The organism is bacterium, assembly GCA_022763185.1.
Classification (GTDB): Bacteria; Bdellovibrionota_G; JALEGL01; order JALEGL01; family JALEGL01; genus JALEGL01.
This window is the reverse complement of the sequence record JALEGL010000007.1, coordinates 1-54,290: the sequence shown is the minus strand read 5'-3', so window position 1 is coordinate 54,290 and position 54,290 is coordinate 1. Positions and strand designations below refer to the sequence as shown.

At 36.3% G+C, this 54,290-nt stretch carries 63 protein-coding genes, 3 tRNA genes and 1 pseudogene; 37 read left to right on the top strand and 30 right to left on the bottom strand.

Going from position 1 to position 54,290, the window contains the following annotated elements; genetic code table 11:
- The coding region (locus tag MRY82_05085) for a site-specific integrase (GenBank protein MCI5072299.1) at positions 1-547 on the top strand (547 nt) is incomplete at its 5' end.
- A gap of 132 nt (positions 548-679) precedes the next feature.
- On the opposite strand, the gene MRY82_05080 is transcribed toward MRY82_05085, so the two are convergent.
- From MRY82_05080 to rph, 3 genes are all read right to left on the bottom strand, one after another.
- Positions 680-756: transfer RNA gene (locus MRY82_05080), tRNA-Pro, on the bottom strand.
- A gap of 83 nt (positions 757-839) precedes the next feature.
- Complete coding sequence (gene rdgB / locus MRY82_05075) at positions 840-1,445, bottom strand: RdgB/HAM1 family non-canonical purine NTP pyrophosphatase (GenBank protein MCI5072298.1); 606 nt, start codon at positions 1,443-1,445, stop codon at positions 840-842.
- Positions 1,442-2,155, bottom strand: a complete 714-nt coding sequence (rph, locus tag MRY82_05070; GenBank protein ID MCI5072297.1) for a ribonuclease PH — start codon at positions 2,153-2,155, stop codon at positions 1,442-1,444. Before rph ends, rdgB begins: the two co-directional genes overlap by 4 nt.
- Before the next feature lie 142 nt (positions 2,156-2,297).
- Between rph and MRY82_05065 the strand changes: the two genes are divergently transcribed.
- The 4 genes from MRY82_05065 (at position 2,298) to MRY82_05050 (ending at position 4,546) form a co-directional block, all read left to right on the top strand.
- Positions 2,298-2,374 (top strand) — tRNA-Arg (locus tag MRY82_05065).
- A gap of 185 nt (positions 2,375-2,559) precedes the next feature.
- Complete coding sequence (locus MRY82_05060) at positions 2,560-3,564, top strand: hypothetical protein (GenBank protein MCI5072296.1); 1,005 nt, start codon at positions 2,560-2,562, stop codon at positions 3,562-3,564.
- A gap of 205 nt (positions 3,565-3,769) precedes the next feature.
- Positions 3,770-4,153, top strand: a complete 384-nt coding sequence (locus MRY82_05055) for a phage holin family protein (protein MCI5072295.1) — start codon at positions 3,770-3,772, stop codon at positions 4,151-4,153.
- A 12-nt stretch (positions 4,154-4,165) separates the two neighbouring features.
- On the top strand, positions 4,166-4,546 hold the full coding sequence (locus MRY82_05050; protein ID MCI5072294.1) for an ACT domain-containing protein: 381 nt from the start codon (positions 4,166-4,168) through the stop codon (positions 4,544-4,546).
- On the opposite strand, the gene MRY82_05045 is transcribed toward MRY82_05050, so the two are convergent.
- Together MRY82_05045 and MRY82_05040 are read right to left on the bottom strand one after the other, a co-directional pair.
- On the bottom strand, positions 4,543-5,361 hold the full coding sequence (locus tag MRY82_05045) for a LysR family transcriptional regulator (GenBank protein MCI5072293.1): 819 nt from the start codon (positions 5,359-5,361) through the stop codon (positions 4,543-4,545). The two genes, MRY82_05050 and MRY82_05045, sit on opposite strands and share 4 nt — an antisense overlap.
- Before the next feature lie 35 nt (positions 5,362-5,396).
- On the bottom strand, positions 5,397-6,287 hold the full coding sequence (locus MRY82_05040) for a LysR family transcriptional regulator (protein ID MCI5072292.1): 891 nt from the start codon (positions 6,285-6,287) through the stop codon (positions 5,397-5,399).
- A 102-nt stretch (positions 6,288-6,389) separates the two neighbouring features.
- Between MRY82_05040 and MRY82_05035 the strand changes: the two genes are divergently transcribed.
- From MRY82_05035 to MRY82_05020, 4 genes are read left to right on the top strand one after another with little or no spacing between them, the layout of a single operon-like run.
- The gene (locus MRY82_05035) at positions 6,390-7,058 is read left to right on the top strand and encodes a CADD family putative folate metabolism protein (GenBank protein ID MCI5072291.1); all 669 of its coding nucleotides are present in this window, start codon (positions 6,390-6,392) and stop codon (positions 7,056-7,058) included.
- The gene (locus MRY82_05030) at positions 7,052-7,435 is read left to right on the top strand and encodes a dihydroneopterin aldolase (GenBank protein ID MCI5072290.1); all 384 of its coding nucleotides are present in this window, start codon (positions 7,052-7,054) and stop codon (positions 7,433-7,435) included. The genes MRY82_05035 and MRY82_05030 overlap by 7 nt, the downstream gene beginning before the upstream one ends.
- Positions 7,436-7,460: 25 nt before the next feature.
- On the top strand, positions 7,461-8,720 hold the full coding sequence (gene folP / locus MRY82_05025; GenBank protein ID MCI5072289.1) for a dihydropteroate synthase: 1,260 nt from the start codon (positions 7,461-7,463) through the stop codon (positions 8,718-8,720).
- A gap of 45 nt (positions 8,721-8,765) precedes the next feature.
- Positions 8,766-9,221 (top strand): MerC domain-containing protein, encoded by a 456-nt coding sequence (locus MRY82_05020; protein MCI5072288.1) that lies wholly within the window; start codon positions 8,766-8,768, stop codon positions 9,219-9,221.
- A 35-nt stretch (positions 9,222-9,256) separates the two neighbouring features.
- Here MRY82_05020 and MRY82_05015 read toward each other — a convergent pair whose 3' ends face one another.
- Together MRY82_05015 and MRY82_05010 are read right to left on the bottom strand one after the other, a co-directional pair.
- Complete coding sequence (locus MRY82_05015) at positions 9,257-11,083, bottom strand: ferrous iron transporter B (GenBank protein ID MCI5072287.1); 1,827 nt, start codon at positions 11,081-11,083, stop codon at positions 9,257-9,259.
- 8 nt (positions 11,084-11,091) lie between these two features.
- Positions 11,092-11,334, bottom strand: coding sequence for a ferrous iron transport protein A (locus MRY82_05010; protein ID MCI5072286.1), 243 nt, complete (start codon positions 11,332-11,334; stop codon positions 11,092-11,094).
- Between the two features lie 142 nt (positions 11,335-11,476).
- On the opposite strand from MRY82_05010, the gene MRY82_05005 reads away from it, so the two are divergent.
- The 8 genes from MRY82_05005 to MRY82_04970 all read left to right on the top strand — a co-directional run bounded on the left by MRY82_05005 (position 11,477) and on the right by MRY82_04970 (position 19,007).
- A tRNA-Leu gene (locus tag MRY82_05005) sits at positions 11,477-11,564 on the top strand.
- 96 nt (positions 11,565-11,660) lie between these two features.
- Positions 11,661-12,626, top strand: a complete 966-nt coding sequence (locus tag MRY82_05000; protein MCI5072285.1) for a hypothetical protein — start codon at positions 11,661-11,663, stop codon at positions 12,624-12,626.
- Positions 12,604-13,320: a hypothetical protein gene (locus MRY82_04995; GenBank protein MCI5072284.1), complete on the top strand. Its 717-nt coding sequence runs from the start codon at positions 12,604-12,606 to the stop codon at positions 13,318-13,320. Before MRY82_05000 ends, MRY82_04995 begins: the two co-directional genes overlap by 23 nt.
- A gap of 161 nt (positions 13,321-13,481) precedes the next feature.
- Positions 13,482-14,876: a pilus assembly protein N-terminal domain-containing protein gene (locus MRY82_04990; GenBank protein ID MCI5072283.1), complete on the top strand. Its 1,395-nt coding sequence runs from the start codon at positions 13,482-13,484 to the stop codon at positions 14,874-14,876.
- Between the two features lie 11 nt (positions 14,877-14,887).
- The gene (locus MRY82_04985) at positions 14,888-16,132 is read left to right on the top strand and encodes a CpaF family protein (GenBank protein ID MCI5072282.1); all 1,245 of its coding nucleotides are present in this window, start codon (positions 14,888-14,890) and stop codon (positions 16,130-16,132) included.
- 148 nt (positions 16,133-16,280) lie between these two features.
- Positions 16,281-16,880 (top strand): type II secretion system F family protein, encoded by a 600-nt coding sequence (locus MRY82_04980; protein MCI5072281.1) that lies wholly within the window; start codon positions 16,281-16,283, stop codon positions 16,878-16,880.
- The gene (locus MRY82_04975; protein ID MCI5072280.1) at positions 16,877-17,620 is read left to right on the top strand and encodes a type II secretion system F family protein; all 744 of its coding nucleotides are present in this window, start codon (positions 16,877-16,879) and stop codon (positions 17,618-17,620) included. Before MRY82_04980 ends, MRY82_04975 begins: the two co-directional genes overlap by 4 nt.
- A gap of 70 nt (positions 17,621-17,690) precedes the next feature.
- A complete protein-coding gene (locus MRY82_04970; protein ID MCI5072279.1) occupies positions 17,691-19,007 on the top strand; it encodes an EAL domain-containing protein in 1,317 nt (438 codons plus the stop codon).
- 9 nt (positions 19,008-19,016) lie between these two features.
- On the opposite strand, the gene MRY82_04965 is transcribed toward MRY82_04970, so the two are convergent.
- The 3 genes from MRY82_04965 to MRY82_04955 are packed head-to-tail and all read right to left on the bottom strand — an operon-like array spanning position 19,017 to position 21,136.
- Positions 19,017-19,400: a hypothetical protein gene (locus MRY82_04965; protein MCI5072278.1), complete on the bottom strand. Its 384-nt coding sequence runs from the start codon at positions 19,398-19,400 to the stop codon at positions 19,017-19,019.
- Positions 19,401-19,413: 13 nt separating this feature from the next.
- Positions 19,414-20,568, bottom strand: coding sequence for a tetratricopeptide repeat protein (locus MRY82_04960; protein MCI5072277.1), 1,155 nt, complete (start codon positions 20,566-20,568; stop codon positions 19,414-19,416).
- Entirely contained in the window at positions 20,558-21,136 is a 579-nt protein-coding gene (locus MRY82_04955; GenBank protein MCI5072276.1) for a penicillin-binding protein activator LpoB, read from the bottom strand. The genes MRY82_04960 and MRY82_04955 overlap by 11 nt, the downstream gene beginning before the upstream one ends.
- Before the next feature lie 187 nt (positions 21,137-21,323).
- Here MRY82_04955 and gatC point away from each other — a divergent pair, with 187 nt between their 5' ends.
- Genes gatC through MRY82_04925 form a run of 6 tightly spaced genes read left to right on the top strand, consistent with a single transcriptional unit; the run spans position 21,324 to position 26,616 of the window.
- Positions 21,324-21,641, top strand: coding sequence for an Asp-tRNA(Asn)/Glu-tRNA(Gln) amidotransferase subunit GatC (gene gatC / locus MRY82_04950; protein ID MCI5072275.1), 318 nt, complete (start codon positions 21,324-21,326; stop codon positions 21,639-21,641).
- Positions 21,638-23,104, top strand: a complete 1,467-nt coding sequence (gene gatA, locus MRY82_04945; protein ID MCI5072274.1) for an Asp-tRNA(Asn)/Glu-tRNA(Gln) amidotransferase subunit GatA — start codon at positions 21,638-21,640, stop codon at positions 23,102-23,104. Before gatC ends, gatA begins: the two co-directional genes overlap by 4 nt.
- 30 nt (positions 23,105-23,134) lie before the next feature.
- A complete protein-coding gene (gene gatB / locus MRY82_04940) occupies positions 23,135-24,583 on the top strand; it encodes an Asp-tRNA(Asn)/Glu-tRNA(Gln) amidotransferase subunit GatB (GenBank protein ID MCI5072273.1) in 1,449 nt (482 codons plus the stop codon).
- The gene (gene mtnA / locus MRY82_04935; GenBank protein ID MCI5072272.1) at positions 24,580-25,641 is read left to right on the top strand and encodes an S-methyl-5-thioribose-1-phosphate isomerase; all 1,062 of its coding nucleotides are present in this window, start codon (positions 24,580-24,582) and stop codon (positions 25,639-25,641) included. The genes gatB and mtnA overlap by 4 nt, the downstream gene beginning before the upstream one ends.
- Positions 25,610-26,074, top strand: coding sequence for a hypothetical protein (locus tag MRY82_04930; GenBank protein MCI5072271.1), 465 nt, complete (start codon positions 25,610-25,612; stop codon positions 26,072-26,074). The genes mtnA and MRY82_04930 overlap by 32 nt, the downstream gene beginning before the upstream one ends.
- Before the next feature lie 11 nt (positions 26,075-26,085).
- The gene (locus MRY82_04925; protein ID MCI5072270.1) at positions 26,086-26,616 is read left to right on the top strand and encodes an inorganic diphosphatase; all 531 of its coding nucleotides are present in this window, start codon (positions 26,086-26,088) and stop codon (positions 26,614-26,616) included.
- 157 nt (positions 26,617-26,773) lie between these two features.
- On the opposite strand, the gene MRY82_04920 is transcribed toward MRY82_04925, so the two are convergent.
- The 10 genes and pseudogenes from MRY82_04920 to ffh all read right to left on the bottom strand — a co-directional run bounded on the left by MRY82_04920 (position 26,774) and on the right by ffh (position 32,522).
- Positions 26,774-27,118, bottom strand: coding sequence for a hypothetical protein (locus tag MRY82_04920; GenBank protein MCI5072269.1), 345 nt, complete (start codon positions 27,116-27,118; stop codon positions 26,774-26,776).
- Between the two features lie 16 nt (positions 27,119-27,134).
- The gene (locus MRY82_04915) at positions 27,135-27,932 is read right to left on the bottom strand and encodes a TIGR00282 family metallophosphoesterase (GenBank protein ID MCI5072268.1); all 798 of its coding nucleotides are present in this window, start codon (positions 27,930-27,932) and stop codon (positions 27,135-27,137) included.
- A 22-nt stretch (positions 27,933-27,954) separates the two neighbouring features.
- Positions 27,955-28,527 carry a 5-formyltetrahydrofolate cyclo-ligase gene (locus MRY82_04910; GenBank protein ID MCI5072267.1) on the bottom strand — a complete coding sequence of 191 codons (573 nt, stop codon included), beginning with the start codon at positions 28,525-28,527 and terminating at the stop codon, positions 27,955-27,957.
- The gene (locus MRY82_04905) at positions 28,527-28,832 is read right to left on the bottom strand and encodes a cell division protein ZapA (GenBank protein ID MCI5072266.1); all 306 of its coding nucleotides are present in this window, start codon (positions 28,830-28,832) and stop codon (positions 28,527-28,529) included. The genes MRY82_04910 and MRY82_04905 overlap by 1 nt, the downstream gene beginning before the upstream one ends.
- A gap of 202 nt (positions 28,833-29,034) precedes the next feature.
- Positions 29,035-29,370, bottom strand: a pseudogene (rplS, locus tag MRY82_04900) (50S ribosomal protein L19).
- Between the two features lie 53 nt (positions 29,371-29,423).
- Entirely contained in the window at positions 29,424-30,116 is a 693-nt protein-coding gene (gene trmD, locus MRY82_04895) for a tRNA (guanosine(37)-N1)-methyltransferase TrmD (GenBank protein ID MCI5072265.1), read from the bottom strand.
- Complete coding sequence (gene rimM, locus MRY82_04890; GenBank protein ID MCI5072264.1) at positions 30,106-30,624, bottom strand: ribosome maturation factor RimM; 519 nt, start codon at positions 30,622-30,624, stop codon at positions 30,106-30,108. The genes trmD and rimM overlap by 11 nt, the downstream gene beginning before the upstream one ends.
- A 19-nt stretch (positions 30,625-30,643) precedes the next feature.
- Positions 30,644-30,877 (bottom strand): KH domain-containing protein, encoded by a 234-nt coding sequence (locus MRY82_04885; protein ID MCI5072263.1) that lies wholly within the window; start codon positions 30,875-30,877, stop codon positions 30,644-30,646.
- A 3-nt stretch (positions 30,878-30,880) separates the two neighbouring features.
- Positions 30,881-31,111, bottom strand: coding sequence for a 30S ribosomal protein S16 (gene rpsP / locus MRY82_04880; protein ID MCI5072262.1), 231 nt, complete (start codon positions 31,109-31,111; stop codon positions 30,881-30,883).
- A 67-nt stretch (positions 31,112-31,178) separates the two neighbouring features.
- Entirely contained in the window at positions 31,179-32,522 is a 1,344-nt protein-coding gene (gene ffh / locus MRY82_04875; GenBank protein ID MCI5072261.1) for a signal recognition particle protein, read from the bottom strand.
- Between the two features lie 400 nt (positions 32,523-32,922).
- Here ffh and MRY82_04870 point away from each other — a divergent pair, with 400 nt between their 5' ends.
- From MRY82_04870 to MRY82_04855, 4 genes are read left to right on the top strand one after another with little or no spacing between them, the layout of a single operon-like run.
- Positions 32,923-33,705 (top strand): hypothetical protein, encoded by a 783-nt coding sequence (locus tag MRY82_04870; GenBank protein MCI5072260.1) that lies wholly within the window; start codon positions 32,923-32,925, stop codon positions 33,703-33,705.
- Between the two features lie 43 nt (positions 33,706-33,748).
- Complete coding sequence (locus MRY82_04865) at positions 33,749-34,210, top strand: hypothetical protein (protein ID MCI5072259.1); 462 nt, start codon at positions 33,749-33,751, stop codon at positions 34,208-34,210.
- A 51-nt stretch (positions 34,211-34,261) separates the two neighbouring features.
- On the top strand, positions 34,262-35,341 hold the full coding sequence (locus MRY82_04860) for a phosphotransferase (GenBank protein ID MCI5072258.1): 1,080 nt from the start codon (positions 34,262-34,264) through the stop codon (positions 35,339-35,341).
- The gene (locus MRY82_04855) at positions 35,338-36,279 is read left to right on the top strand and encodes an NDP-sugar synthase (GenBank protein MCI5072257.1); all 942 of its coding nucleotides are present in this window, start codon (positions 35,338-35,340) and stop codon (positions 36,277-36,279) included. Before MRY82_04860 ends, MRY82_04855 begins: the two co-directional genes overlap by 4 nt.
- Positions 36,280-36,323: 44 nt before the next feature.
- Here MRY82_04855 and MRY82_04850 read toward each other — a convergent pair whose 3' ends face one another.
- Together MRY82_04850 and MRY82_04845 are read right to left on the bottom strand one after the other, a co-directional pair.
- Positions 36,324-36,560, bottom strand: a complete 237-nt coding sequence (locus tag MRY82_04850; GenBank protein ID MCI5072256.1) for a BolA family transcriptional regulator — start codon at positions 36,558-36,560, stop codon at positions 36,324-36,326.
- Positions 36,561-36,591: 31 nt separating this feature from the next.
- Positions 36,592-38,073, bottom strand: coding sequence for a VCBS repeat-containing protein (locus MRY82_04845; protein MCI5072255.1), 1,482 nt, complete (start codon positions 38,071-38,073; stop codon positions 36,592-36,594).
- Here MRY82_04845 and deoC point away from each other — a divergent pair.
- The 6 genes from deoC to MRY82_04815 all read left to right on the top strand — a co-directional run bounded on the left by deoC (position 38,065) and on the right by MRY82_04815 (position 42,019).
- Positions 38,065-38,892 carry a deoxyribose-phosphate aldolase gene (gene deoC, locus MRY82_04840; GenBank protein MCI5072254.1) on the top strand — a complete coding sequence of 276 codons (828 nt, stop codon included), beginning with the start codon at positions 38,065-38,067 and terminating at the stop codon, positions 38,890-38,892. The genes MRY82_04845 and deoC overlap by 9 nt on opposite strands.
- Entirely contained in the window at positions 38,889-39,722 is an 834-nt protein-coding gene (locus tag MRY82_04835) for a purine-nucleoside phosphorylase (protein MCI5072253.1), read from the top strand. Before deoC ends, MRY82_04835 begins: the two co-directional genes overlap by 4 nt.
- Complete coding sequence (gene hpt, locus MRY82_04830) at positions 39,719-40,249, top strand: hypoxanthine phosphoribosyltransferase (GenBank protein MCI5072252.1); 531 nt, start codon at positions 39,719-39,721, stop codon at positions 40,247-40,249. Before MRY82_04835 ends, hpt begins: the two co-directional genes overlap by 4 nt.
- Before the next feature lie 34 nt (positions 40,250-40,283).
- Positions 40,284-40,670, top strand: a complete 387-nt coding sequence (locus MRY82_04825) for a RidA family protein (GenBank protein MCI5072251.1) — start codon at positions 40,284-40,286, stop codon at positions 40,668-40,670.
- Positions 40,671-40,852: 182 nt separating this feature from the next.
- On the top strand, positions 40,853-41,431 hold the full coding sequence (locus MRY82_04820; protein ID MCI5072250.1) for a hypothetical protein: 579 nt from the start codon (positions 40,853-40,855) through the stop codon (positions 41,429-41,431).
- A 180-nt stretch (positions 41,432-41,611) separates the two neighbouring features.
- Complete coding sequence (locus MRY82_04815; protein MCI5072249.1) at positions 41,612-42,019, top strand: hypothetical protein; 408 nt, start codon at positions 41,612-41,614, stop codon at positions 42,017-42,019.
- Between the two features lie 208 nt (positions 42,020-42,227).
- On the opposite strand, the gene MRY82_04810 is transcribed toward MRY82_04815, so the two are convergent.
- The 7 genes from MRY82_04810 to MRY82_04780 form a co-directional block, all read right to left on the bottom strand.
- A complete protein-coding gene (locus MRY82_04810) occupies positions 42,228-42,752 on the bottom strand; it encodes a GNAT family N-acetyltransferase (GenBank protein MCI5072248.1) in 525 nt (174 codons plus the stop codon).
- Between the two features lie 20 nt (positions 42,753-42,772).
- Positions 42,773-43,651 carry a hypothetical protein gene (locus MRY82_04805; GenBank protein ID MCI5072247.1) on the bottom strand — a complete coding sequence of 293 codons (879 nt, stop codon included), beginning with the start codon at positions 43,649-43,651 and terminating at the stop codon, positions 42,773-42,775.
- Positions 43,548-44,414, bottom strand: coding sequence for a PD-(D/E)XK nuclease family protein (locus tag MRY82_04800; GenBank protein MCI5072246.1), 867 nt, complete (start codon positions 44,412-44,414; stop codon positions 43,548-43,550). Before MRY82_04800 ends, MRY82_04805 begins: the two co-directional genes overlap by 104 nt.
- A gap of 109 nt (positions 44,415-44,523) precedes the next feature.
- The gene (locus MRY82_04795) at positions 44,524-45,825 is read right to left on the bottom strand and encodes an MATE family efflux transporter (GenBank protein MCI5072245.1); all 1,302 of its coding nucleotides are present in this window, start codon (positions 45,823-45,825) and stop codon (positions 44,524-44,526) included.
- 7 nt (positions 45,826-45,832) lie between these two features.
- Positions 45,833-46,639 (bottom strand): GNAT family N-acetyltransferase, encoded by an 807-nt coding sequence (locus tag MRY82_04790; GenBank protein ID MCI5072244.1) that lies wholly within the window; start codon positions 46,637-46,639, stop codon positions 45,833-45,835.
- Positions 46,640-46,875: 236 nt separating this feature from the next.
- The gene (locus MRY82_04785; protein MCI5072243.1) at positions 46,876-48,906 is read right to left on the bottom strand and encodes a HAMP domain-containing histidine kinase; all 2,031 of its coding nucleotides are present in this window, start codon (positions 48,904-48,906) and stop codon (positions 46,876-46,878) included.
- An 81-nt stretch (positions 48,907-48,987) separates the two neighbouring features.
- On the bottom strand, positions 48,988-50,484 hold the full coding sequence (locus tag MRY82_04780; GenBank protein MCI5072242.1) for an ABC transporter substrate-binding protein: 1,497 nt from the start codon (positions 50,482-50,484) through the stop codon (positions 48,988-48,990).
- A 50-nt stretch (positions 50,485-50,534) separates the two neighbouring features.
- Between MRY82_04780 and MRY82_04775 the strand changes: the two genes are divergently transcribed.
- From MRY82_04775 to MRY82_04760, 4 genes are all read left to right on the top strand, one after another.
- On the top strand, positions 50,535-51,482 hold the full coding sequence (locus MRY82_04775) for a hypothetical protein (GenBank protein ID MCI5072241.1): 948 nt from the start codon (positions 50,535-50,537) through the stop codon (positions 51,480-51,482).
- A 114-nt stretch (positions 51,483-51,596) separates the two neighbouring features.
- Entirely contained in the window at positions 51,597-51,752 is a 156-nt protein-coding gene (locus tag MRY82_04770; GenBank protein MCI5072240.1) for a hypothetical protein, read from the top strand.
- Positions 51,753-51,814: 62 nt separating this feature from the next.
- Complete coding sequence (locus MRY82_04765; protein MCI5072239.1) at positions 51,815-52,978, top strand: MFS transporter; 1,164 nt, start codon at positions 51,815-51,817, stop codon at positions 52,976-52,978.
- On the top strand, positions 52,971-53,843 hold the full coding sequence (locus tag MRY82_04760; protein MCI5072238.1) for a proline iminopeptidase-family hydrolase: 873 nt from the start codon (positions 52,971-52,973) through the stop codon (positions 53,841-53,843). The genes MRY82_04765 and MRY82_04760 overlap by 8 nt, the downstream gene beginning before the upstream one ends.
- Here MRY82_04760 and MRY82_04755 read toward each other — a convergent pair.
- Positions 53,815-54,290: aminotransferase class III-fold pyridoxal phosphate-dependent enzyme (locus tag MRY82_04755; GenBank protein MCI5072237.1), on the bottom strand; the 476-nt coding region annotated here is incomplete at its 5' end. The genes MRY82_04760 and MRY82_04755 overlap by 29 nt on opposite strands.

Genomic DNA, 54,290 nt, shown 5'->3' with positions numbered 1-54,290 from the left:
TTGTGGTTTAATGTGGGACTGCGTGAACTTTCAAAGTCAAACAGTAGAAATCAAAAGAGTATGCAATTGGGATCTTTGGACCAAACAACCCAAGATCAGAGAAAACACCAAAACAGGTGTTTTTAGGAAAATTGTCATGCCCGAAAAATTGGTTCAACTGTTGACTGAATGGAAAGCGCTCAACCCAGGACAACAATTGGTATTTCACAGAAAAGGTGAATTGATTAAGTATAATGCTATCCAACGTGCATACAAAGGTGCCTTTAAAAAATTAGGCCTTCCTGACCGCTCTACACACGTTTTAAGACATTCTTTTGCATCAATCTATGCAAACCAGACAAGAAATATTCGTGGTGCTCAAGCAGCTTTAGGACATCAGGATCTTCGTATCACTCAGCATTATGCAAAAGTCACTGAGCAAACTCAACGTGATGCCATTGTTGATTTTGAATTTGGTAAAATTAAAAAATCCAACCCTTCTCCTGATAATGGAGGATCTGATAATGTAATTTCTCTAAATTCAAAAAGAGCTAACAGCGCTGGATAATATTAATTTCTAGAGCTGTTTGTTCAAAACAATAAAACCGTCAGCAATGAAATTTTTTTATCTTTCCCATTTCTTTCCCAAAAGGACTATTTTTAAAATTTATCAAATGATTTTAGATAGTTAGAAAATAAGTGGTCGGGGCGATTGGATTTGAACCAACGACCCCCTGCTCCCAAAGCAGGTGCGCTACCAGGCTGCGCTACGCCCCGACATTTTAGACAGTCTTGCTGACTGATAAAGAGCACATTATTTAGAGTGCCTGAGAAAAAAAGTCAACCTAATATCGCTATTATCACAGGATACTTTGTAATTTTTGACTGATAGCCTGAAACGCTAGGGAACGGTGATCCAAACTGAGCTTTTCTTTCATATCCATCTCTGCCAAGGTTTTCTTGCGTTCTTCAACATAAAACAAAGGGTTGTAGCCAAAGCCTTGATTTCCTCTTGTTTGAGAAACAATACAACCATGCAACTCACCCTCTGCTGTTAGCATCTGCTCGGTCAAAGGATTGTAATAGGCCAAAACGCAAACAAACTTGGCTTTAGGATCTACTAGTTGTTTGACTTTGATCTCATGCAATAACTTTGCATTATTATCTGCATCCGTGGCATCCGGCCCTGCATAACGGGCTGAATACAAACCCGGCTCACCTGCTAGAGCATCTACCACCAAACCTGAATCATCTGAGAGACAGGGTTTCTTTAACCAGCGGGCATAGGCCTTGGCTTTAATGCTCGCATTCTCTAAAAAAGTACTGCCATTTTCTACCACCTCTGGAGCATTATCTTGTCTGGATTCTTTAATGGAATAAAAAGAAACTTGCGGGCAAAACTGCTCAGCCAAATACTGAAACTCTTTGAGTTTTCCTTGATTTTGTGTGGCGATGCAAATATTCATGCTGTTTCTATGGCATGGCTTTGTTTATTAACAATTTCTTTTACCGCTTCAAAACCTTGTCCCAACATGGCTTGGGTTTGCTCAAAACTAAAAGTTCCTCTTTCTGCAGTCCCCTGGATTTCCACCAATGAGCCATTGCCCAAGAAAACCAGGTTCATATCAACATCACAGGTGGAATCTAAATCATAATCCAAATCTGTATAGACTTTATCATCTTTAAGCCCCATACTGATTCCGGCAACATGTGAGCGAATGGGATTATGCTCAACTTTACCTTTTTGCATCAGTTTTTTAATAGCAATAGACATGGCCACAAAACCACCGTTAATAGAAGCAATCCGTGTTCCGCCATCGGCTTGCAAGACATCACAATCCACGGTGATGGTTCTTTCACCCAACAAACGCTCATCAATACAAGCCCTTAAAGAACGACCAATTAAACGTTGAATTTCTTGCGTTCTGCCACTTTGCTTGCCTGACTTAGCTTCACGTTTAGACCTGGTGTGTGTAGATGCTGGCAACATACAGTACTCAGCAGTCACCCAACCTTTGCCTTTTCTTTCCATAAATGGTGGCACTTTTTCTTCTACTGAAGCCGTACACAGCACCCAAGTCTGCCCCATTTTAATCAAACAAGAGCCCATGGGGTTATGAATATAATTTGGAGTAATTTCTATTGAACGCAGTTCGTTTGTTTTTCTCTGTGGCATAGAGCTCTTGTAACTCAAGGGGGGCACAGATCAACTTTTTTCAGTAATTCAATCTAAAAGGTAGCCTATTGTCTTTTATTGACCAATCTTAGGAAATTATCTTTACAAATGATCGGTTTATTTGTACCTATGCCTCTCACATGCACCCGTAGCTCAGCTGGATAGAGCACCAGACTACGAATCTGGGGGTCGGGCGTTCGAATCGCTCCGGGTGCGCCATTATTTGAAGCTCATCGACCTATCTACATCCATATTTTAATTCAATCAATCTCGCTCTATCAAAAGGTAGCCGGTTACTTTTGTAGAAATACTGGTATTTCTAATTCATCATGTAAAACACAGCTTGATTTTTTTTGCATTGCATTATATTGTATTTTTACACAACTTTTTAGGGGAAAATAACTATGAAATCATTTTTGTTAAAAGCCGTTGGAGGATTAATTGTTTGTTTTGGTATTGAACCTAGCTTTGCTATTTCTGGCTGGGAAGCTACGTGTTCTTTTAATCCAAATCCTAAATCTCAATTTATGAATCCCAGACAACCTGGAACAGAATTAACCTGGGATTATATTCTCAATCGAAAAAACATTGATTTGTCGCACAAAGAAGTGAATGCACGCATTTTTGTACCATCAGCACCCTACTTACTCTCACATCCAAATGCCCTGGTCCTCGATGAGCTGAACCCTATTTGTTGGGAAGCATGTTCAAAATATTCTCTCACTTTGGAAGCGAACATGACTAATGCTGAAAAGCTAATCATTAACGATTATACATTTTTGCTATTGGGTTGCGAATGGAAAGACGACAGTAGGCTCCAAGAAGGTTATAAAACGGTTACTATTTCTAAATCTGAGTGGGATGATACCAAGGATTTTCTTGATTTCTTTTCAAATAAAGCACAAACAGCATTTTCAAAAGAATTGGCACTTACGCTTTATAACTCACAAAAAAATGGTCTCATTGAATGGGTTAAAGTTGAGGATTATGCAACATTTCGCCTCAGCCAAAAAGGTCAAGATGTTTTTCAAGAAGGGGTAGAAAAGGGCTTGGTTCCTTATCCAGAAGCGCTGCAATTTCGTGATCTTTTGGCTGAATTAAAACCAAAGTATTTCTCAATGAACTTAGCGGAAACGCGCTTTGTACAGAACTTAAGAGAGGTTGCACCTGCGGTTATAAGCGTTGTAGAATTTAATCCGGTTGTACTTACAGCAATCTTATCTCTGTCTTCCAGTCCAAACCCTCCTTATGTCATAGCCAAAGACCCTGCAATGCTGTTTGCCTATCATAAAGGCATTCAACAGGACGTTTATCATAACACTGCAAAAGACTTCACAAAAGCTCGTAACAGCATATGGGATACAATATATGCGCTTAAAGCCATGATAACTATTGTAAACTCTCAATAGTTAGGCTTTTTTTTGTAGCAAGGTGATTCAATTGCACACGTAGCTCAGCTGGATAGAGCACCAGACTACGAATCTGGGTGGGGGTCGGGCGTTCGTCTGTTTTCTTTTTCAGCGGCTCCGGGCCTATGGTTACTGATAGGCAATCTTAAAAATTTTATAATTTTTCACTGGCCAAACTTTGTTGAGTGTATATATTGCAAGCATTATGATTCAATCTACATTTTGGAGCCGTTTGGCTCTGCACTCATTGGCTATTGTTGTTATTTCTTCAATCATTCCGGGCATTGAGCTTAATGGTATCTTGGCCGCCATTGCAGCGGGTGCTGTTTTTGGTCTGATCAACAGTTTTATCAAACCTTTGTTGATCATCCTAACCTTACCTTTGACTCTGTTTACCTTTGGTATTTTTCTCTTGGTCATCAACGGCTTAAGTTTTTGGCTGGTAGCTGGTCTTGTCAAAGGCTACTATATCACCAATATTTTTTCAGCCATCGTAGGTGCATTATTAATGAGTCTGTTTTCTATGCTCATCAATGCTATGCTACAGAAAAATGAGCCTAAAAACATGCATGTGGGCTATTTTCGATAAGCTGTATTTGACATGAAACTTACTGCTTTAAATGAAACCTTTGCTATAGCAAGACTTAACCCATCTGACCCTATACCTGAATGGGCACATCATTCTGAGTTTTTCTCCATCAACAAAACCCAAGATGAACTCTCCATTGTCTGCTCACAAAACAATGTACCTAAAGATATTCAACATGAAAAAGATTGGCGCGCGCTTAAAGTTGAAGGGCCATTGGACTTTTCATTAACTGGCATTCTGTATTCACTGACCAAACCTTTGGCTGAACAGAAAATCAGCTTATTTGCCATATCTACTTTTGATACAGATTATATCTTAGTGAAGTCAAATGACTTTACCCAGGCTTGTAAAGCACTTTCTGAGACAGGCTTTACCGTTGCAATTGATTTCTAAACTATGCGATAAACACATTTTAGTATTTGATACATTGTTTGAACGTCGTTACGCTGAAAAATGCTTTGTCGTGCTACAAAAATCAATGGTCGTTTTATATTTAAGACTTTATACTGCTTTTCTGGCAGTTTAAACGCTTCACATAAACTCATTGGAACAATAGCTCTAAACAGCTTCTTTTGTGCTAAACGGGTTATAGCGGCATAAGATTCCAAAAAATAGTCTGGCCTTAAATTTTGTTTTTGCAATTGCCGTGCAATAGACTGCATAGTTTCAGAAGATTGTTCAATTCCCATAAGCTTTCTATCCAACTCAGGATTAACAAGAACCATGGCTTCATCACACAATTTTTTAACCGTCATGCTTCCTACCTTATTGGCATTACCCGCACATACACCAAACAGATACTCTCCAGACATTACCCTATCTAAAACCACAGGACTTCTGTGCGCATGCGGAATAAGTTGTACACTTGGTTTTTGTTGTTCAAGTTTTTTAAATAAAAAATCACCACGAGCAATCAATACAGACTCAGAAAAACCCACATGCATAGCCTTCAAGCTATGATTGGGCTGTTCATTCAAAATAGATTTTACAGCACTTAAATGGGGCAAGACTTGCTCAAGAATCTTCAATGCTTCAGCTGTTAACTCAACATTGCGGCCATTTTTTTGAATAAGCTTTTTATTCAGCTGATGCTCTAACTGAGCAATACGCTTACTTACTGTGGGTTGGCTAACGCGCAAAGCCGTTGCTGCTTTATGCATGGTTTTAAAGTCTGACAAGGCTTTTAGGGTTTGAACATGCTCAATCATTAATTATATTATATTATATTATCATTAATTAAATACTATTCAATATAGGAATCAAAATAGTGCACGATATATTGGTAAAAAACCTGATGCGCCTGGCTACTGTATTGATTTTTATGCTGATTAAGCCAGATATAATCCTTTAGACTTTTTTTACTGGGGCTAACCTTAAAAACATCTGGCAAGGCCAGACGTCTTTTTTCATAGACATAACTGGGGACCACTCCAATACCGAGACCATCGGCAATACATTGCAAAACCATTTCTGAAGAAGCGGCATAAAGCTTGATATTAAACTTAGAACGTCTTTTTTTATAATGCTGATACACCCAACGCTTAAACAGAATATGCTTGGGAAAATAATCCACAATGGGTAATTCAATCAATGTTTCTAGTTGTTTGCATTCATTTAAATAGTTTTCAGGGGTCAATAAAATCAAGTCTTCAGTGTATATTTTCTTTGTTGTTATGGATTTCACTCCTTGACTGGGAAAAATAGAAAAACATAGATCTAAACGATTATCCTCCAACATGCTCTGTAGCTGACTTGGGGCAGCAAAATTAAATTGCAGTATGACATTGGGATAAAGCTCGTGAAATTTTTTTACAGCCAAACTTAAGTGGGTTTTGGCAAAATCCTCATAGGCACCAACTTTAACAATACCACCAATGTCTTCTTCACGCTTACTTTCATGCACTAAACTAAGCGCTAAACTATGCTGATATTCTTTTAAGTTTTCAAAAATCCTTTGTGCTTTTTGAGTTGGGTATATTTTTTGTGACTTTCTTAAAAACAAACCATAACCCAGTTGCCCCTCCAAGATCGTCATGGACTGACTAATGGCAGATCTTGAAACGTTAAGTTTTTCTGCTGCATCACTGAATGAATTACTTTCCATCACCACAAAAAAAACATTCAATTTGTTCAAATCTATCTTGTTAAGCATAACTTAACAAAATGTTTAATATGTTTAGCTTTTCAAATCAAGCGTCACCGCTTAATCTAATAAAAATTTAACCAAGGAGAGCCCATGTCATTTTCAGAAAAGCTAAAGCAAAGCATTGCAGATTATCATTTACTTGAGCATCCATTTTATCAAAAATGGAACGAAGGCAAACTGAAAGCTGAAACTTTACAGCACTACGCCAAAGAATATTACCAGCATGTTAAAGCTTTTCCCCGCTATATCAGCGCTACCCATTCTTTATGTGAAGACATCACAAAAAGAAAAATCTTACTTGAAAATCTAAATGAAGAAGAAGGCTCTATGGGAAAAGACCATCCACAACTATGGGCAGACTTTGCAAACGGTGTTGGCGCTAATGCAGAACGTTTAGATCAGCACACAGGTGGACAAGCCATTAACACCGTTATTGATACTTTTTTTAAATATGCTCGCAGCTCTTACAGTGAAGGTCTAGCATCTCTCTATGCTTATGAATATCAAGTGCCAGAAGTTGCAAAAACCAAAATTGACGGTTTAAAAAAGTTTTATGCTATTAACGATGAACAAAGCCTGGCCTTTTTTAAAGTTCACCAAAGTGCAGATGTTATTCACAGAGAAGCGTGTGAAGACCTTCTTGATCAACTTTCTGAGGATGAACAATCACATGCTTTAGATGCAGCAAAGCACTCAGCTCAATCTCTTTGGAATTTTCTAACAGAAATGAATGACTATGATGAGAAGCTGGCATGCTAAGCCAGTCTTCTTCATGCTTAACCTTGCATGATTTTCATTTTTGGGTGCACCTCGGCGATTCTGAACAAGAGCGCTACCATGCGCAAAAAGTAAGCGCCACCATAAAAATAGCCTTTGCAGACAATCCCCAAGCGGAAAAAACCGACAAGCTTAACGATACAGTATGCTATTTAAAATTATCTCAGGCTTTACAGGATGATGTAAAAAAAAATCAATACGAACTCATTGAAAAACTTTGTCGTCAGTTTTTTGATATTGTTTCACAACATATTCCACAAAATTGCAAAGCCCAAGTAAAGCTCTTGAAATTAACCCCTCCTATTAAAGACAGCTATAACAATGGCGTAAGCTATACCTGTGGAGATTGGATTGACTAACTGTTATATAGCCATGGGTTCCAACATGGAACCAAGACAGCAGTATTTTACTCAAGCCTTGACTTTACTTGAAAAACATAGCCTTGGCCCCATTGAAGTTGCTCCCATTTATCAGACCCCGGCCATGCTGCCTCTTGATGCACCTGACCACTGGAATAAACCCTATTTAAATACTGTTCTTAGATTGAGTACAGAGCTTTCAGCGCAAAGTTTGCTTAATAAAATCAAAAGCATTGAACTTAAACTAGGACGTGACTTAAACCTAAAATGGGGACCTAGACCCATTGATTTAGATATTTTATTTTATGGACAGACCCTTGTTGATACAGAAAGCCTGTCCATCCCGCATCCAAGACTGCTTGAACGGGACTTTGTTTTAAAGCCTTTGTTGGACATTGTTAATCCAAGCGATATCCCTAAAAACGATGCCCTTAAAATTTTAAAAAAATCTAAATCTATACACATGCCAGCATGGATGCATATTTTAAATCTTAGCCCAGATTCTTTTTCAGATGGCAAAGCTTTCAATGATGAAACGTGTTTAAAACAATTGGACACCATTCAAAAGCATACCATTCAATACCTTGATATTGGCGCGGCTTCAACACGACCCAATGCTGACATTGTTTCTCCTAAAGAAGAAATAAAACGTATCAAACCTTTTTTACAGTTATGGAATACATACTTTAATCAACAAACTTTACTTAAACCGCGTTTAAGTCTTGATACAATGCATGCTTCAGTTGCTCAGTTTGTTCATGAGCAAACTGAACTTCACACCATTAATGATGTTAGTGGACTTAAAGATCCTGAAATGTTTTCTACTTTGCAACAAACAAACTGCGATTACGTTTTAATGCACAGTTTAAATGCTCCGGTAGACCCTAGAAATGTTATGGCACACGATACGGATCCCATTGTATTTTTAAAACAATGGCTTGATCAAAAACTAACGTTGCTGGATAAAAACAACATTGATGTTTCAAGAGTAATTTTTGATCCCGGCATAGGCTTTGGCAAAACGGCCTCTCAATCTCTAAAAATTTTACAAAACCTTGATCAGTTCAATGATATTCCATGTAGGCTTCTTATCGGTCACTCCAGAAAATCTTTTATGAAGCTATTTTGTAATCTGGATGCCCATGCCAGAGATTATGAAAGCATTGGCATATCCATGGCCTTATCTCAGCATGCTGTTGATATTTTCAGGGTTCACCAAGCCCCTTTGCATCAAAGAGCATGGCTCGCATACCAACATACAAAAGTACAATATAGGGGTGGATAAAATTATCAACAAGCGCTTGCTTTTAATTTAACTTTTATATAGTTTGTGCCAGTGGTTAAGCAGGGTCATAAAAAAAACAAAAAGCTAAACATTGATCTTATTGGTATCTGTTGCTCTAGCTTATGCGCTATTCACTGTTTACTGACCCCCATCTTATTGGTTTCTTTACCTTCCTTAGGAAAGTATTTTGAAAATCAGTGGGTTCATATCAGCTTCTTTGCTGCTATGACAGCATTGGCCTTATGGACTATTTTGCGTCACTATAAAATGCATCAATCCAAAACTATTTTTGCCTTACTCATTCTTGGTATTGCAGTTACCGCTTTAGGTTTTCTACCACCAGAAGGTTTTTCTCCAACACATCAACACCAGCATAGCCACCCTCATAATCATATTTGGGAAGAAGCATGTTTTATCATAGGCGGTTTAATGCTCTTTATTGGCCACATCATGACCATTAGAAAATACAAGTGTTGGGAAGGTCATTGTCACCAACATTAATCATCAAACTTTCTAAAAAAATTAGATAAGCAAAATTATCCATTAAAAAACATATAGGTGATCAAAGCCATAATATAGGCTAAAACTCCGTAGGCCACAAACACACCCCATGCTTGCCATTTGTTTTTTAATTCTTTGGCCAATACGGCTACAGTGGATACACACTGTAAGGCAACAGCATAAAATACCAAAAGCGCTATACCTGAAGCCAGAGAAAAGCCACTGTTTTGAATCTTTTCACTCAAGCTCGACAGATTTTCATCCGCAGACTCAATACCAAACATGGTTCCTAAAGTACCCACAAAGACCTCTCTGGCCAGGAATGACACCAAAATGGCTACACCATATTTCCAATCAATGCCTAAGGGTGCAAAAACCGGTTCAAAGAAATGACCCAACTTGGCCAAATAAGATTGCTCCAAAGACTCACCATAATTAGGAAAATAACCCAAGGCCCAAACAATAACCGTGACCACAAAAATCATGGGACCTGCCCCTGATAAAAAAGACCAAGCCGCTCTAAATGATTTTTGCAACAAGGGTTTTATTCCAGGTACTCTATAAGGCGGTAACTCCAAAATAAACGGATAGTCATTGTCATCTTTATTGGTTGAGAAGCGATCAATCAAAACTCCCACCAACAGAGCCATCGCAATACCAAAGGCATACAATGCAAAAAACAATAAGCCTCTTAAACCCAAAAAGCCTGCAACAATAGCGTTCGCTGGAATTAAGGTCACAATCAACAAACTGTATACGGGTAAACGCGCAGAACACGCCGTCAAAGGCACAGTCAGCATGGTAATCCATCTGCGTTTGGGAGAATCAATGGTCCTAGCCGCCAAAATAGCTGGAATCGCACAGGCATGACCGGTAAGCAGTGGCACAAAACTTTTTCCAGAAAACCCAAAAAAGCTTAAAATTCTATGACAAATAATAGCTGACCTGGCCAGATAACCACTGTCTTCTAAAATGCCAATGATAAAGGTTAAAACAAAAATTTGCGGCACAAAAATAACAAACGCACCTACACCTTCAATTAAAGCTTCAATGATAAAATCTCTAGCCACACCCTCAGAGAGCGTAGACAAAGCCAAAGACCCTAAAAAGGCAAAGATATTTTCTACCGCCACCATTAAGGGTTCTGCCCAGGTAAAAATAGATTGAAACACCAACAACATGACCAAAGCAAACAAAACACCGCCCAGCCAAGGGGATAAAAATACTCGATCTAAGTAATTTTGTTTGGCAATCAACACATCTGACTTTGGAGCAAATTTTTGATTCAGCTCTTCTAAGAGCTCTTGTTTAGTTTTATTAAAGCTAGGCAAAGGCATGTCTTTAAAGCCTACACGGCTAATTTCATTGTACAGCTCAGTAAAACCTTGTTTGGTTTTAGCTGACATCCCTATTACCGGTACATTCAATGCTTCTTCTATCCCTTTGAGGTTGACGTGAAGATTATTCTTTTCCAACTCATCCATCATATTCAATGCTAGAATCATGGGAACACTGTGTTTTAAACATTCTTGGCGTATATCCAAAGCAAGAGACATACTCATATCAAAACGCGTGGCATCCACCACGCAAACAACGGCTGTAAGTTCATCTTTTTCATTCTCCAAAGCGCTTTGGAGAGAGTTAATGGCTATTTCTTCATCAATAGAAATGCTATCCAAGGAATAAATACCCGGGTAATCAACCAAATGGAACTCTTTATACTGGGCTTGCTTAATTTCAACCGTCACGCCGGGAAAGTTGGACACTTTTTGTCTAACTCCTGTGAGTTTTGAAAATAATAAAGATTTTCCTGAGTTCGGTTTTCCTACCAAAAGAATTTTTTTATGTTTTTGCTTAGACATGCACACCTTTAATGACTTGCTTCGGGTTCAATTTCTACCCACTGTGCCACTTCTCTTGATAAAGAAAAAACACAGCACCCCACATGTACAACCACGGGGCCCCCAAAAGGTAAGCTGTGCAATATTGAGATTGTTTTGTTTTCTACAATCCCCAAATTTCTTAGGCGTTCAATAATTTTTTGACTGTAGCCTTGATTGAATGTTGAAACTTTGACTCGCATATTTTTATTTGGCACTTCGGATAATTTCACCCTATGCCCATACCTTTTTGGATATTGATAATCAATATCAATCTAAAAAAAATACATTTTTTGAAAAAAATAAAAAATCCTCGCAAAATAAGTTTAAAGTCTGTATTGAGCTTATTCTACTAGGTTCTTAACCTAATTCTGTGCCGGAGTGGTGGAACTGGTAGACACACAGGACTTAAAATCCTGCGGCTTATTAAGCTGTGCCGGTTCGATTCCGGCCTCCGGTACCAAAATAATTTTTGCCCTTTAGGGCAGAAATTATTTTGTTCTTCAAGTTTTGCAATTCAACATTTGGCCCGGTTAGGAAGAACAAAAAGCACTGCTTTTTGAGACGGAATACTGGGAAGCTTGCCTCAGCAAGCCGAGACAGTGCCATTCCGGGCTCCGGTACCACTTTTTTTAAAAGTATAACCCACTATGCTCTTCAAACATACTCAATGAAGACCACTCTCATTCTTGATTTGACGCTTTGTATAATTTTTGCTAGGTTAATTGCTGTTATGGGGAAAATTAAAAAAATAGTCTTATGTAGTGTTTTATTTTGCGGCTTTATATCTGTTCATGCTCAAGAGTCTGAAACTTTAAAAGTACAAGCCTCTACCATTATTCAACAAAAGTATGTTAAGTTTCCGTGGCAGGAAAGTGGTGGCGTGTTTTTACTGATTGTTGATGCTCTTGCTCCAGATGTTTATAGTCCCAAATATAGTCGAAAAGCTTATTTCAGGTACCTTGATCAAAGCACATACATCAGTTCATTGCATGAAATTTTGCCTGATACTTGCATTGAGGACCTAAATCTTAACTTGGATAACATTCAACAAACGGTAGCAAAGATCAATGCAATTCCAGAAAGTAATCCAGAAAAAATAAACTCTGAATGTACTGAAATTGTATACGATGCTCAGCAATATCAAGGCTTTTTTCACTCACTAAAAGAAGATCAATTTAACTTTGAGGCTTTAAAAAGTTACAATCCCTACCATGCTTACCAACTGACAAATGAAGCATTCAATTTTATACAACAAAACCTTAATATTGCTAATAGAGTTAGCTATAAAAAAATTAAGGATCGCTATCTTTCAGTTAGAGCATGTATGCTTGGTCGTCCATTTAACCAAACCATTAAGAGAAATATCATGAGCGGTCTAACACCTTTGTTAGAAAAGATTTCTAATTTTAGTGATTATAAAAATAATAACTCTCCTCACCAACGCTGGATAAACTTAAAAAATAGATCAGAGCAATTGATTGAGAGAGTTGGCTATGCTTATGGCAACAATGGCGAATATTAAAATAAAAAACTTACTTATTATACTGTTATCAATCAACTGCGTCATAAGCTCTAAGGCCAAGGCCATAGAAAGCTATTTCTATTCTATTGACATAGACTCCAGCCAGCTAGCCAATGATAGTTTTTTAGATAAAATTGATCTTAGTGCCAACACATTAATTGAATCCTATGATGAAAACGGGAACCTCAACATAAAAGTTTTTCATGCGCTCTCACACAGACGTGATAAAAATTACTGCGCTATGAACTTGAAAAACATGTATGAAAACTTTGAAAGTAAATCAAAAAGCCGAAGACACATCAGCAAAAGAAGACATCAACTGGCTGACAATCGAAAGTTTCAATGGCGTTTAAATGCAAATTTTTCAGAAAACAACACCTCTAGCGATGCAAAACCTATCAATTTTGGTCGAGTTATTCAGCTTTGGGAGGAAGCTCATACCGACTTAACGCAAATTCAAACAAAAACAATTCCTTTTCAATCCATCAAAGGTATTCCAATTTTTCAATATTACTTCAAGCCAAAACAAGACTGTTGGCAAGGAGGCTATATTCATACTGACATCATTCGGAACAAAGGAAACCCTGCTCATATATCTATTCAAGTCAAATACATGGAAAAAAACCGATCCAATAAAAACCGATGGCATTTAAAAACTGTAAAGTTACCCATCAGACTCACTTTGACTGAATAAATTTTATCTTTTGTAACTTTCTTTTACCTATTGATACATCTAAATTCAAACTGCTAGTGTAAGAAAATCGATCGCTTTTAGCTTTGCGCATCTTTAAATGTTAATTTAAGCGTATTTATTCACACTGTATGCTGGCATTTATATTGCTTTAAGCTTAAAACATGCGCATCACTCTGGCTATATCACTCATAATAATACTGTTAGCCTTACCTTCTTTGTATGCACAAAAAAATATTTTTTTAGACCTTGGCCATCAAAAAGTTATACCCGGTGACAATATAATACGTGTATCTATAGGCAACCCTAAAATTGCAGATGTTACCATCATAGAAAATAACAAAGAAATTATTTTAACCGGTATTAAAACTGGTTCTACATCTTTAGTCATTTGGCGAAAAAATCAACAAAAGTACAAATACATTGTTATAGTAGGAAACAAAAGCAACGATGCATCTCTCATAAAGCAAATCAAACAACTACAAAAAATAAAAACCCTTTATATACAAAAGCAATCCAATCAATACCTCATTAAGGGGACTCTCTTTAAGCCTAAAGATTTGGCTCTACTGGAAGCAATAAAACAGCAAAATAATAATATTATTGACCTCACTCACTTTAATCAAAAAAAGTTCGTTTTTTTACATAAACTTTTGCAAACCAAAATCCACCAATATCATTACAAAAATATATTTGTTGAACCTCAAGGCAAGTACTTTAGATTAAAAGGTTATGTAAATCACCTTCAGGACAAAAAAAAGGTATTGCTAATTGCTAAAAGCCTTTACCCTTTAATTGATGATGGTATCCATATTCATAGCTCTAAAAAAAGTTCTGTTTTCATTGATGTTAAGTTTTTAGAAGTTCACAACTCTGCCATCAAGAACATAGGCATTCAATGGCCAGATACAATTTCAGCCCAAGCGAACCTTGCTTTGAACAACACTTTATTGCAACGCACAATCTCTACCGGTAGCGACTTAAATCTTATTGTTCAAGCCCTATCTGAAAATGGGAAAGCCAAGGTTTTATCCAACCCTAAAATATTATGTCGAGATGGCTTTGTATCTTCTTTTCTTGCCGGTGGAGAAATCCCCATCCGGTTAATATCAGAACGTGTTGCAAACGTTATGTTTAAACCCTATGGCGTTTCACTTAAAATTAAACCCCATATCCATGCCAGCAATAATATTCTCTTAGATTTAAAAATTAAAATCAGCGACTTGGACAGCTCTGTTTCTATAGAAGGTATTCCCGGTATTATTGAACACCACTTGCAAACCTCAGCACAAACCCAACTTAATCAAACCATTGTTTTAGGCGGCTTCTTTCAAGATAGAATGCGGAAAAACATAAAACGTTTTCCAGTCTTAGGAACCGTTCCTATTTTGGGTGAATTATTCAAAAGCAGAAGTTTTCAAAAAAAGCAAAGCCAATTTTTTATTTTGCTTACGGCCTATTCCAACAGTGTCAAAGAAAAATACCATCAAAAGCTTCTTAAACATTCTAAAACCCTAAACATTAACACCAAAGATTATCATTTTTCACTTTTTGATTAAGGACCCATACAATGCGTGAATACATAAAATTTATCCAGACCTTCCACCAACACTTAAACGATCAAGTCTTTGTAAAAACCAAGCTTGAAAATCACAATACCCAGCAAATAAAAACCTTAATCACTCAAAACTATTATGACTTTTGTTACAAGAACCCCCAATATAAAAATTTAGCTGAACATAAGCAGTTGCTTGGATTCATTATCAGTGAAAACACTGGTTTGGGCGCCATCGATACTTTGCTCTGTGCACCCGAGGTAAGTGAAATCATGATCAATGGGGCCAATACTATTTATTATGAGCAAAATGGCCAATTGCACCTAAGCCCTTTATTTTTTTCTTCTGAAAAAATTTTACGCAATATCATTAATAAAATTGCAAGTCTGGTTAATAGGCGTCTTGATCAGAGCTCTCCAATGATTGACGCCCGTCTACCAGATGGCTCGCGTTTAAATGCTATCATTCACCCCCTTGTTCTCAATGGCACAACAGTGACCATACGTCGATTTATGCATAAAACAATAACCTTAGATAAATTGGTTCACCAAAAATCTTTATCCGCATCCAGCGCAAATTTTTTAAAATTTTGTGTCCAACATAAAAAAAATATCTTAATTGCAGGTGGTACTGGCAGCGGAAAAACAACACTGCTCAATATTTTGTCACAATTTATACCCCCATCTGAACGCATCATTAGTATTGAAGACTCTGCTGAACTTAAATTAAAACAGCCCCATGTCATACAACTTGAAACAAGAACTAAAAATACAGAAAATTTAGGCGAGGTATCCATTAGAGATTTACTCAAAAACTCACTGCGTATGCGTCCAGATCGAATTATTGTGGGTGAGTGCAGGAGTGAAGAAACTATGGATATGCTACAAGCTATGAATACAGGTCATAGTGGGTCCATGACAACCTTGCATGCCAATAGCCCAAGAGATGCCCTTAAAAGGATTGAAAATCTAGTTTTATTATCAGGTTACACTTATCCAACTTCTGCATTGCGAGAACAAATCGTCTCTTCGATAGATCTTATTGTATACGTTCAAAGAAGCCAAAATGGTCAAAGAAGTATAACTCATATAACTGAAGTTTCACATATGGAAACAGAGCTTATTTCTTTGTTGGATATTTTTACCCAAGAGCAAAATACTTTAAAATGGAGTAAGCATTACCCTAGCTTTTTACAAAAATTACCTGAACACCAAAAAAATCAACTGAGAAGTATTTTAACTCAAACCAAAGTGGCTTAAAATGATGGTATTTGTTTTTTTAACCCTTCTATTTTCTTTTTACTCACTTATGAGCTTCTACAAAATCAGTAATGTACTCACAGTAAGCTTTATCTTACTCTTAATCTCATTACACTTTTCAATTCATTTATTATTTCTTGTAACGATAATGACTGCTTTGTGTATACACAAGTTGTATCCAGTTTTTATTGAACACTACCACTGCAGACGAATGGATAGCTATTGTATTGATTTTTTCGATACTTTTATTCGTCATTTGAAAGCAGGGACTAGCCGAGAACAAGCCTTTATTTTAAGCTATAAAGCTTCTCATGTTTTTTTAAAAAACCAGCTAACATCTATTGTTAAAGGTATACATACAGGCAAAGACTTTTCAGCACTATTGTTTAACTCTGCAGCAACTATATGTCACAAAAGCTTAAAACAGTATTTAATATCTATTCATAGTTCCATTGAAAGTGGACAATCTTTGTTAAAGCAAATGGAGTTTCTACTAAGAAAAGTCCGCCAATCAAACCATCTTAAAAATAAACTTAAAAGCTTGGTTTCGCAAAGCAAACTACAAGCCTACGTTTGCATTGCATTACCTATATTTTTTAGTTTAGTGCTTTATATGATCTCACCTAACTTTATTTTACCGCTATTCACTCAAAGTTTAGGCAAAGTTTCATTAACTCTATGTTTTATTCTATTAGGTTTGGGTGCTTATTGGATTACAGCGCTTGTAAATAAGGACTATATACAATGATATTCTTTATATACATCACTTGTTTATGGTTGTTTGTGTTTTTGTGGAATAAACTGTTATTGCGGCTGAATAAACATCAGATATTAACCATTAAGCTCATCAATCAATTTTTACTCATAAAGCTATCCGCAGCAGAGCATTTTAAGTTATTGAAACAATTGCTTTTAACTTACCTGTTATTAAGTTTATTTTTTTTCTATATTTTCTCTATGAATGCAATATTTATTATTGTATGGCCAATTATACTTTTATTGACATACATTATATGGCTACGTCGCAAGCAGATCCAAACCCTAGAAACTATAGATCTAGATTTTCCTTTTTTTCTTAACTTGCTGCAAAGCCAACTTCAAACTGGAATGAGTATTTATCAATCCATAGAAAAAATAAGCTTATGTCTAGAGCAAGGCCCTTTAAAAAAAATGCTTACAGACTTTGCCCACTACTCTAATACCATTCCTGCATTAGATACTGTTGTAAAAAAAATAAACCTTAAATACCCCAGTAAACTTGTTCAAACATTTTGTAATATTGTTATTGAGTCAATTCAATATGGTACCCCCATCATTACCAGCATACAATCTTTTGCAAAAGATGTTGAAAATCAACATTTTTTGTATGCAGAGCAACAAATTCAAAAAATACCCGTAAAACTTCTTGCACCTCTAATGATTTGTATATTTCCAGTTACTTTTATTGTTATTTTTATGCCTATCCTTCTCTCTTTCTTACAACAATAAGATTTAAACACTCTCCAGAAACAATTAAAAAAACATAGACTCTCAAAAACGATACATAAAACATATTTAAATGAATATAATCTGCTTTTGTCCTTCTTTTTCTTGGTCATTTAATGCTATACTGGAACAGATGCCTTCTCAATTCACTGAAGCCTTACCCAATCACTTTGAAATCTTACCCAAACTAGAAAAAAAGTTGAAGGATAATAAATCTCTGGGACTCATGATTTTGATTTTAAATGACTTGGATATCATTGAACATGAGAATGGCTACGAGTCCTATACCCAAGTTTTGCATAAATTATGTCACTTTATAAAAAAGCAAAGAGGCCATCTATACCCAAAAAATACAAGCGTTTGTTTCTCAGATGTTGGACATCCTTCTTTTTTATTTTTTTTTCATGAAAGTCTTAGCGATGACCCATACTTGAGTCGATACCAAATCAAACAACTATCTAAATATATTCGTTTTCAATGCAGTTCAAAGTTTATGCCCATTTTACAACCCTATATGAAAAGAATACCTAAAATCCTCACGGGGAGTTCTCTAACTTTGTACAATGAGCTAACTCATCCTCGAAGGACCATTTTGCGCATGGTTGAAGATGTCAAAAACATGACCCGGGCTTCTTTACCTGCCATTAAAGTTAAATACCGAGAGCGCATACAAGATATCATCATCAGTCAAAACTTAAGTACCGTTTTTCACCCTATTATGGACTTTAAGAGCAATAAACCTATGGGATTTGAAGCTTTAAGCCGAGGGCCTAAAGGAACCAACTTAGAAAGTCCACATGCCCTGTTTTCTATGGCCAAAGAAGTGGGTTTGTTGTTTGAATTGGATAGGATATGTCGGCTCAAGGCGATAGAAGCGGCGCAAAATATCCCTGACCCTTATAAAGTTTTTATCAATATCATGCCAACGACCATCTATGACCCTGAGTTTAAAGGTAAAAAAATGAATAGCTTTTTAAAAAGTTTAAATAAAAAGCCAGATCAATTCGTTTTTGAAATCAATGAACGCGATGCCATAGAGAACTATGCAACCTTTGCTGCTGCAACTCAGTATTATATGAAACAAGGCTTTTCTTTTGCTATTGATGACACCGGAACCGGCTACTCTGCCCTAGAAGCGATTATTGAGTTAAAACCTAAGTACCTTAAATGCGACATTTCTATGGTCAATGGCATTCACAAAAACAAAGTCAAACAAGAAATGCTAAAGATGTTATCTCTCTTAGCCAAAAAAATTAACGCAAAAATCATTGCTGAAGGCATTGAACAGACCCAAGATTTTGAACTGCTTAAAAATATGGGCCTGATTCTTGGCCAAGGCTTTTTGTTTTCAACACCTAAAGAATGCAATGCCTTAATGATTGAAGCGTAAACTTTCCAATCAACGTATTTTTCTAATAAAAACTCTATAGTCTGCAGCTTTGTCATTGAGTGCTGTTTTGGTATAGGTCTTAACAGCGCGTCTCTCCCAATTAAAGCTTTCCCAAGAGCTGCGCTCAATTTCTGTATTATTGCTATCTAAAAAAGTAATTTGGATATCGGTCCAAATATCTTTCTTTTTCTCATTTTGCATTTCCAAAATTACTTTGAGCCTTCCACTGTCTGTTTTATCAGAACTCAACGATACCAAATTTAAATTTTTTAAAACCAAGTCTGTCAATGTGATTTTTTCTCGATTTTGAATAGGGTTATTCACCTCATTCACTCTATAAGGAGGACAAGCATATAACAACAAACTTAAAACCAATCCTACAACATATTTCATAAATTACTCCTTATCACTGGGTTTTTACCCCCATTGGTTTACATGCATTTTCTTGGATAAACAAAATTTTGGCCGGATTTTTAGCAGTAATTTTTACTGTGTATTCATGCCCCATACTGGACTGGATTTGGTATTGACCAAGCTCAAGCTTTATATTCGCCATATAAAACTTTTCTGGTAGAAGTTCCCATTGCCGGGTATCGGCTTGGCTTTGATTGGCCACAGCAAAAAGTCCGGCACCCAGAGCAACCCATTGTGCCTCTTTACTAGCATTTTCATGACTAGCGGCTACGGCAGTTATAACTGCCGCCTCTCTTAAAGTTCCTTTTATCGCCTGCACAGTTTCTTGTCCTGTTGCCTGTTTGCTGGTGGCTTGATAGTATAAATTTCCCAATTCAAACAAGTCATACTTAACAAGTTTATTCACGCGAATACTCGGGCTAGCAAAACGTTCATCAGATCTTTGTTGCCAAGCAACCAAACTATCGCCTGGTCCTGTTGTCACTTTTTTTGGCACCAAACCTCTTTGTTGGATCACCAATAGGTTATTATCTTGCAACTGCTTTAGGTTTTTTAAATAAGGATTGTCGGGAAAACGTGCTCTGGCCTTGTCCAAAAGAATTCTAGCATTATCCATTTCACCTTGCTGTGCATACATCCAAGCCAATAAAAACAAACTTAATGCAAAGTCTGATTCACCCGTTTTTTTATATTTGTTGGCAATGGCCAAGTTGGCTTTGGCAAAAGAAGCTCTGGCATTATCATACTGTCCCAGTTGATATAAAGCGATACCTGTATAAACCGAGACCATGGCTTTTTCAAATGGCTCACCTTTATAGTACCGTAAAGCTTGTGCACTCAATAAAGAAGCCTTACCTTGCTTTTTACCGACCTGATTAGACCATGAAAAATCAACCAGCTGACTACCAATTCTGACAACGTCTTGGTAACGCTGCGCAGAAAAAGCAGCGCTCAATGCTGCAAAATAAAACACGGCTTTATCTTTATTTTTTGCTGTTTGCGCTTTAGCCATGAAAGTATCATAAGCTTGATCATACGAACATGCATAATAATCATTCACGGCTTTCACAGGCAAGCCAACAGAGCAGCTGTTTAAGACAACAGCAACCAAGCACAACAAAACAATTCTGTAACTTTTAACGATCATAAAGGCCGTAAGAGCCAACTTTCTTCACTTCGTAGTCATCTTCCCAAACAATGGCAGTTGTTTCTGTATTGGTCAGTCTAAAAGCATAGCGAGTATAGGTTGAGCGTTTGCCACTTCCAACTTTATCAATGGAAGATAACTTACCGGTTAAAAAATAGTCCGCACCCAACTTTTTAGCTTGCTGAGAGTATGTATATTCTCCTGCTCTTTTATCTGCTCTTTCAGCATTGATTTCAGCCAATATTTCTCTGTCCAAAAAAACCATTTTACCTTTGGCATTTTTCATGAGCATGGTGCGCATTTTTTCAATGAATAAATTTTTATTGATAATTTCATTGGTTTCATTCTTAACATCCACAAAAGCAATTTTTACCGGATTTTTTGCATTATTAATCTGCGGTAACTCTAGCAATGAAGCTGCCATTTTTTCTGTTACCGTCAACAAATCTTTACTGGATGTTTCTGTACTCGAAAAAGGTTCATCCGTTGCAACGCCAACGCGTGATGTTTTGGGAACACACGCCCCCAAAAAAACAACCAATGCCATTAATACTATATTTTTCTTCATTCCATTCTCCTATGTACTTGCTAATTCCGGGGGATTTTTCTTTTTTTTGAACATTTACCCATTTTTAATAAATCTTAGCATATTTTATCGGCTCTCATGTTCAAAAGCAACCTATGACGACTTTAGGTAAATTATATGGAAAAGACAAATATTACACAATTATTCTTGCTTATGGTATGGCCAATCCATGAAAAAACTTAATGCAACTGACTTTGAAAAGCTTTGCAAGCTGGCTCACTTAAAGTTTAATGAAGAAAAATCAGAACAGCTGATGCATGATTGCAATCAGCTGCTAGAGCATCTAGAAAGACTGAATTCTGTCAATACCGATAACATTGACGGTGACTTTAAATTGCCCGATCATGGCCCACTGCCACTCAATCAAGATACCGTTGAGCCTTACTTTACGCCAAAAGAAGCTTTATCCAATGCACCGTCCAGTCAAGACAACTATTTCTTGGTTCCAGATGTAATCAGCAGCAAGAAACAAGGAGATGCATCATGATCAATGAGCTGAACACTTTGAGCATCAAAAAAATACAACAGGCCTATGCAAAAAAAGAGTTCAGTGCAACTGAACTCACCCAAGCTTACCTTGATAAGATCAAGCAAGAAAATCCAAATTACAATGCTTTTTTACAAACCCAAGAAAGCCAAGCTTTAGAAAAAGCAAAGTTTGTTGACCAACAACTCAAAGATAATGCCGATAGCTTACCGCCCATGGCTGGAATTCCTATTGCCATTAAAGATAACATTCTACAAAAAGATGAAATATGTTCGGCAGCCAGTCAGTTTTTAAAGTCTTACAAAGCACAGTACAGCGCACATGTAATTGAAAAACTGCAAGACAATCACGCCATTATTTTAGGCAGAACCAATATGGATGAGTTTGCTATGGGTTCAGCCAATAAAAACTCAGCCTTTGGACCGGTAAAAAACCCGATTAACCCTGATCATGTCCCCGGTGGCAGTAGCGGTGGCTCAGCATGCGCAGTAGCAGCCAATCAAAGCTGCGTTGCTTTAGGGACAGATACAGGAGGCTCTGTAAGACAGCCGGCTTCTTTTTGCGGAATCACCGCTTTAAAGCCAACGTATGGTCGCATCAGTCGCTATGGTGTTATCGCCTTTGCCTCCTCTTTAGACCAAGTTGGTCCAATGGGGAAAACAGTAGAAGATGTTGCCTATACTTATGAGGCCATAGCTGGCTATGATCAAAGAGACTCTAAGTCACTGAACCACACTGTAAAAAAAGCAAGCGATAAACTTGAGAAGCAAGATTCGCTCAAAGACAAAGTCATTGGTTACAGTTCTGCATTTTTTAATCATGGCGTTTCAGATGAAGTAAAAGATAATTTTTTACAAAGCCTTAAACATTTTGAAAGCTTGGGTGCGCATGTTCAAGACATAGATCTTGCTCACTTACACTATGGGGTATCTTGTTATTACGTTATTGCTCCAGCTGAAGCCTCTGCCAATTTGGCTCGCTATGATGGCATACGCTACACTCAAAGATCTGATGATAGTAGCAGCATTGCCAACTTGATTTCTTCTTCTCGTTCAGAATTTTTTGGTGATGAAGTATGTCGCAGAATATTATTGGGTACATTTGTGCTTAGCTCAGGTTTTTATGACGCTTACTACCTTAAAGCCTTAAAGGTTAGAAATTTAATTCAACAAGATTTTATAGAGGCTTTTAAAAAAGTAGACTATATTGCAACTCCTACCTCACCCACAACAGCGTTTAAGCTCAATCAACAAAACAACGATCCTTTACAAAAATACTTGGCAGACATGTACACAGTGCCGGCTTCTATCGCTGGTTTGCCGGCTATTTCATTGCCAAATGGGAGATCAGACAACAACCTACCTTTTGGCATACAGTTGATTGGATCTTACTATACTGAAGATGACTTATTAACAACTGCTCATGTATTAGAGAAAGCCATAGGATTCCATCAACAAGGATAATTAAAAAAATTGAAAAGGAATAACATGAACATAAAGTATGAAGCCGTTATCGGCCTAGAAGTTCACGCACAACTCAACACGCAAACCAAACTTTTTTGTCGGTGTAAAAATGAATATGGCCAAGAAGCCAACAGTGCAACCTGCCCTGTATGTTTAGGGCTTCCAGGGGCTTTGCCCAAAATCAATCAGTTTGCCATAGAACAAGCCATTAAAGCTGGTCTTGCCTTAAACTGCAATATCCAACTCAATTCTGTTTTTTCTAGAAAAAACTATTTTTATCCCGATTTACCCAAAGGCTATCAAATTTCACAATTTGACAAACCCCTATGCTTGGGTGGTCAAGTAGACATTGAAGTCAATGAAGAAGCCGTTGGTGTTGTTTTAGAAAGAATTCATATGGAAGAAGACGCTGGTAAGCTACTGCATGGCGATAGCTCTGAGAATAAAGGCGGCTCTTTGGTTGACTTAAATAGAGCCGGTGTTCCACTCATAGAAATTGTAACCACGCCCTGCATGAATTCTGCAGAACAAGCATCCACCTACCTTAAAAAACTGCGCAATATTCTTCGTTACATTGATGTTTGTGATGGCAACATGGAAGAAGGAAGTTTGCGTTGTGATGCCAATGTTTCTATACGTCCTGTTGGTTCTCAAACTTTAGGTACCAAAGTGGAAGTCAAAAACATGAACTCTTTTAAGCATGTGCAAAAAGCCATAGAATATGAAATTGAACGCCAAAGCCTGGCGCTTGATAACAATGAAGAGATCCATCAAGAAACTCGCCTTTGGAATCCAGAGAAAGGGATCAGCATTACCATGCGCAGTAAGGAAGAAAGCAATGATTATCGCTACTTTCCTGAACCTGATCTAAAAGCACTGGACATTGAACAAACATGGATTGAAGAAATTAAAGAAAACTTAGCAGAACTTCCAGATGCAAAGAAACAACGCTACATCGATGACTACGGTCTTCCTAGCTATGATGCAGGGGTATTAACCAGCGATAAAGATGTGGCTGCTTTTTTTGAACATGCTTTGAATGCTTTAAGCGTTTCAGAGAAAAATGCTAAAAATCTAAGCAACTTTGTCATGGCTGAGGTTTTACGCTTATGCAAAGAGCTTTCGGTCAGCATCAATGACTTAAAGTTTAATGCTCAAGACTTGGCACAACTTCTTAAGTATGTAGCTGACGGCACCATCAACGGTAAAATAGCCAAAGACATAGTTGATACTATGGCAGAGACCGGTGAAAAACCTCAGGCTATTATTGAAAGTAAAGGGCTCAAACAATTAAGTGACCCCAAAGACATCCAACCCATCATTGAACAAATCATCCAAAACAATCCTAAACAAGTTGAGCAATACAAAAGTGGCAAAGACAAGTTGTTTGGTTTTTTTGTTGGACAAACCATGAAAGAGACTAAAGGTAAAGCCAATCCTGGTATGGTCAACCAGCTATTAAAAGATGCTTTAAAATGATTCAACCCATTCGCTGGCAGCAACAGAGCTTGTATTTAATCAATCAATTAAAACTTCCGCAAAGTTTTATTGAACTTGAAATTAAACAAGCACAGGACGCTGCCCAGGCAATTAAAAACATGCTTGTGCGTGGAGCACCCGCCATTGGGATTACTGCCGCTTATGGCATTGTCCTGGCTGCAAAAAATTTACGTGCCTTGGCTTTGGATGAAGCTCAGTCTCAACTGCATGCCTGGTTTAATAAGTTTGCACAAACCAGACCTACTGCAGTTAATTTATTTTGGGCTTTGGAAAAAATGCAATCTTGCTCACAACAAAGTTACCCGTCAACCCAAGCTTGGTTTGAGGCCTTAGAATCTATGGCTGTAAATATTCATCAAGAAGACATTGAGTTTTGTAAAAAAATAGGCGCTTTGGGCAGCTTGCTTTTAAAAGAAAGCTATAAAAACAAACTTAACCAAAATAAAAAAATCAATATTCTGACCCATTGCAATGCTGGTGCTCTTGCTACAGGTGCCTGGGGCACTGCCTTAGGCGTAATTCGTAGTGCTCATCAAGATAAGATTATCAACAATGTTTGGGTAGATGAAACACGCCCGTATTTGCAAGGTGCTCGTTTAACCGCCTGGGAGCTCATGCAAGACAACATTCCCTGCACCTTAATAACCGATAATATGGCCAGCTACTTTATGCAACAACAGCAAGTCGATGCCATAATCGTTGGGGCAGACAGAATTGCCGCCAACGGTGATACAGCCAATAAAATTGGAACCTACGGCTTGGCTGTTTTGGCCCGCTACCATAAGATACCTTTTTTTGTTGCAGCACCCAGCTCTACCATTGACCTAGCAACAAAAACAGGTGCAGCCATCCCCATTGAACAACGATCAAAGCAAGAAGTCACACACATTGGATCACATTCAATAGCTCCAGAAGGTGTCAATGTAGCTCACCCAGCTTTTGATGTCACTCCAGCAAAACTGATCAATGCTATCATCACAGAAAAAGCTGTGGTAAAAGAAAACTATGAGCAAGAACTATCTAAAATTACGCAGTAAACAAAACTGCTGGACCAGTATATTTCAATTTTTGAGCTTACTTGTATTGGCTTTAATGTTTAATCTTGCCTGTACTGGCAAAAAGCCTAATGGTGTAGATATTCCACAGGACAATACTTTAGAGCGTATGTATAAAGAATCACCTGACTTTGTTTTTAAAAAATTACAAGAAGTTTTGGACAAAAAGTTCAATTTTACTTTTGATTTTATTGATCAAGAAAAATACATCCTATCTACATCGCAAGTACGTGAACAAAGCATTCATGGTCCAAGAAAATATAGGGTTAACGCTTCAGTGCATACAGACCGTGAAACCGGCGCCAGCACATTGCGTCTTTATAAACAGGAAAAAGTTTTTCAAAACAATCAGTGGCAAGACGTACGAAGTGACCAAGTTTTGGAAGAAAGTATTTTTGAAGCCCTTAAACATTAAAGGAACAGACAATGAACCCATGGCATGATGTAACTCTAGGAAACACTATCCCTGATTGTGTTCCTGCAATCATTGAAATCCCTAAAGACTCTAAAGTAAAATATGAGTTGGATAAAGAAACCGGACTAATTAAAGTTGACCGTATATTATTCAGTTCAGTCCATTATCCAGCCAATTATGGCTTTATTCCCCAAACCTACTGTGAAGACAATGACCCTTTAGATATTTTAGTTTTAGGCCAAGTTCTAGTATATCCCAGAACCTTAATGATGGCAAAACCCATAGGTTTACTTAAAATGTTAGATCAAGGTGAAGCCGATGATAAAATCATAGCTGTTCATAATGACGATCCAGAATACAATCACTATGAATCTATCTCTGAGTTACCACCACATCGCTTATCACAAGTTAAAAATTTTTTTGAAGAGTACAAACGTTTAGAAAATAAAACTGTTGTCGTAGAGAATTTTTTAGATACAGACGCTGCCAAACAATGTATCCTTGACGCTATCAATTTATACAAAAAAACCTTTAATGTTTAAATATTAGACCTCTTTCGAAACTGGGCAAAAGTATACAAAATATAGTTTGAACGTTAAACTTTCTGTGTGAAGTATGAAGAAGTAAAGGGTTTTAAGGGTTCAGATTTTTTAGGATAACAGGGGTAAAAATTAATCTATCAATGTATATAACCAATATTTAGTTAGCTTCTTTAAAATCAACCCAATGTCCGCTCTCATCTTGCTCTTCATACTTTCCCCACTGTGGATTTCCATCGGCTCTACCTTTTATACGAACGGGTCTGATAAAATCATGCTGACAGTATGGCTTTGGGTCATCTATATTATACCATTTGCTATCAGAAATTATAAAATCTTCTTTTATATATTCATAGACTTCTTCCAGTGATTCAAACCAGTAATCAGCAAACGCGGCTACATCTTTCAAACTATCGTATAAAAATAAATATACACCCTCTTTGCATTCATAAATCATTATTTTCTTAGTTTTTTCGTTTTCTTTTATAAAAGCATATTTTCTCATTACTGCTCACTCTTCACTATTTATCATTAAGCTCTATTTTATGTATAACTTGCTCAATCGCAATAGCTTCACCACTATCTTCAACTGTAATAACGGCACCACATAGGCGCACATCACCCTTGGCCACTTCAAACTTTTTTCTATTATTGTTTAAAAAACGTTCCAAAGCTAACTCTGTTTTTAAACCTATTACAGAATTATAGGGTCCCGTCATACCCAAGTCTGTGATATAGGCTGTTTTATTAGGTAGTATTTCTGCATCTGCTGTTGGAACATGCGTATGCGTACCAACAACGGCACTGACTTTTCCATTAAGAAACCAGCCCATGGCTCTTTTTTCTGAGGTTGCTTCAGCATGAAAATCAACCATCACGATATTCGCTTGTTTTTTTGCTTCCTTAATGGCCTCCATGGCTTTGGTAAAAGGACAGGCTACATCAGCCATGTGCACACGTCCTAAAATATTAATGGTTGCAACGGCTTGATGGTTTCTTGCTTTTCCCACATGTATACCCACACCAGGAACTTTTTCAGGATAATTGTAAGGACGCAACACCGCAGGATTGGTTTTTAAAACTTGATCAATTTCTTTTTTTGCTCTGACATGATTACCAGAACTAATGACATCCGCGCCCCAATTGAAAAAATCAGAACAAATTTCTTCTGTCATTCCTTTGCCCCCAGCAGCATTTTCACCATTGATAATGGTGTAGTCAACACCATACTCATCTTGAATATCCTTCAAACCTTCTCTAATAGCATGTCGACCTGGGCGGCCATAGACATCACCAATCACCAAAATTTTTGTTTCCATCTTTTATTATCTCCGATACTTCTTAATCTGCTTTATAAAATTTTTTTTCTGTCATCACAGCTTTCACGGCAATATCATGGGATTCAACTGGCAAAACTTTTGAATAAACTTGAAAGTCAAAGGCAACCCCAACTTTATATGTGCATGAATGAAGCTCTAAAAATTTATCATAATAGCCTGCACCTCTACCAATACGATTACCCAAAGTATCAAAAGCACGACCCGGTATTAACATAAGATCAAACGTATCAACTTTGTTGGCTAAAATACCCTTCGGTTGGCGTATGCCATAGCAACCCAGGCTTAAATCACTCAAACTTTTAACTGCATAAAAACTCATTGCACCTGATTCTATCACAGGGAAAGATACCGTAAGGCCTTGTTCTAACAAAGCTTCAGCAATAAAGTCTACAGATATTTCAGTAGAATCATACGCATAAACTGCAACTGACTTTATATTTTTAGTCAAATCAACGCTGTCTAAAAACACATGCATTAACTTTTTTGAACACTCTTGTTTTTGTTTGTCACTGAGTACCTTTATTTTTTTAACACTTTGTAATCTAAAATATTTTTTATCTGATTGATGCTGCATTATTGATTTTGATTTTTTTCTAAAGCATCCAGTTTTTCAAAAACATACTCAACTCTTTTTTTTATTTTTTTAGCACTATCTTTATGGCTTTTCTTTAATTCAATCAGCTCACCCGCCAAGTTAAGCCCCACCAGAACAGCAATTTTTTCTGCTGGCATGGGTCCCATTTTTTTTTGCAACTGGTTGATTTTTTCTGCCAGCAATGCTGCTGCTTCTTGCATAAATTCTGGGTCATGCGAAGATTTTATAGAATAGAGTTTGCCTAAAATGGATACTTTCATACTTGAACCGTACTGTACATGCATCACATAAAAAAGGTCAAGCCTCTAAACAAAGAGAACTTGACCTTAAATTTACAGTAAAAAAATAAATTATTTAGTTGCCGTTAGCTGCAACAGGTTCACTATTTTTATTAGCCGTAGACTTTTTGTTTGCTTTTGTTTTAACTTTGCTTCGTGATTCTTGCGCTTTGATTTTGTTTGCGCTTCTTTCTTTAATGATTTCTTTTTCTTTCACTTGAGCAGCTCTACCTTGTAAGTCACGTAGATAGAAAAGTTTTGCTCTGCGGACTTTACCTTGTTTTACAAGCTCAATTTTGTCTAAACTTGCGCTTTCAAAAGGAAACACTCGCTCAACACCAATACCATAGGATACTTTTCTTACGGTGAAGCTGGCTTCTTTTTTATTGCGGCCTTTTTTCTTGATAACCACACCTTCAAAAACCTGAACTCTTTCTTTTTCACCCTCTTTAATCTTTACGTGAACTTTCAAGGTGTCACCCACACGAAACTCTGGGAACTCTTTTTTCTCTCTTAAGCTATCAATAATGTCTTTTGTTGTCATTTTTCTCTCCTGCGGCTGCTACATAGACTGTTTCATGTATTTTAGCAAGTCCTTTATTCTTTTGTAGTCGAGTTTTCTAACATATCTGGTCGTCTTTTCAAAGTATTCTTTTTAGCCATGTCTTTTCGCCACTCACTTATTTTTTTGTGATTGCCACTAAGCAGTATATCTGGAACCCTTCGCTCCAAGAAAACCTCTGGACGGGTATATTGGGGGTATTTTAACCGTTGCTGGCTAAAACTATCTTCTTCAACATTTCTATGATCCCCGACCACACCTTTGATACAGCGTGATACACTTTCCATCATCACCATACAAGGCAAATCCCCTGAGGGTAGGATATAGTCACCAATAGAAAACAATTCATCAACCCAACCATCTATAAAACGTTCATCAACGCCTTCATAACGTCCGGATACCAAAATCAGCTGTTCATAGTCCTGACATAATTGCTGGGCTTTTGCTTGTGTTAACCGTTCACCTTGAGGTGAAGCCAGTAAAACCCTAGATTTAGGTTTTTTTTGGATATTATCTAAAGCTTTAACTAAAACATCCACCCTTAGTAGCATTCCAGGACCACCACCATACAAGGTATCGTCAACCAATTTTTGTGGGCCAAGTCCATAATCTCTGAGTTGATGACACTGAAGCGCTAGCAGTGATTTTTCTTCTGCTCGCCGCCATAAAGTATTTATACGAATTGATTCAATATATTCTGGAACCAGGGTAATGACGTCAAATTGCATGCAATTCCTCCCAGTTTTTTAAGCAAATCTCTCTTTTATCCAAGTCAATGCTATCAACATACTGCTCATGAAAAGGACAAAACCACTCTTTACCGGTTTTTATCTCTTTAATATTTAAAATTTCATGGGCTTTGCTTTCAATGACACCTTCAACGACTCCTAAAACATTCTTGTCTTGATCTACAGCTTGCAGTCCAATTAAATCGTGAACATAAACTTCATCATCCATAATTTCAGGCAAATCTTCTCTTGGATAAAAAATGGTCTGATTGACCAGGGCTTGCGCCTTAGATCGGTCATCAACACCTTCAACCGCAACCAACCAACGATCTTTTTCAAATTTGGCGGACACAATGAAATAAGGCTTAAAGTTTTCTCCTATATAGATGCAGTCTGCATAAGAAAAAAACTCCGAGCTTTCATGATAAAGCTGAACAAAAAAATGGCCCAAAAGGCCCTTGGCTTTTCCTACTTTTCCTAGCGTAATATATTCTTCGGCAGAAGACACCGATCAACAGTTCTTGAGTTCAGTCAAGAATTTCAAGCATGGCACGCTTGTTATCTTTAACACTGGCAGCGCTCAAAATGGTACGAATCGCTTTTGCTGTTCTACCCTGCTTGCCAATCACTTTCCCTAGATCTTCTTTATTTACGCGCAACTCAAAAATATGGGTATGTTCGCCTGCGATCTCATTGATAGAGACATCATCAGGATGATCAACAAGATTGGATATCATTTCAGTTAGAAGATCTTTTAACATAATTTAGCTCGCTGTTTTGATAAGTTTAGCAACAGTTTCAGAGGTTTGAGCACCTTGAGAGATCCAGTAATTCACTCTATCTTTGTCAATTTTAAACTCTTCTTTTCTTTGTGGGTTGTAGTAACCCAATAGCTCAATGTAATCACTCTGACGACGCTTGCGTTCATCAACAGCAACAATTCTATAAAACGGACTTTTTTTACGGCCGTAGCGGCTCATTCTAATTTTTACCATGATTTCTCCTTAAGGCGCTTCCTCTTACCCTTTTCTAAAATTTTTTTCAATCATTTTTACGCTTTTTTTAACGTGACCCAAACATATTGGAGCGGGCTATGCCTTTTGCCCCCATTTTGCCCATTTTACTCATCATTTTACGGGCCTGCAGAAATTGCTTTAAAAAGCGATTCACTTCTTGTACAGACGTCCCACTTCCATTGGCAATGCGTTTGCGTCTACTCCCATCGATCAGCTGATGATTTCTGCGTTCTTTAGGCGTCATTGAGTTAATCATGGCCGTGATAGTTTTCATTTGTTTCTCTTCTACACCCACGGGCAAATTTTTCTTGATTTGAGCCGCTCCAGGCAGCATGCCCATCAGCGCATCGATTCCGCCCATTTTTTGTAAATTACGCATTTGATCGGCAAAATCTTCAATGGTGAACTGATTTTTGCGCATTTTCTTGGCCATAGCCTGCGCTTGCTTTTCGTCAATGACCTTTTGCGCCTTTTCTACCAAAGACACAATATCCCCCATGCCCAAAATTCTTGAGGCCATACGGTCGGGGTGCATGCGTTCTATATTTTCAACTTTCTCTCCTGTTCCCAAAAAATAAACTGGCACATCCAGAGATTGTTTGACAGAAATAAGCGCACCACCTCTTGAGTCGCCGTCCAACTTAGACATAATCACGCCATCAAAACCCACATGAGATTGAAACTCTTGTGCTGTTTCTAAGGCAGATTGTCCAGCCATAGCGTCAAGGACATACAAAACCAAATCCGGCTCAACTATATTTTTTATTTGCTTAAGCTCATCCATTAAGTCTGCATCAACTGCCAAGCGACCTGCTGTATCAAAAATAAAGTATTGACCAGGCACTTCTTTTCCTTTGATTTTTTTAACCATGTCATGGCAAACATCTACGGCATTGCTTTGATTATGATCATAAACATGAAAACCATGTTCTTGGCCTATAGCTTTGAGTTGATCAATCGCTGCAGGTCTAGAAGTGTCTGCTGGAATCATGTAGGGAATTGATTTTAAATCATCTCTGATGTAATGACCCAGCTTACCAACAGTGGTGGTTTTACCAGTACCTTGTAAACCCATCATCAATATTTTGACCGGCCTACTACCAAATTTTGGGAAATCCGGTGTATCTTGTCCCAAAACTCTACGCAGCTCATCATAAACGGCTTTAATAAACTGTTGACCTGGATCAACGGCTAAAAGAACTTTTTCACCTAAAACCTCTTTTTTAACCGAGTCAATGATGGATTGTACAACATTATACTGAACATCGGCTTCCAAAAGGCTTTTACGAACCTCTTTTAAAGCCTCTGTAATATTACTTTCTGAAATCTTGCCTTTGCCTTGCAATGATTTGAGTGTAGAAGACAGTTTTTCCTGTAAATTTTCAAACATAGTGTTTACCTTTATAAATCATATCAGACTTTAGTTTCACAATTGTATTGGTTATACACACTTGAGATCCAACAATAAGTTTATTTGATTTCCAAAATCTTGCTTGGGTATAGTATTGTTTACTGGCTATTGTCAAATCTGGTTTTAGCAATATCAAATAAATCAACACAGACCTTATTGTGTATTTTTCAAATTGCTTAAAAAATAAGTTTTTGTCTTCACGCAATTCCCTAGATCAACAAAGCCTTACAACTTATTCCTTAAGTTCTTACAAAATAATGCAAGGCGTAAAAAAACATCTTTTCAACCAATTGATATTATCGTCTTTTTATTTTTAAGCTTTACTTCAATACAATAAATATGCAATGTGCTGAGGGCAAATTTAATGATTGGGGAAAACATGAATTTTTTTTATAGACAATTTAAACGCTACGCATTTTTAGCCTTACTCACACTTCTGATGGCCTGTGGCAACACCCAAAGCATCAACGGTGAAAAGTTCACTCTGAATAACCAACAATCTGTCGTAGTACTCAACATACCGCAGTTTAACGTTCAAAACACCAGTTTTGTGTGGTCTTATGGCATTAATTTATACTGGTCCGATAACAACCCCGAGAAAGACATGCTTATTGTTCAAAGAAAAACTGCGTCTACTCCTGATTTTGTTGATGTCAAAACCTACTATTATGGCCCACAACAAGATTTTTTTTATGCGCCTTCTAGTAGTTATCCAAGCTCAAGCAATCACTATCTTGCCCACGGCACACAGTACACTTATCGCATTAAAGTTGTTCAAGGCGAACACAATATATATTCGCAAGAATACACGCTTCTGTTTGATCCTTTTGCACAAGCACCAACAAAGCCCATCATCACAAATCTTGAAGATTACTCCTATGGTACACACTGTGTGGTAGAATTAGCGTGGATGGATGCTGATCAAAATGAAACGGCTTACAGTATAGAAAAGGTGGTTTACTTTGCTGATGGCACCAGTCAATCGAGTAGCAGTAGCGTCATCCCTGAAATCACCGACATCATGGAAACCGGAGAGCGAATCATTTACGAAACCTTACCCGATTTTATTATTGGTGTTGACTATCGCTTGCGTGCTGAAAACCCTCAAAATGTTTCTGAATGGTCAACTTGGCGACATTTATCTGGCTTTAATTGCGGCTAAATCTTTACAAAAAGCATTTTTTCTTGTATGCGTCATAAGTAGGATGCATACAAATATAAAAAATCACATCACTTCCCTCTGTTTATTGTTAACTTTAATATTTACTTCATCGTGCGGTCAATCCACTGCATCAAATGGTGAATCTTTTATCCTGAATAACCCCGTTGTTTCTGTGCCCGAAGCGCCCTCAAGCCTTCGTTTGTGGGACTTCTCAACGGATGATGATTGTATCGTAAGGTTACGCTGGAGAGATAACTCTACTACTGAACAAAACTTTACCATTGAACGCTATGTCTATAATATGTTTGATATTAATCCCCAAATTACAAACTTAAGCTACAATAGCTCTGAAGAAGAGATTGAAAGCTCAGATATGCGTTACCTGTTTGATGCTTTACCCAACGCTTCTGTTTACGTTGAATATAGAATTCGATCAGAAAACACTGCCGGCTACTCAGACTGGAGTCCCTTTGAAGGCCTAGCACTCAACAGTTGCTTTCCCTAAAAAAACTTAAAAACATTTTGAGTCTTTAGACTTTATGATACCAAGGGCAGCATGAACCCTATAGCGCAAGACCTCAATGCTTCTGTAGACATTCTTTCAAAACAATTTGGTCCCTGCTCAGATAAACTGCAGCTAGCTGGAGATGCCTCTAACAGAAAGTACTTTAGATTAGAGTTTGAAAATAAATTGCAAAGCATTCTAATGCTAATTTACGAAGAAAAAGGACCTATTCAAGGTGAGATTACAGCTGCAAGCCAAAACCTTTCACCCTCAGAACAGTTTATTGCAGTCCAAAATTTTTTGTTTGAGCAAGGACTGAGAGTTCCAAAAATATTGGCTCAGCATGATTGCCCAAAGTTAATCTTATTGGAAGATTTGGGAGATGATTTATTGTTTAACCTTATTGCAGAAGATCCAAGCAAGTTAACTTTTTATTATCAAAAAGCCTTAGAACAACTTTCAGAATTGGTCTTAGCCACCAACCAACTTAACCCTACCTCCTTCATTAAAAATAGATCTTTTGATCATAAGTTGTGGATGGGCGAATTTGAACACTTTGTTGAGTGCGCCTTAGACGTTCATCTCAATCTTTCAAATACACATCGTCAGGAACTTATCAAAACCTTTGAACAGCTTTCTGAAGAACTGTCGCATTACCCACAGCATCTCTGCCACAGAGATTATCATGCGCGTAACTTAATTTATTTACCCAAAGAGCAACAGTTTGCCATCATTGATTTTCAAGACGCCCTTATGGCGCCATTGACCTATGATATAGCATCATTATTAAGAGATGCTTATTTTGAAATTCCAAAAGATACCCGTTATACTTTACTTGAATTCGCATACCAATGCGCGCTTGAACGCCGCATTCTAAGTAAAAATGATTCATACGATGAATTCCAATACCAGTTTGATTTGGTAGCCACTCATAGAAACCTCAAAGCTGCAGGACGGTTTTTTTATATTGACCAGGTCAAAGGCAATCCCAATTACCTCAAAGATATCCCTCTATGCTTGAACTACATTCAAGACACTTTAGAGCAGTATTCAGATTTAAAACAGCTAAAAAATTTATTAGAAGAACCCATTGCACAATTATTGGCAAGAAAAGAGCTGTATCAAACATGAAAGCTTTTATTCTAGCAGCTGGGCTGTCCACCCGCATGAAACCCTTAACCGATAAGCTACCCAAACCCTTGGTTCCTTTTTTTGATAGCACCTTACTGGAATTCCAAAAATTTTATCTCAATTTTTTTGGTATTGAACAGCTGGCCATGAATACCCATTATCACCAAAATGTATTGAAAAAGTTTATTCTGGACAAAAAGCTGCCCATTGAGCTTTTTTTTGAAGAAAGCATCCTGGGCACCGGCGGAGGTATTGCAAACATGGCCTCTTTCATAGAAAAAGATGCTGATTTTATGGTCATCAACTGTGACTTTATCAGCACCATAGACCTGCATGCTGCCATCAATGAGCATAAAAAAAATCAGGCCTTGGCCACCATGGTGTTAACCCCGCCTAAAAAAGCTTATGGCAAAGTGGGGTACAATCAGTTTAAAAGACTTACGGAAATCACCCCGCATCAAAACAATCCGGCCACCAGCTCTTATGGCCATTTTACGGGCATTCACATTTTTAATCAGAAAATTTTTGATCATATGCCCAAAGACAAAGAATTTTTCTGCATCAATAGAGATGTTTATTCACGGTTGATTGAAAAAAAACTGCCGGTCTATGCCCATGTCAATGAACAAGACCATTGGATTGATGTAGGAGAGCTGCGTTATTACTCAACAGCCCACATACAATGCATGCGTTTGATTGAAGAGAGTCCATGGCTATCTGACTATTTTAAGGATTATCAACATCAAGGAAACAGCTGGATTCATCCCAGCAGCACGCTTGGTCAAAATATAGACATGAATGAGATTTTCATTGGCCCACATTGCACCTTAAAAGACGGCTGTGTTCTCATGAAAGGAACAATATTAGCTGGCCACAACAGCGTAGGCGCTAAAAACGTCATCAAAGGTGGCGTTATTGCTCAAGGTGACAGCATTTAACATTTAATTTAAACGGTTTTAAAAGGTATTGATGTTTGAATGACTCAAACTTCGTCAGGCGTTAAAGCCTTTATTGAAAGCGCATGAATGGCATTGCCCACATCTGTACCAAATAAGTCATAAACCATTCTATGCCGTTGAACCGCGTTTTTACCCTCAAAGTCACTGGACACGACTTGCACTTGAAAATGATCACTGGTGCCAGTCATGTCATGCACAGTAACTTTAGCATTGGTTAAACTGTCTTCTAAAACTTTTTTGATTTGATCTACGCTTACCATGAGCTGGCCTATAACATGATCTTTAAAAAGCTTAAAGCTTATTGATCAATGTGGTGATGACTTTATTTTTCTTAGGCTTGGTGCTGAACAAGATGACGTCGGTTTTTTGATCACCGTTAAAATCACCCAGACGGTAATGTTTTGGAATATTCACTTCATAGTCACCCACTCCTTGACTGGCAAAATGTTTGGGTTGGTTTTGTTTTTGTAAAATCACACTGAGTTTACGATTATTTTGTGCATAAAACACATCGTTGAGTCCATCGGCATTAAAATCATGGTCAATATCCGGCAAAATTCCTTCAAGGTTGAGATCATTCAGATTAAAACCAAAGGTGAGCTTTTTTTGCGAGATGGCCGGCCCAAATTGTTGCATAACATTGCCATCATAAATGGAGAACGTTATGTCCACTTGCCGCTTGGTTAAGGCCTTTAAAATACTCCAGACATTAAACTGGCCTGAGGCACTGACAAACTCATATTGTTGATCTTTATTTAAATCATAGGCAATCAAGCCAGAAGCTCTGTCTGCATCGGCATTAAATTTTACGCCTTTCATGTTCACTTCTCCATTGGCTTGACCATAATGGACACTGCTTCTGGACTTCATTTGAGTGGGGCTTCCTAAAGAAATATTTAGAATAAAATCCATCTGCTGATCTCCGTTGAGATCAAGTATTTTAAGCGTACTCATGGCTTGGCCTGAGTCTCTCTCATGTTCAGAGAGTTGATTAAAATTAAAATGCTTTAAATGTTTGCCGTCATCCCAGGAAAAAACATCGACTTGATCAACCCAGGAAAAAAATAAGGCCTCTTTATTTTTATACAGACCTTTGACAAGCTGTGGGTAGTACACAGACTGTTTGGCAGAAAATTGAAACTCCAAAGGCAAAGCATGCTCACTGCTTGAAACATACAGGGGTAGTTTTGGCTTATAGACCCGATCTAATTTTATTTGATCCTGCGCCATATTGAATCGTTTAAGCTCTTGATCCATGAATAAAGCTAAACTTTGTTGATCATGCAGAACAGACACATACACCGGCTCATTTCTACGACTGATCGCACTGCCTTTTTCACCTTCATTGTTCCACTCTATCACCTGATGATCATGCCATGCGCCTTGCCTACTGGTGTGCATAACAAGCTTTTGATCATTCCAAAAAACAATTCCTGTTTCTCCTTTGGCCAAAGCCACACTGGAATAATGTAAAATATCTTTTGCAATAGAATATTCATAATGCTTTATCCATTGCTGCTGCTCAAAGCTAAGCAATCTTAGCGTGTAATGCCAATTGGGATACTGTCCCTTACGGACCAGCAATAGAATAAAATCTTTATTATGTGTCTTTACAACATCAACGGCCCTGATTCGTTCATTTACTTTGTAACTGAACTGCTTAAACAATGGCTTTTCTTGCGGCATAAAGCTTTGTGCCTGGACATAGGCTGCCGCAAAAATTAAAAAAACATTGAAAAAAATCATTGTGATTTGCAGTCGAAAATGAGACATGCTTTATTCTACCAAGTTATGCAAAACAGTGCTGCAAAATTTTCTTCTCAACTTATTTCTGAACAAAGAGATATAATTAAACATGCAGGCATAGATCTTCCGGATTTGAGAAACAACACAGCCATTAAGCTTGATGACTTAACCCCCCCAAGCTTAGCATCGTATATTGATGCAACTTATTTGTCTCCGCCCTTTTCCAGCCAAACAGTTGAAAACTTATGCAACTTTGCCTTGGAGCATGGCTGTGCCAGTGTGTGTATTCCTCCCTACTTTGTCCCACAAATTAAAAAACATCTAGAAAACAGCTCGGTCAAAGTATGTTCCGTTGCTGACTTTCCTTTTGGCAGTGGTTCATTAGTTTTAAAAACACAAAGCATCCAAGCTTTGGTTTCTGAAGGCTGTGATGAAGTTGATTTTGTCATCAACTATTCTCAATTCATTGAAACACAAGATATTCAAAGCACCTTTGAACAGTTGTGCATGATCAGAGCTGCAGCACCAGAAATATGCTTAAAAGCCATTATTGAAACCAGCTACCTTCAACCTGAACATATCATCAGCTTGTGCTCACTTTTAGATGCTGCCCAGATTGATTACGCCAAAACTTCTACCGGATTCTCACAAGCTGGCGCCAGCGTCGAGAACATTGCCTTAATGTATGCATCCTCAAGTAAAAACTTAAAACTTAAAGCCAGTGGTGGTATTGGCAAACTTAGCTTTGCTAAACAATTGATTGCAGCAGGCGCAAGTCGTCTAGGCACCAGTAAAGCAGATAAACTTATAACGGAGTTACAAGAAAAGGAAAATACACCATCATGATGAATGCTGACAGCCATCAAATTCAACAAGCCGCGCAAAGCTTAAAAGATCTGTGCGGTAACTTTACCCCTGACATTGCTGTTATTTTAGGCTCTGGCATGAGCGAAGCCTTAAACGACTTAGAAATAAAAAAAGAAATTCGCTTTGATCAAATTCCAGGCTTCACCCCTCCCAAGGTGGAAGGCCATAAAGGCATCATTGCTTTTTGCCAAGTTGGTCAAAAAAAAGTGGCCTTTTTAAGAGGTAGAAAGCATTTGTACGAAGGCTGTTCTGCCCAAGAAGTGGTGCTCCCCATAAGAACTTTAGGCAGTCTTGGCGTTAAGCACGTTTTTGTCACCAATGCCGCCGGCTCACTCAACCCAAGCTACAAACCTGGGGATTTTATGCTGATCAACAATCACATCAACTTTCAAGGCATCAGCCCGGCCATGGGTAAAAATGAAGCCAGTTTAGGCCCAAGGTTTTTTGATATGACCTGCCCATACAGTTCATCTTGGGGAGAGATTGCGCTGACACAAGCCAAAAAACTTGGTTTAACCTTGCATCAAGGCGTGTATGTTGGCGTTTTAGGCCCCAATTTTGAAACCGCCGCTGAAATCAAAATGTTTCATCAATGGGGCGGAGATGCTGTGGGTATGTCCACCGTCAGTGAGGTGATTGCGGCCAGACACATGGGCATTGAAGTTTTTGGTGTTTCCATGATTACCAACTATGGTGCAGGCATAAAGAATGACCTTATTGATCATGAGCATGTGCTTGATTTAGCCCAAGATGCTGGACCAAAGTTGGCCAAAATGCTGATTAACATGATAGAGGAGAGATCTTTATGACATCATTTTTTTCCAAAGTAGAGCCCTACATCACCCAAGCAGATATTCATGACAAAGTTAAAGACTTGGGTCAGAAAATTGCCCAGGATTATGCTGGCCAGGAGTTACTCTGCGTCTGTATCTTAAAAGGTTCTATCTTATTTTTTTCAGATCTTATTCGTGCCATTGATGATGATATCCGGGTTGATTTTATGCGCATTTCTTCCTACGGCAATGATTTAGAGTCTTCCGGGGTGGTACAGATCATTCAAGACCTGTCTTTTGATATCAGAAACAAACATGTTTTGATTGTTGAGGATATTGTTGATACCGGCAATACCTTAAGCGCTTTATTGGATGCCCTGCGTTTAAGAAATCCCGCATCCCTAAAGATTTGCAGCCTATTATCTAAACCCAGCCGGAGAAAAAAAGACGTGACCATTGACTATCTAGGCTTTACCATTGATGACCATTTTGTTGTTGGTTATGGCCTTGATGCTGCTGAACAATACAGAAACTTGCCGTTTATTGGCAAGCTTAACACTTAACTTAAAACTACATTAAAAAAGGAGAACATTACAGATGTCAAAACAAGTTATCTTCACAGAAAAAGCCCCAGCCGCCATTGGCCCGTACTCTCAAGCCATTGCTTTGGGGGATTGGGTGTTTAGCTCAGGACAAATCCCTCTTCATCCAGAAACCGGTGAAATCGTGGGTGAAACCATTGAAGAACAAGCGCATCAAGTGTTTAAGAACCTCAAAGCTGTGCTTGAACAATCTGGCTGCACGTTTGATCATATTGTTAAAGCCACTGTATTCATTACTGATATGGCTGAGTTTCCAAAACTCAATGGCGTTTATGAAGAGTACTTAGGCCAAGCCAAACCTGCCCGCTCTACAGTAGCGGTTAAAACCTTACCCAAAAATGTTTTGGTAGAAATTGAAGCCATTGCTCATAAGCAAGCTTAATTATAATTGTTAGTTATAAGGGCTTAAATTTTAATAATAATTTAGGCCTTTTTTTTGCTTTTCAAAAAATCCGTCCTATAATGACTCAAACAGAAAAAAAACTTGCAATTACTGACGCAAAATGTTAGAAACGCAAAGTAAGTTATTGAAATATAAGCCCTAATACAAAAACTGAGGAAGTTATGAAAAACGAAAACACAGAACAACGCATCATAAAAAAGTACCAAAATCGCAAGCTCTATGACACAACTGAGAGCTGCTATATCACTTTGGATGATATTGCCAGCATGGTCAAAAGAGATGAAGACGTTAAAGTTATTGATAATAAAACTAAAAATGATGTCACCTCGGTTATTTTTACCCAGATTTTGGTGGAACAAGAAAAAAATACTCAATCCAACCTACCTAAAAGCCTTTTAAGAGACCTTATCCGCAAGGGCAAAGGCTCAATTGCAGATTTTATGCACCGTTATGTTGTTTTAGGCACCAATTCAGAAGAAGAACAAAAATTAGAAGCCCAAAAATACATTGATCAATTGGTCAATAATGGTGAACTCAGCAAAACAGAAGGCAAGTCTTTACTGAAAAATGTAACCAATCATAACAGCATTGAAGACGAGTTCAATGAGCATCTGAGCCAGCATGTTTCAAAATCCGTAAAAGAGCTGACCCACATCAATCAAATTGAAGGCCATATCAGTACACTCAATGACAAAATCAAAGAATTAGAATCAAGGTTATCCAAGTACGAAAATGCTTAAGGTTTAATCTAATAATTCAACCCACAAAAAAACCCGCTTCATGCGGGTTTTTTTATACTTAAAAAGCACAGTTGATTGTTAAAAAAAAGTAGAGATACACCACGTTTTCTAAACCAAAAACATAAACAACACCCATAAATCTAGCCGGTCTTAATAATTGCACACAATCAAGGAGCCAACATGACCTTTGACAGATTTTTTCCAAATCTACTATCCACAGATATCATTCAATCTCAACAGTTTTTTTGTGAACTCCTGGAGTTTAATGTTGAGTTTAACAGTGATTGGTTTATTCACTTAAAAAGCGCCAATGGTTTTGAATTAGGCATTTTAACCAAAGATTCAAAAATAATACCTCAACAGCTGCATAGCCAATGCTCTGGAACAATGCTGACCTTTACCGTGGCTGATGTTGATTCTGTTTTTAAAAAAGCCCAAGAGTTAGGCTATAATGTTGTTGAAGAGCCTACACATATGTTTTATGGTCAAAGAAGGCTTTTACTTCAAGAAGAATTTAGCCAAGTTCTTGTGGATATTTCAACTGAATGCGAACCCAGCAAAGAGTTTTTAGACAGTCTATCAAGCTAAATAACCTTCATTATGATTAAGTAACTCATTTAAGGCACCAATCGGGTTATTCAGATAAATACAATGATTTAATGTACTGAGCCTAAGAGAAACACCAGACACTTTTCATTTTTTTAATGCCCTATTTTCAAATATATTTTTTAAAAAGTACTTTTGTGCCATTAATTTTTTTGTTCATATAAATTCTCTTATATTACTTTTGGCTAATTCATATACTTTCAGAACAATGCCATCTTTCACTATTGTAATCTTTAGAGCTTTCTTCCCTGATAAGTTTTAAGCCCATTTTTTCTAAAATCGTTATATTACCCGTATGCTTAGCAGGAAATCTAAAAATTATTTTCTCCAGCTTAAAACGTTCAAAAAATAATGTACATGCTTCTGGCCCTAGTTTGGTCACAATGCCTTTTCTACGTAAGTCTGGATCAAAAATATGCGCATGAAAATGTGCATCTTTTTCATTTAAACAATTGAGTAAAAGGATACCCTCTGCTTGATCATCTTTTACAATAGCTAGTACTGGGCAAGTGCTTTGATCCTTTTGCGCATCTTTACAACGTTCAAGGAAATTAGCCTTCATTGTTTCTTCAGGTAGTCGTTTATCTGGATCTACACCTAAGCTTTCAATGTAACCCTTGGGTGAACTATAAAAATAGTTCAAATAAGCGTCAACATCCTCTTTTTTGATATTCCTTAGTGAGTATTCATCTAAATTAAGTCTTTTATTTTTCATGCTTCACCTTGAATCTCTCTTCAAATAATAAGTTCTTGTAGGCTATTAGAAAAACAAAAAGCACTTTTGGTATTAATACTAGATTTTCCCTTCTCTACACTTTTAAAAATCCCACCTGCTTCTTCAACTATTATTTTAAGCGGCACCACATCCCATTGCTGTAAAACAGGGTCAATCATAATATCAACCTTTCCTCTGGCCAATAAACAATAACCATAACAATCACCCCACGTTCTTGTTAGTTTCACTTTATTTTTTAAAGAATTTAATAATTTTTTATGACCATAAGTTTTAAAATACTCTTCTCCAGAGATCAAAAGTACTGCATCTTCTAAATGTTTCATGTTTGAAGCTTTGACTCTTTGAAAATCTGGCATTGAATCATGTTTCCAGAACGTTCCTTCATCTTTCACCCCATAAATCACTTCATTTAAGGCATGATATGCGCTAACTCCAAAAATTGACTCTCCATTTTTATAAAGTCCAATCAGGGTCCCAAAAAATGGTACTCCATGAACAAAAGCTCTCGTTCCGTCTATGGGATCAATTGTCCAAGTGTAACCCTCTCCCTCAAAATTATGTTCTGGATACTCTTCACCAATGATTCCATCCATAGGAAAAAGGTCCCTTATCGTTTGTCTAAATAGTTTTTCAGTATTTCTATCTGCTTCTGTCACTTCAGATAAATTCGACTTTAAGTCGAATTCTTCAAGAGAATAATAAACATCCAAAATAGACTGTTTAATTGTCCCAAGCCAACTTAATGCAAATTTTATACGACTATCTAATTTACTTTCACTGAACAAAATTTTTATTTCCTTTATTTTCCTCTTTAAAAATTGAATTACAATAATTTCTATACCCACAGCTGGGACATTTATTATCTTTATATTTTGCATAGACTTTGTAGCTTTTGTTTTTTATAGAAAAAATTCTCTTAGCATTCCATTCAAATGCTTTGCTTACAGATGCATAGCTATATTGATAAGCTTTGATATAGTTGTTGGGCCGTTGATATATAATGAATAATTTATCGGATAAATTATGGGCATTTTGATATATGTTATAATACGCAGAAACTTGCATAATAGAACTTTTATAGGCTTTGTCTCTAAAAGAACCTTCCTTTGATTTGTACTCTAAAACAGAAACGTCTCCATTATCGTGATAAACCAATGCGTCGGCTTTACCATAAAGTTTATACTTACCGTTTATTTGTATAAAGTCACTCTTATCTTGATCTAACCATTCAATGTAATCAATTGAGGGATCTAGTTCTCTTAATTTTCTTAACATGTAAGGTGTTTGACGGCTGCGGTAGTTTTTACTTCTTGCATAGTTTGTATCCTGAGCTCTATTTCCTCTATACAAATCATAAACATTTTGTGACGCTTTACCTTGATATTTCAGGTAAAGAGCAAAATTACAAAAATGATACGATTGAAAATCACTGGCTGAAATATAATCTCCTTCTTCCGGTTTTTTTTTCTGCTCTTCCACTTTAATCTTCGCCCAATTATTTTCTTCTTTTAAATGCACAAGTAAATTTGTAGCTTGCCATTGAGTAAGTCTTTCAAAAGAATATTCAAACACATTGCACCAAAACTCTACTGAGCGTGGCGAAGACCAATAATTATTATTTTTATCTACAAGGTCTTGCAATTGATTGATTTGTTCTTGTGTGGCTTTTGGCCGGAAGCAATATAAAAGCAGCTTAAAGCCGATAAACGAAGCAATAATGAAAAAAATTAAGCTACTCACTGCACAACCTTCACTTAAAGAAATTCAAATATCCCATCTCAGCAAAGTCAGCTATGGGGAAACTAAGCCAAATATATCCTATGGGTAACTCCAAAACAAATGCAAACATAATGACCAAGGGCACTTGCACTCCCAGCCTAGACAGTGCCACAGCATGAAACAGTTTATTGAGGTTTTTACTGGCTGCTATTTGAGCCAACTTGTGTGCACTCAAGGCGATAAATAAAAATCCCAGCATACCAAAAACCAGTAATTTATAAGATGACTCTACACCCAAAGCACTTTGACTAAAAAACTGAATCAGTTCAATGCCATAGACAATGTTAAACAACAGTAAGGCTCCCATAATCAAACACATGCACCAAAAAATAGTTTTAGATATGTGCTGTATACCGTCTTGACTTTTTCTTCCTATTTCATGGCCAATCAATGCCGTACCCCCCATTATAAATGCCAAAATAGGCACATAATACACACCCATCATTCTGCCTACGGTCCCATATGCAGCAATATGAACGGTTCCGTACAAGGCCACTATTTTAAGAAGAAACAAGTTGGTTCCGTGACGTATAAAGTTTCTTATCCCAACAGGATAACCAATTTTAAGCATGTTGAGCATTTTTTGAGTACTGAAACTTTTATCATAGTCCTCTGCTCCTATACTGCGTGAATGTCTGGCTAAAATAACCCATCCAATCACAGATGATATTAAGAAAGATACTGCTGTTGCTAAGGCAGCACCACTTTCATTCAAGCCCAGGCCTATATTAAGACCATAAGATTTCTTGAATATAAAAATAGGGTCCAACAGCAAGTTAATGATATTAGCAATAAGGGGAGGATACATAGCCAAACTTCCTTTTCCTAAACAGTTTAGACATGACACTGTTGAAAATAGCAAAAACTGAAGCGGCAATGTAGCAATACGAATCAAACCATAGTTGTAAGCTGCCGCTTTCACATCGCTGATGACAAATAAATCCAAAATGGGCCCTAATAAAATTAAGACAAATCCTACAAATAAAACAATAAACAGTGTCTTCCATACCAGTAAATGAAAGATGTACGATTTTACTTTAGAGTATTTTTGAGCGCCGTAATTTCTTGATACAATCGATACCGCTCCTGCTTTAAACATGTCATCAAAAACAATCACCATCCAAGTAATCATGGTCACCGTAACAACTCCAGCAACAGCTTCCGTACTCACCTGAGCCATCCAAAAAATATTGATCAAATCACAGACAAACTTTGAGCCTAAGCCAATAACATTGGGCAAAGATATTTTTAAAATTTTCTTTAAATAACACATAAAAAACTTACTTACCTTGCCACCATGTTAAAGATTGATAGTATTCCACACACTTAAAGCCTACAGACGTATAGATGTTTTTAGCATAGTCATGTTCATCCGCAACAATGATCAATGACTTTAACTTATGCTCTTCAATAGCCATTTCACCGCAGGCTTTGATCATTGCTTTACATATATTTTGATTTCTAAAGTCAGGATGCGTTTCTACAGCTTGATAACGTCCTATTTTGTTATTGTGAAATATCCCTAAATCTGCAATCAGCTTATTCCCAATATAGGCACCGTACCAATGGCCCCTATTTTGTTGAGACATTGTTCTGTATTGCTTAAACTGTTCCGTTTTAAATGTTCTATCTGATTGCGTTGCATGCGCTCTAACGGAACACAAAATTTGCAGCTCTAGGGTATCGTTCCATTCTTGGTCAGACTTTAATGACTTTATCTCAATAACATCATTGAATTTTGTGTCATGATTAAACTGATCCAAACGCATGACTTGATTGGTTTCTAAATTAAAACCATGGCTCTCAAATTCTTCAGTATTAGGCTTCATTATATTTTGATCCAGCCAAGTAAACGCATAGTGATGTTTTTGAGAATAATAAAAAAATTCTTGATCAAAAATAGTGCACCAACGCTGATAGTCTCCTTTTTGAGGAGCTTGATTAAAAATCAGATAGTTCCCCCAATAAGACTCTGGGTTACTCATGGTTTTTATTACAGTATAGTTATCTTTTTCTTCAACAAGACCCGAAAAAGCATTAAGCATCAAATCTGTTTTTATCCCTAAATGTTCTATTTTTTTACTCACTGTTTTCACGATTGAACCAAACCGTATATCTTATTCAAATTTTATGCCTAGATACTCAATAAATATAAAAGCTTAAACTTATGTTTTTTTAACGACACAACATACTCATAAGAAGTTTTTTTGCATTGAATATAATAATTGTGTCCAAGAAATGAACATTAAATTATCTAATATTTGTACAGCTTCTAGCTATACATCAAATACCTCTAAACCAGCTTGTTTTACACCAAGTCATTTCAGTCCCAAGGCACATCTTTGCCAACAATATCAACAAAAACATTCGCATCATCTTGCAATTGTATTTTAATTGATCTCTTTTCTTCTCCAGTAGTTAAATATAATTTTTTAAAGCCAAGGCTTACAATCGTTTTTGCCACTTCAGTCCCTAACTGACCATCACTTAAATTCTGGTCGATATAAATAGGTGTTTGCTTCGAAATTTCATCAACCTTTTGATAAAACACTTTAGGATCTTTAAACGTCAAAATTGATTTATCCGTATCTTTTGCTCTCATGTTCCAAACACTGTGAATCAGTGGATCATCATCAATCAATACTGCATCATACCGTGCTTTTCTTTGATCTTCCTCTATATTAAAAGGTACAAGATCCGCTGATGTTTTGGGAATCAGCTTCACACCCATTTTTTCGCATCGCTCTTGTACTTTTTCTTCAGCATACCTACTGGTTACCAAGATAGATACACCTTCTAAACCATTGTCTTCAATTAAATCTAAACCGGTTTCTTCAAAACCTAACAACTCATAATCACATAAGCATAATAGGTTTTCCTGACCCTCTGTTAACTTTTTAAAATCCTCTGGACTACGGGCATGGTGCAAATTAATTGCATACTGATCTATATATTTCCTTAAACGTCTGTCCCATACTTGATGAATCGACTCATCATCATCTAAAATAACAATATTTTTAATACCTTTAAGATGAATTGTGGGCACAAACCAAATGGGTGCTTTGGCTTTTGGAAGATAAAGCTTAACTTCTGTTCCTTTACCTTCTTCAGATTCTATGAAAAATCTACCACCCCATCGCTCTACATTAGCTCTTGCATGATATAAGCCCAAACCTGACCCTGATTCTTTATCATTTTCTTTACCAAATGAAGCACCTCTTTGTGCTAGTTTAGGTAAGATATCTTTTGAAATACCTTTTCCATTATCTTTTATACTTAGCAAAACCTCATTATTATTTTTTTCATTGTCACTGACAGTAACAACAACTTCTCCAGACTGCTCAAACGCTTCCACACTATTATTAATCAAATTTGATATAATACGTTTCAATGAAGAATCATTTATTTTTGCAAACAAACCATAAGCTTTTTCACCATCTAAAGTTATACTGACTCCTGCTTTGCTTCTTAGTTGATAACGTTTTTCAGAAACTATTTCTTCTAATATTGGTAATAGAAGACTTGACTCTAAATTGTTTTCTTCTAAATTTTCTTCATCTTTTAATATGTCACTACTTTGACTAACAAGATTATTGGCAATATCCTGTATTCTTTGTATCGATGACCTTAATAAAACTCTAGAGTTCTCAGGCAAACTCGCAAGATCTTTCATAACAACATTAAGCGCTGTTAATGGAGATCTAATATCATGGGCGATCTGTTGGGCTGCTTTATATTTTTCAAAATCTAGCTTCTTTTTTTCTAAGGTACCTTGTGCACTTTTCAAATCTTCAAACAATTGAGAAAGTTTTTCATAAATTGATAAAAACTCACTTGAAGTAATATTTTTTTTATTGTTTAAATCTAAAAATGGTTCCTTCGGATTTACTTCATCCAAATCACCTAAAAGAATAAAAATATCTTTATGCTGATATTCAAACCATTTTTTAAGAGAAAAATATAAAAATGGAAATAGAATTAAAAACAATAATATAAAACTAGATAAAATATATGAAATGTTCCATACAGTTTGCTGTTTATAACAATATTTTAAGTCCGCAATATTAACTTGATTATAATATATTTTTACTTTCTCCAGGCTTCCAAAACAATGTTCCGAAACATACGAACGTTCATATTGAGGATAATTAAAAATATAAGGCAATTTATTTTCTTTATCTTCAATAAATAAAAACTCTACTTTTTCACTTAAAATAGACTGTTCTATAATTTCTTTTATTCTATAAAAATTTTTAGTTTTTACATGAATATCTAATGACTTGGCCACATCCTGAGCACTAGTTAACAAAACCTCTTTAGTTAACTCTTTTATCTTTTTGAAAGGAAAACGCAATAAAAGTAGACCCCAATAAAAGCAATGTTATTATAAAACTATTAAAAAGAAATATATTTTTTACTTTTTTAGAAGACGTTTTCATAATTTATTAGCTAAACTCAGATTTTTAACTTCAAAACTACTTATCGACTCAAAAGAGAATTTAATTTTTTTATATTTTTTTGAATAGATAAAAAAAACATCCGGATGAAACAATGGCTTAAATGTCATATTACTTTTAATATGATTTTCTAATTTTTTAACGGATTGTAATTTATTAAAATCATCTTTTTCAGACATATATTTAGAAAAAATAGAGTTAAATTTTTCATCTTCAATTAATCCTAAAGGGAAACTAGACCCTGGGGAAAAGTTGCCAAAATAATTCATAGCACTTTCTCCTTCAGCATATGCTATATAAGCATCAATACTATTATTGATCCAACTTTTTGCAACATTGCTTATAGGCAATATTTCCACGTTAAATATTATTTTTGTTGTACTATTTGACAAATCATTAAGGTAAGACTTGATACATTTTTCAGACCCAATAGCTTCTGAAATAATCACTTTTACACTTATAGAAGTTAACAAGTCTTGTTCTGAACTGCTAGCCTGCTGTTGATTTATTTTTGCACCGTAATCAGAAGAATCGTGACCCAAAAAACCCGGAGGTATAATTGTGTTTGTGGGTTTTTCACCATAAAAACAGCGTTTCACTAAATCATTTACGTTAATCCTTTGCAAAATTAATTGTCTAACTCTTTTATTTTTTATCCTTCTGCTGTTTACGGCAAAATAATATGTTCTTGGAAAATAAGTTTTTTGTATGTGAGCAAATTCACGAAGAATTTCTACATTTTTTTTAAAAATAGGGTAAAAAAATAAGTCATCAAAACTATTTCTTTTAAAGCCTTCTATTGCATCACGTTTACTCTTTTTTACTAAACGAATTTTTTTTACTGAACCACTTGTTTTCTGTCCAACGTAGTCTAAATTAATTTCAACATTGTTTTTCCATGAAGAGATTTTAAAGTCTCCTAAACCATTAATTGGCTTTTCTTGCTTAGCATCCCAAATTGAAAAAGTGACATCTGACAGTTTATGTATCAATTTATAATCAGCTATTTTAAGTCTAATTATTAATTGGTTTTTTAATTTTGGCAGAATTATTCCTTCAATTTTATGCGTTTTATTTGCAATAAATTCATCATAGCCTTTAATCTTATTAAAGTATTCATAATTTATAGCTCTTTTAGTTATTGCATACTCAAGAGATTTTTTTATATCCTCATTTTCTAACAATCTTCCATTATGAAAAAATACTTTTTTCAAATAAAATGTATATATCAATCCATCTTGACTGACTTTAAAGTCTTTAACCAAGTTGGGTATCGGTTTTTTATTTTCATCTAACTTAAACAATGTCGCATGGACCTTACTTACTAAAGAGTAAGAGAATATATCAACTGCTAAAGGAGGAATCACTGTTTTTGGCATACTTGGAAGCGGCCTTACATAAGTATGTGCAAGCGCAGTACTTAAAAAAACTTTTATAGTCAGAAAAAAAATATATCTATATAACTTCAATTTCACGTCTTTTCTTAGTTTGAAATTTCAAAATATAAATGCTATGTCAAGTTTAAATGATCTCCAATAACTATAGTTTTGACGAGTTTGAATGGCTTTTAGGGCAAAAGTTGTCTGAAAAAGTACCTGAACTTAGCCAAAAAATGCATTCTTCAATATTAGAAAAAACCAACCAAGATCTTAATAAAAACTTCAAAAGTTTTTCCCCTTGGATGTGCTATCACAGAGATATTGACAGACTACAAAAACACTTTAAAAGGCCTTATACTGGCAAAGTTTTAGATGAACATAAAACTATTGAATCTTTAAGGAAAGTTCTTGAGAGTCATGAAGGTTACACAGACCTTACATCAGAAGAAAGTTTTCGTATAACATTTAGCACCACACAAGAAATGGAAAAACAAAACTTTACTCCTCGTATAAACAAAGCCATTGAAAGTTTATTTGCTCTTCATCCATGGTTAAAGGTAATTTTTGACCATTTGATAAAAGAAATAATGTCTATAAAAAGTGTTGGGAATATAAATTTTGAAAGAATTGGCCTAAGTACACATCAAGCAAAAGGTCTAATTTTATTTTCCCTTATAGACAAAACTGACCCAATAGCACACGAAAGACTTGTAATTGATATTGCTCATGAATGCGCACATCAAATCGTTCAAGTATTTATTAGTGGTGATAAAATTTTAGATAATCAATCAAAATTCGTTTATTCAGGTGCAAGATGGGAAGAGAGAGAAGCTATCCGAAGCTTTCATGGAATAATGGCTCACGTATATGAATCTGCTACAGCTTTAAGATTTTTAGAAAAAGACTTTTTTTCTATGTCCAACTGTCTAAGAGAATATTTACTCGAAGAACTAAAAACTTTAATTCTTAGGATTAACGTATCAACTGATCAAATTAAAAAAAACTGTACATTTACAGCATTAGGAAGCGCTATCTTTAATGAAATTGACTTATATATCAGTAAAATTAGTAAGTTCCCGTTAATGAAACACTAACCTTACTTCCCACATGCACTTTATTCACTTCTCTCCCTCAAAAATCTGGACCTTTCACTTGACATTTATTGTAATTTAACCGTACAGTACAGCACATATAGGAAAGGCTAAGAAATGAAATCTACAAAAGAAATTTATACTAACTTATTAAAAAATATCTCAGCATATGACAAACTAGATGATATAAAAAGATTAAGCCCAATTACTAAAATAATTAAAACAGAAGAACAAAAGAAAAAAGAAGCTTTTTTGAAACACCTAGCTTCATAAATATATTATTTTTTGCTTTTAATTTTTTTTAAAAAACCTTTCTAAATGATTTTAAAATAGTAATGTTTTTTTTTAATAGTAGAGTGGTTATACCTTTAACTCTTATACTATTTTTTGCATCCTCTTGTTTTTCGTTTATTTTTCCCTATCTAATATTATTATTAAAAGATTACGGCCTATCTCCATTACAATCTACTTTTATACAATCAATTTCGTTGTTGTTTTCAGCTTTTACATTACCTTTTTTCGGGAAACAACTTGATTCAAAACGTTATTATTTAGCATTTGTTTTTGTATTCATTTTGGTTTCTTGTGGCATTTTCCCAATTATTTTAAAAACGTCTCTCCATATAATTGTTCTTTCTATAATATTTTTCATCTCAGGTTTAAGTACTGTTAATATTATGGTCAGCAGAGTCACTGAAGGTTTAGCAAAAAGAAACACTATTTCTAAAATGTCATCACTAACTTATATGACTACAAACTTGGCCCTTGGGACCTCTAGCATTATTGGATATTTCTATTTAGAAAAGTATCAAAACATACTACTATTAACAGATATTATTACTTCACTGCTATTTATCACCTTTCTTTATTTACTTTATAAACTTTTATCTACCCAACCGCGTGACACAAAAAGAAATTATTCTGTAAATATTATAAATTTTACTCATTTTTTCAAACAATATCCGCATATTGTTTTTTTTATAGTTTTTCTTTTCATTACGATATACTCTCACATATCAGCAATTCCATTATTATATTTAAAAAAATCTTTACCAGCAAAACAATTTTTAGCCATATTATTTTTTGTAAACACTGTACTTATTGCTACCGTTTCTTACTTAAACACTAAGAGCTATTTTCAATGGTCAGTAAACAAACGTGTCTTTGTTGTGTGTATAACTTCTTCCTTAGGTTATTTAATAGCTCCTTACCTTTTAACAAAATTTGGCATTATTATAAGCACTGCTATTTGGTCATTTGGAGAAGCTTTAGGGTTCCCCTTAATTGCTGAATTAGTAATAAACAAGTACACTCCTGAACAAGCTGGTCTATCTGTTGCTACAAGAGACTTCATTATTAAAACTGCTCTTATTTCTGTTCCTATAGTATCACTAGTTGTTAATTATTTTAATATTTGGGTCTTTTCATTGGTTTTTGGTGGATTTCCGCTGATCAGTATGTTTATTTTCTTTTACTATGGAAAAAATTTTAATGACTAGTAAAAAACAACATAAAATAACCGTCCCAGGAGGAAAAATCTATGCTTCAGAATACAGTAATGGCTCTTTAATTCCATTAATTTTTATTCATGGTGGCCCAGGCTTTCCACCATCTAATTTAGAGCAAACTCTATCACCTCTTTTCAAAAATAGACCTGTGATTTTCTATGATCAACTTGACGTTGGACGCTCTGACAAACCTGGCTTAATTAAAAATTGGTACATTGAACGATTTGTGAAAGAATTAAATCAATTGATTGAATACTTTGACTTTAAACAAGTGGCTTTATGTGGCCACTCTTGGGGTAGTATGATTCTAGCAGATTATTTAATTTCTAACCATTTACCCAATGTTATTGCTGGCATTTTCTCAAGCCCATGCTTGAGTGTTCAACACTGGCATTCAGATGCAAAAAGATTAATTGAAAAACTTCCAAAATCAATACAAAATATAATCAAAAAACATGAAAAAGAAAACACCACTGAACATCCAGATTATCAAAATGCCATTATGGAGTATTATAAACAATTTGCATGCAGATTAGACCCATGGCCCAAATCAATAATTGAGTCAATGCAAGATGCGAACTTAGAGCAATATGAATACATGTGGGGACCCAGTGAGTTTTGCCCAACAGGTGTTTTAAAAGATTATGAACGCGTTGACCAATTGAAAAAAATCAATATCCCTTCACTATTTTTATGCGGCAGATACGATGAAGCAACACCAGAAAGTGTAAAAATCTATGCCAATCAAGTTACACAGTCAAAAATGCATGTTTTTGAAAAATCTGCGCATTTAGCCATGTATGAAGAAACCGAAAACTATGTAAAAACTATTGAAAACTTTTTAAATAAACTTTAATCTTTATCTTTAAAAAACATAATTCTAACATAAAATGACTTTGAGTTTCATGTATAGCGGTTTTAATTATATTTACACCATGATCTATTTGCTTTTTCGACACAGATAAGGGTGGCGTTATAAAGAGCATATTCCACCTTACAAATACAAACAAACCATGACTTAATAGCTTTTGTTTTAAAACTTTCATTTCATTGCTTAACTCTTCATTCCAAGGAGAAAGAGGTTTTTTAGTATCCGTGTTACTTACCAGCTCTATAACTTGCAAAAGCCCTTTACCTCGTATTTCCCCTAACCACGGGTTCCCATCTAAACATTCATGAAGTTTTTTTTCTAAATATACCCCATTCTCTGCAGCTTTTTCAACAAGGTTCTCTTCTTCATAAACGGATATGCTAGCCAATGCCGCTGCACAACCTAAGGGATAACCACTGTAAGTTAGTCCAC

Coding starts and splice junctions, on each gene's coding strand:
- MRY82_04770 (MCI5072240.1), top strand. CDS start 51,597: ATGAAATCTACAAAAGAAATTTATACTAACTTATTAAAAAATATCTCA.
- rpsP (MCI5072262.1), bottom strand. CDS start 31,111: ATGGTAAAAATTAGAATGAGCCGCTACGGCCGTAAAAAAAGTCCGTTT.
- MRY82_04910 (MCI5072267.1), bottom strand. CDS start 28,527: ATGCAGCATCAATCAGATAAAAAATATTTTAGATTACAAAGTGTTAAA.
- MRY82_04990 (MCI5072283.1), top strand. CDS start 13,482: ATGCGCATCACTCTGGCTATATCACTCATAATAATACTGTTAGCCTTA.
- MRY82_04845 (MCI5072255.1), bottom strand. CDS start 38,073: ATGTCTCATTTTCGACTGCAAATCACAATGATTTTTTTCAATGTTTTT.
- folP (MCI5072289.1), top strand. CDS start 7,461: ATGGAACCAAGACAGCAGTATTTTACTCAAGCCTTGACTTTACTTGAA.
- trmD (MCI5072265.1), bottom strand. CDS start 30,116: ATGCAATTTGACGTCATTACCCTGGTTCCAGAATATATTGAATCAATT.
- MRY82_05015 (MCI5072287.1), bottom strand. CDS start 11,083: ATGTCTAAGCAAAAACATAAAAAAATTCTTTTGGTAGGAAAACCGAAC.
- MRY82_04925 (MCI5072270.1), top strand. CDS start 26,086: ATGAACCCATGGCATGATGTAACTCTAGGAAACACTATCCCTGATTGT.
- MRY82_04995 (MCI5072284.1), top strand. CDS start 12,604: ATGGCAACAATGGCGAATATTAAAATAAAAAACTTACTTATTATACTG.
- MRY82_05055 (MCI5072295.1), top strand. CDS start 3,770: ATGATTCAATCTACATTTTGGAGCCGTTTGGCTCTGCACTCATTGGCT.
- MRY82_04865 (MCI5072259.1), top strand. CDS start 33,749: ATGCATACAAATATAAAAAATCACATCACTTCCCTCTGTTTATTGTTA.
- MRY82_04795 (MCI5072245.1), bottom strand. CDS start 45,825: ATGTGTTATTTAAAGAAAATTTTAAAAATATCTTTGCCCAATGTTATT.
- MRY82_04980 (MCI5072281.1), top strand. CDS start 16,281: ATGACTGCTTTGTGTATACACAAGTTGTATCCAGTTTTTATTGAACAC.
- MRY82_04805 (MCI5072247.1), bottom strand. CDS start 43,651: ATGCAAAATATAAAGATAATAAATGTCCCAGCTGTGGGTATAGAAATT.
- MRY82_04860 (MCI5072258.1), top strand. CDS start 34,262: ATGAACCCTATAGCGCAAGACCTCAATGCTTCTGTAGACATTCTTTCA.
- MRY82_04810 (MCI5072248.1), bottom strand. CDS start 42,752: ATGAAAAATAAAAGACTTAATTTAGATGAATACTCACTAAGGAATATC.
- MRY82_05060 (MCI5072296.1), top strand. CDS start 2,560: ATGAAATCATTTTTGTTAAAAGCCGTTGGAGGATTAATTGTTTGTTTT.
- MRY82_04820 (MCI5072250.1), top strand. CDS start 40,853: ATGAAAAACGAAAACACAGAACAACGCATCATAAAAAAGTACCAAAAT.
- MRY82_04885 (MCI5072263.1), bottom strand. CDS start 30,877: ATGTTAAAAGATCTTCTAACTGAAATGATATCCAATCTTGTTGATCAT.
- MRY82_05035 (MCI5072291.1), top strand. CDS start 6,390: ATGTCATTTTCAGAAAAGCTAAAGCAAAGCATTGCAGATTATCATTTA.
- MRY82_04960 (MCI5072277.1), bottom strand. CDS start 20,568: ATGATCGTTAAAAGTTACAGAATTGTTTTGTTGTGCTTGGTTGCTGTT.
- MRY82_04930 (MCI5072271.1), top strand. CDS start 25,610: ATGAGCAAGAACTATCTAAAATTACGCAGTAAACAAAACTGCTGGACC.
- MRY82_04815 (MCI5072249.1), top strand. CDS start 41,612: ATGACCTTTGACAGATTTTTTCCAAATCTACTATCCACAGATATCATT.
- deoC (MCI5072254.1), top strand. CDS start 38,065: ATGAGACATGCTTTATTCTACCAAGTTATGCAAAACAGTGCTGCAAAA.
- MRY82_04850 (MCI5072256.1), bottom strand. CDS start 36,560: ATGGTAAGCGTAGATCAAATCAAAAAAGTTTTAGAAGACAGTTTAACC.
- rph (MCI5072297.1), bottom strand. CDS start 2,155: ATGCCACAGAGAAAAACAAACGAACTGCGTTCAATAGAAATTACTCCA.
- MRY82_04975 (MCI5072280.1), top strand. CDS start 16,877: ATGATATTCTTTATATACATCACTTGTTTATGGTTGTTTGTGTTTTTG.
- hpt (MCI5072252.1), top strand. CDS start 39,719: ATGACATCATTTTTTTCCAAAGTAGAGCCCTACATCACCCAAGCAGAT.
- MRY82_04870 (MCI5072260.1), top strand. CDS start 32,923: ATGAATTTTTTTTATAGACAATTTAAACGCTACGCATTTTTAGCCTTA.
- mtnA (MCI5072272.1), top strand. CDS start 24,580: ATGATTCAACCCATTCGCTGGCAGCAACAGAGCTTGTATTTAATCAAT.
- MRY82_04765 (MCI5072239.1), top strand. CDS start 51,815: ATGTTTTTTTTTAATAGTAGAGTGGTTATACCTTTAACTCTTATACTA.
- MRY82_04970 (MCI5072279.1), top strand. CDS start 17,691: ATGAATATAATCTGCTTTTGTCCTTCTTTTTCTTGGTCATTTAATGCT.
- MRY82_04760 (MCI5072238.1), top strand. CDS start 52,971: ATGACTAGTAAAAAACAACATAAAATAACCGTCCCAGGAGGAAAAATC.
- MRY82_04955 (MCI5072276.1), bottom strand. CDS start 21,136: ATGAAGAAAAATATAGTATTAATGGCATTGGTTGTTTTTTTGGGGGCG.
- ffh (MCI5072261.1), bottom strand. CDS start 32,522: ATGTTTGAAAATTTACAGGAAAAACTGTCTTCTACACTCAAATCATTG.
- MRY82_04905 (MCI5072266.1), bottom strand. CDS start 28,832: ATGCATGTACAGTACGGTTCAAGTATGAAAGTATCCATTTTAGGCAAA.
- MRY82_04920 (MCI5072269.1), bottom strand. CDS start 27,118: ATGAGAAAATATGCTTTTATAAAAGAAAACGAAAAAACTAAGAAAATA.
- MRY82_04915 (MCI5072268.1), bottom strand. CDS start 27,932: ATGGAAACAAAAATTTTGGTGATTGGTGATGTCTATGGCCGCCCAGGT.
- MRY82_04775 (MCI5072241.1), top strand. CDS start 50,535: ATGATCTCCAATAACTATAGTTTTGACGAGTTTGAATGGCTTTTAGGG.
- gatC (MCI5072275.1), top strand. CDS start 21,324: ATGAAAAAACTTAATGCAACTGACTTTGAAAAGCTTTGCAAGCTGGCT.
- gatA (MCI5072274.1), top strand. CDS start 21,638: ATGATCAATGAGCTGAACACTTTGAGCATCAAAAAAATACAACAGGCC.
- MRY82_04985 (MCI5072282.1), top strand. CDS start 14,888: ATGCGTGAATACATAAAATTTATCCAGACCTTCCACCAACACTTAAAC.
- MRY82_04855 (MCI5072257.1), top strand. CDS start 35,338: ATGAAAGCTTTTATTCTAGCAGCTGGGCTGTCCACCCGCATGAAACCC.
- rdgB (MCI5072298.1), bottom strand. CDS start 1,445: ATGAATATTTGCATCGCCACACAAAATCAAGGAAAACTCAAAGAGTTT.
- MRY82_04825 (MCI5072251.1), top strand. CDS start 40,284: ATGTCAAAACAAGTTATCTTCACAGAAAAAGCCCCAGCCGCCATTGGC.
- MRY82_05030 (MCI5072290.1), top strand. CDS start 7,052: ATGCTAAGCCAGTCTTCTTCATGCTTAACCTTGCATGATTTTCATTTT.
- MRY82_04835 (MCI5072253.1), top strand. CDS start 38,889: ATGATGAATGCTGACAGCCATCAAATTCAACAAGCCGCGCAAAGCTTA.
- MRY82_04965 (MCI5072278.1), bottom strand. CDS start 19,400: ATGAAATATGTTGTAGGATTGGTTTTAAGTTTGTTGTTATATGCTTGT.
- MRY82_05050 (MCI5072294.1), top strand. CDS start 4,166: ATGAAACTTACTGCTTTAAATGAAACCTTTGCTATAGCAAGACTTAAC.
- MRY82_05045 (MCI5072293.1), bottom strand. CDS start 5,361: ATGATTGAGCATGTTCAAACCCTAAAAGCCTTGTCAGACTTTAAAACC.